Origin of the sequence: Hoylesella pleuritidis (genome assembly GCF_963541955.1) — a bacterium.
Classification (GTDB): Bacteria; Bacteroidota; Bacteroidia; order Bacteroidales; family Bacteroidaceae; genus Prevotella; species Prevotella pleuritidis.
On record NZ_CAUTUT010000016.1, the window covers coordinates 1 to 57671 of the forward strand.

The 57671-nt window shown below is 46.7% G+C and carries 39 protein-coding genes (1 of these 39 running past the window's edge); 14 read left to right on the forward strand and 25 right to left on the reverse strand.

What is annotated here, in order from left to right; translation table 11 throughout:
* Positions 1–213 precede the first annotated feature (213 nt).
* Complete coding sequence (locus tag RWY97_RS07650) at positions 214–2196, reverse strand: OPT family oligopeptide transporter (protein WP_315566456.1); 1983 nt, start codon at positions 2194–2196, stop codon at positions 214–216.
* Between the two features lie 206 nt (positions 2197–2402).
* Here RWY97_RS07650 and RWY97_RS07655 point away from each other — a divergent pair, with 206 nt between their 5' ends.
* Positions 2403–4580, forward strand: a complete 2178-nt coding sequence (locus RWY97_RS07655; RefSeq protein WP_315566458.1) for a M6 family metalloprotease domain-containing protein — start codon at positions 2403–2405, stop codon at positions 4578–4580.
* A gap of 273 nt (positions 4581–4853) precedes the next feature.
* Here RWY97_RS07655 and clpB read toward each other — a convergent pair whose 3' ends face one another.
* Entirely contained in the window at positions 4854–7442 is a 2589-nt protein-coding gene (gene clpB / locus RWY97_RS07660) for an ATP-dependent chaperone ClpB (RefSeq protein ID WP_315566460.1), read from the reverse strand.
* Between the two features lie 849 nt (positions 7443–8291).
* Here clpB and RWY97_RS07665 point away from each other — a divergent pair.
* Positions 8292–8513, forward strand: a complete 222-nt coding sequence (locus tag RWY97_RS07665) for a winged helix-turn-helix domain-containing protein (protein WP_024991810.1) — start codon at positions 8292–8294, stop codon at positions 8511–8513.
* Here RWY97_RS07665 and RWY97_RS07670 read toward each other — a convergent pair.
* Positions 8485–9006 (reverse strand): GNAT family N-acetyltransferase, encoded by a 522-nt coding sequence (locus tag RWY97_RS07670; RefSeq protein WP_390883284.1) that lies wholly within the window; start codon positions 9004–9006, stop codon positions 8485–8487. The two genes, RWY97_RS07665 and RWY97_RS07670, sit on opposite strands and share 29 nt — an antisense overlap.
* A gap of 88 nt (positions 9007–9094) precedes the next feature.
* Here RWY97_RS07670 and porE point away from each other — a divergent pair, with 88 nt between their 5' ends.
* Positions 9095–11161, forward strand: coding sequence for a PorE family type IX secretion system protein (gene porE, locus RWY97_RS07675; RefSeq protein ID WP_315566462.1), 2067 nt, complete (start codon positions 9095–9097; stop codon positions 11159–11161).
* Between the two features lie 148 nt (positions 11162–11309).
* Here the strand turns inward: porE and RWY97_RS07680 are convergent, their stop codons facing one another.
* Genes RWY97_RS07680 through RWY97_RS07690 form a run of 3 tightly spaced genes read right to left on the reverse strand, consistent with a single transcriptional unit; the run spans position 11310 to position 12846 of the window.
* Complete coding sequence (locus tag RWY97_RS07680; protein ID WP_315566463.1) at positions 11310–11660, reverse strand: DUF5056 domain-containing protein; 351 nt, start codon at positions 11658–11660, stop codon at positions 11310–11312.
* The gene (locus tag RWY97_RS07685) at positions 11644–12183 is read right to left on the reverse strand and encodes an RNA polymerase sigma factor (protein ID WP_024991814.1); all 540 of its coding nucleotides are present in this window, start codon (positions 12181–12183) and stop codon (positions 11644–11646) included. The genes RWY97_RS07680 and RWY97_RS07685 overlap by 17 nt, the downstream gene beginning before the upstream one ends.
* Positions 12184–12192: 9 nt before the next feature.
* Positions 12193–12846 (reverse strand): DUF6249 domain-containing protein, encoded by a 654-nt coding sequence (locus RWY97_RS07690; protein WP_315566465.1) that lies wholly within the window; start codon positions 12844–12846, stop codon positions 12193–12195.
* Positions 12847–13106: 260 nt separating this feature from the next.
* On the opposite strand from RWY97_RS07690, the gene RWY97_RS07695 reads away from it, so the two are divergent.
* Genes RWY97_RS07695 through trmB form a run of 5 tightly spaced genes read left to right on the forward strand, consistent with a single transcriptional unit; the run spans position 13107 to position 16928 of the window.
* Positions 13107–14495, forward strand: a complete 1389-nt coding sequence (locus RWY97_RS07695) for a methyltransferase RsmF C-terminal domain-like protein (protein ID WP_315566466.1) — start codon at positions 13107–13109, stop codon at positions 14493–14495.
* The gene (locus RWY97_RS07700; protein ID WP_273175673.1) at positions 14496–15290 is read left to right on the forward strand and encodes a thymidylate synthase; all 795 of its coding nucleotides are present in this window, start codon (positions 14496–14498) and stop codon (positions 15288–15290) included.
* Between the two features lie 22 nt (positions 15291–15312).
* Positions 15313–15795, forward strand: a complete 483-nt coding sequence (locus RWY97_RS07705) for a dihydrofolate reductase (protein ID WP_315566515.1) — start codon at positions 15313–15315, stop codon at positions 15793–15795.
* A complete protein-coding gene (locus RWY97_RS07710; RefSeq protein WP_024991817.1) occupies positions 15782–16108 on the forward strand; it encodes an MGMT family protein in 327 nt (108 codons plus the stop codon). Before RWY97_RS07705 ends, RWY97_RS07710 begins: the two co-directional genes overlap by 14 nt.
* Before the next feature lie 52 nt (positions 16109–16160).
* Complete coding sequence (trmB, locus tag RWY97_RS07715; RefSeq protein ID WP_273175676.1) at positions 16161–16928, forward strand: tRNA (guanosine(46)-N7)-methyltransferase TrmB; 768 nt, start codon at positions 16161–16163, stop codon at positions 16926–16928.
* Positions 16929–16933: 5 nt separating this feature from the next.
* Here trmB and RWY97_RS07720 read toward each other — a convergent pair whose 3' ends face one another.
* On the reverse strand, positions 16934–19102 hold the full coding sequence (locus RWY97_RS07720; protein ID WP_315566468.1) for a glycosyl hydrolase 115 family protein: 2169 nt from the start codon (positions 19100–19102) through the stop codon (positions 16934–16936).
* Between the two features lie 149 nt (positions 19103–19251).
* On the opposite strand from RWY97_RS07720, the gene RWY97_RS07725 reads away from it, so the two are divergent.
* Positions 19252–20352: an Mrp/NBP35 family ATP-binding protein gene (locus tag RWY97_RS07725; RefSeq protein ID WP_315566470.1), complete on the forward strand. Its 1101-nt coding sequence runs from the start codon at positions 19252–19254 to the stop codon at positions 20350–20352.
* Positions 20353–20839: 487 nt separating this feature from the next.
* Here the strand turns inward: RWY97_RS07725 and RWY97_RS07730 are convergent, their stop codons facing one another.
* Positions 20840–23266 carry a TonB-dependent receptor gene (locus RWY97_RS07730; protein ID WP_021583488.1) on the reverse strand — a complete coding sequence of 809 codons (2427 nt, stop codon included), beginning with the start codon at positions 23264–23266 and terminating at the stop codon, positions 20840–20842.
* A 399-nt stretch (positions 23267–23665) separates the two neighbouring features.
* Between RWY97_RS07730 and hflX the strand changes: the two genes are divergently transcribed.
* The 4 genes from hflX (at position 23666) to RWY97_RS07750 (ending at position 31675) form a co-directional block, all read left to right on the forward strand.
* Entirely contained in the window at positions 23666–24910 is a 1245-nt protein-coding gene (hflX, locus tag RWY97_RS07735) for a GTPase HflX (protein WP_314078884.1), read from the forward strand.
* A gap of 73 nt (positions 24911–24983) precedes the next feature.
* A complete protein-coding gene (locus RWY97_RS07740) occupies positions 24984–26840 on the forward strand; it encodes a DUF4954 family protein (RefSeq protein WP_315566473.1) in 1857 nt (618 codons plus the stop codon).
* An 18-nt stretch (positions 26841–26858) separates the two neighbouring features.
* Entirely contained in the window at positions 26859–29762 is a 2904-nt protein-coding gene (locus RWY97_RS07745; protein WP_315566475.1) for a M16 family metallopeptidase, read from the forward strand.
* Positions 29763–30025: 263 nt separating this feature from the next.
* Complete coding sequence (locus RWY97_RS07750; protein ID WP_021583485.1) at positions 30026–31675, forward strand: fumarate hydratase; 1650 nt, start codon at positions 30026–30028, stop codon at positions 31673–31675.
* A 102-nt stretch (positions 31676–31777) separates the two neighbouring features.
* On the opposite strand, the gene RWY97_RS07755 is transcribed toward RWY97_RS07750, so the two are convergent.
* From RWY97_RS07755 to RWY97_RS07785, 7 genes are all read right to left on the reverse strand, one after another.
* On the reverse strand, positions 31778–32434 hold the full coding sequence (locus RWY97_RS07755; RefSeq protein WP_315566477.1) for a carbohydrate-binding family 9-like protein: 657 nt from the start codon (positions 32432–32434) through the stop codon (positions 31778–31780).
* Complete coding sequence (locus tag RWY97_RS07760) at positions 32415–33530, reverse strand: phosphotransferase enzyme family protein (protein ID WP_315566478.1); 1116 nt, start codon at positions 33528–33530, stop codon at positions 32415–32417. The genes RWY97_RS07755 and RWY97_RS07760 overlap by 20 nt, the downstream gene beginning before the upstream one ends.
* A 115-nt stretch (positions 33531–33645) precedes the next feature.
* Positions 33646–35055, reverse strand: coding sequence for a chromosomal replication initiator protein DnaA (gene dnaA / locus RWY97_RS07765; RefSeq protein WP_024991826.1), 1410 nt, complete (start codon positions 35053–35055; stop codon positions 33646–33648).
* Positions 35056–35687: 632 nt separating this feature from the next.
* A complete protein-coding gene (locus RWY97_RS07770) occupies positions 35688–36590 on the reverse strand; it encodes an MlaD family protein (RefSeq protein WP_021583480.1) in 903 nt (300 codons plus the stop codon).
* A gap of 7 nt (positions 36591–36597) precedes the next feature.
* On the reverse strand, positions 36598–37836 hold the full coding sequence (locus tag RWY97_RS07775) for an N-acetylmuramoyl-L-alanine amidase family protein (RefSeq protein WP_374716881.1): 1239 nt from the start codon (positions 37834–37836) through the stop codon (positions 36598–36600).
* A gap of 81 nt (positions 37837–37917) precedes the next feature.
* Complete coding sequence (gene folB, locus RWY97_RS07780; protein ID WP_024991829.1) at positions 37918–38292, reverse strand: dihydroneopterin aldolase; 375 nt, start codon at positions 38290–38292, stop codon at positions 37918–37920.
* A 24-nt stretch (positions 38293–38316) separates the two neighbouring features.
* Positions 38317–40881: an adenosylcobalamin-dependent ribonucleoside-diphosphate reductase gene (locus RWY97_RS07785; RefSeq protein ID WP_315566482.1), complete on the reverse strand. Its 2565-nt coding sequence runs from the start codon at positions 40879–40881 to the stop codon at positions 38317–38319.
* A gap of 147 nt (positions 40882–41028) precedes the next feature.
* Here RWY97_RS07785 and RWY97_RS07790 point away from each other — a divergent pair, with 147 nt between their 5' ends.
* Positions 41029–41766, forward strand: coding sequence for a nitroreductase family protein (locus RWY97_RS07790; protein ID WP_315566484.1), 738 nt, complete (start codon positions 41029–41031; stop codon positions 41764–41766).
* 271 nt (positions 41767–42037) lie between these two features.
* On the opposite strand, the gene RWY97_RS07795 is transcribed toward RWY97_RS07790, so the two are convergent.
* The 10 genes from RWY97_RS07795 to RWY97_RS07840 form a co-directional block, all read right to left on the reverse strand.
* On the reverse strand, positions 42038–44512 hold the full coding sequence (locus RWY97_RS07795; protein ID WP_315566486.1) for a bifunctional UDP-N-acetylmuramoyl-tripeptide:D-alanyl-D-alanine ligase/alanine racemase: 2475 nt from the start codon (positions 44510–44512) through the stop codon (positions 42038–42040).
* A 366-nt stretch (positions 44513–44878) separates the two neighbouring features.
* Complete coding sequence (locus RWY97_RS07800; RefSeq protein ID WP_021583467.1) at positions 44879–45787, reverse strand: hypothetical protein; 909 nt, start codon at positions 45785–45787, stop codon at positions 44879–44881.
* A gap of 42 nt (positions 45788–45829) precedes the next feature.
* Positions 45830–46327: a T9SS type A sorting domain-containing protein gene (locus RWY97_RS07805; protein WP_315566488.1), complete on the reverse strand. Its 498-nt coding sequence runs from the start codon at positions 46325–46327 to the stop codon at positions 45830–45832.
* Between the two features lie 44 nt (positions 46328–46371).
* The gene (locus tag RWY97_RS07810) at positions 46372–47259 is read right to left on the reverse strand and encodes a ChaN family lipoprotein (protein WP_315566490.1); all 888 of its coding nucleotides are present in this window, start codon (positions 47257–47259) and stop codon (positions 46372–46374) included.
* Positions 47246–50110, reverse strand: coding sequence for a M16 family metallopeptidase (locus RWY97_RS07815; RefSeq protein WP_315566492.1), 2865 nt, complete (start codon positions 50108–50110; stop codon positions 47246–47248). Before RWY97_RS07815 ends, RWY97_RS07810 begins: the two co-directional genes overlap by 14 nt.
* Positions 50111–50116: 6 nt before the next feature.
* On the reverse strand, positions 50117–51340 hold the full coding sequence (locus RWY97_RS07820) for a DUF4929 family protein (RefSeq protein WP_315566494.1): 1224 nt from the start codon (positions 51338–51340) through the stop codon (positions 50117–50119).
* Between the two features lie 17 nt (positions 51341–51357).
* Positions 51358–52746 carry a RagB/SusD family nutrient uptake outer membrane protein gene (locus tag RWY97_RS07825; RefSeq protein ID WP_315566495.1) on the reverse strand — a complete coding sequence of 463 codons (1389 nt, stop codon included), beginning with the start codon at positions 52744–52746 and terminating at the stop codon, positions 51358–51360.
* 12 nt (positions 52747–52758) lie between these two features.
* The gene (locus RWY97_RS07830) at positions 52759–55809 is read right to left on the reverse strand and encodes a SusC/RagA family TonB-linked outer membrane protein (protein ID WP_315566497.1); all 3051 of its coding nucleotides are present in this window, start codon (positions 55807–55809) and stop codon (positions 52759–52761) included.
* Positions 55810–55823: 14 nt separating this feature from the next.
* Positions 55824–56720: a sirohydrochlorin chelatase gene (locus RWY97_RS07835; RefSeq protein ID WP_315566499.1), complete on the reverse strand. Its 897-nt coding sequence runs from the start codon at positions 56718–56720 to the stop codon at positions 55824–55826.
* Between the two features lie 438 nt (positions 56721–57158).
* A protein-coding gene (locus RWY97_RS07840; protein WP_315566501.1) for a tetratricopeptide repeat protein crosses the window boundary here: on the reverse strand, positions 57159–57671 show its end. The gene runs 1164 nt beyond the window's last position; the window shows 513 of its 1677 coding nt (coding positions 1165–1677); its start codon lies beyond the right edge, outside the window; its stop codon occupies positions 57159–57161.

Consider the following 57671-nt stretch of genomic DNA (forward strand, 5'->3'; position numbering starts at 1 on the left):
TTATCAGTCAGTTTACACCAACTTCGATATTTCTTCATTTTCGTTGATTAGTTGCGTTCCGTTTAACGGCTTTTCGCCGTATGATTAACAGTTAATTGAAAACCGATTAAAACAAAAGGACAAAAGGGCAGAATTTATCGGTGGTGCCGATAGGCCCTTATGTCCTTTTGTTCTTATGTCTGTAAACCTTGTATTTCTATTTGGATAGGAGATTTATCGAGGTCTTGTGGCTCTGATGAAATAAACTATCAGCAGAAGATAAGCGCCGAGCGCGCAGAGTTCTGACAGCGGGTCGGCTAACCACGCATTGTTGATCAAGTTAACACCGGCAAACCGCAGTAGTGCACTTACAACTCCCATCAAGGCGCCGCCGGCAATAAATCCGCTGGCAATGAGTGTGCCTTTCTCGTTGCGTGCCTTGTTTTCTGCTTCGTTTTTAGAGCGAGTTGTGACAAACCAATTGACTGCACCACCTACAAGCAGCGGAATGTTCAGTTGCAAGGGAATGAACATTCCAAGCGCAAAAGCCAATGCCGGGATTCTGCACCACGTGAGAACGATGGCAATCACAGCACCGATGGCATAGAGGATCCACGGGGCGCCGACACCGTTCATCAGCGGATCGATGACTGCTGCCATTGCATTAGCCTGCGGTGCAGCCAACTGTCCGCTGGTGAAACCATAAGTTTCGTTGAGCAACATCATTACACCACCCACCGTGGCAGCGGAAACCAGCGTGCCGAGAAACTTCCACGTCTCTTGTTTTCGCGGTGTGGTGCCGAGCCAATAACCGATTTTGAGGTCTGTAATGAATGAACCTGCCATTGAAAGAGCCGTACATACCACGCCGCCCATAATCAAAGCGGCTACCATTCCGCCCGGACCCTTCAGTCCGACGGCTACCATTACGACCGATGCTAAAATCAAAGTCATCAGCGTCATACCCGAAACTGGATTGGAGCCGACAATGGCTATGGCGTTGGCTGCAACCGTAGTGAATAGGAATGCAATTACTGTGACAAGCAGAATACCCACAAGAGCGAAGAGTAGGTTATCCATTACGCCGAACCAGAAGAAAAGAAAGGTGATGAGAAGTGCCGTTCCTGATCCGATGGCAATGAGTTTAAAAGAGATATCGCGTTGTGTACGTACTTGTTGTTTGGTTTCGTCGCTACCACCGCGCAGCTCTTTCCCTGCCAGTGAAACAGCCCCTTTGATGATGCCCCACGACTTGATAATGCCGATGATTCCGGCCATTGCGATGCCTCCGATACCGATACTCTTGCCGTAAGCAGCGAAGATTTGTTCGGGAGACATCGCTCCGACAGCCGTTGTTATGCTCGGATCCCAAAGGCTGAGCACCTCATCGTGATACAGAATAGACATTCCCGGTACGATCAACCACCACACAGTGAGTGATCCGAGACAGATATACAGCGCGTATTTCAGTCCGATGATGTAGCCCAATCCTAACACTGCGGCTCCTGTGTTGACCTTAAACACCAGTTTGGCTTTGTCCGCCAGTATTTGTCCTAAGCCCACGACGCGTGTCGTAAAATTCTCATTCCACAATCCGAATGTAGCGATGATGAAGTCGTAAAGCCCGCCGACGAGTCCTGCAAGGAGCAGAGGCTTGGCCTGACTGCCGCCTTTGGCACCGCTCACTAATACCTGCGTGGTGGCCGTTGCCTCGGGAAATGGGTACTTGCCGTGCATATCGCTGACGAAGAATTTGCGAAAAGGAATCAGGAAAAGGATTCCGATGACTCCGCCTAAAAGTGAAGATATGAAGATTTTCAAGAACGAAGCGCTCATATCCGGATACTTGGCTTGCAGGATATAAATGGCTGGTAGCGTGAAGATTGCACCTGCCACAACGGCCCCCGAACAAGCACCGATGCTCTGAATGATAACGTTCTCGCCTAAGGCTCGTGACCGATGGGCAGCTGTCGAAACGCCCACGGCAATGATGGCGATAGGTATGGCGGCCTCAAATACTTGTCCCACTTTCAGTCCCAGATATGCAGCGGCGGCCGAGAATAGCATAGCCATCAGGATTCCCCACGTAACCGACCATCCGTTTACTTCCGGGTAAGTCTGTTGTGGACTCATTATCGGTTCGTATTCTTCTCCTTTTTCCAATTCTCTGAATGCGTTTTCGGGCAGTTGCACCGCCTCTTTCTCTTGTTCTTTCATATGGATTTTGTTGGTTGTTTATGGATGCAAAGATAACGGAAATATTTGATTAAATCAGAAAAAGAGATGTGATTATTTGTCGTTCGAGAGTTGACACGAGAGGGGAAAATGGGAAATTGCTGTTGATTGGATTGATTTCTGTGTTTTAATTTGCGTGAAATAAATGAAAAAGTTACCTTTGTGAAAATTTAAATACATACATACCGATGAAAAAACAAATCTTATTATGGGTGTTAATAATGGTTGTGTCGGCAGCCGAAGCTGTCCCTGCGCAACGCGGAATATGGAAGATTATTCGATTGGCAGACGGTAGTCGGGTACGAGTTGAGTTGTGTGGAGACGAATATTTGCACTATTGGCGTGCCGCAGACGGCATTTGTTATATGCAGAGTGACGGCGATTCTGTTTATCGTGCCGTAGACGGTGCGATATCGGAGACGATGAGTCGTACTGCTGTCCGTCGTTTGGGGACAGGTCGACAGATGCGGCACGGAGCGGCAAGATTACCCAAGAGCCGAACTGCTTATACTGGAAAGAAGCGCGGTTTGATTATTTTGGCTGAGTTTAAAGACAAGCCTTTTCAGGCGGCACACGACAAACCGCTGTATCTCCGTATTGCCAATGAGGAAGGATTTACTTCGTCCGACGGATTCAAAGGTAGTGTTTCGGACTATTTCAAGGCACAGAGCGGTGGTTTGTTCGATTTGAAATTCGATATTGTAGGGCCCGTCCGATTGCCTGAGAAGTATGCTTATTATGGCCGAAATAACGACGAACATGCTGGTGAAATGATAGCTCGAGCCTGCCTTTTGGCTGCTGATTCAGTGAATTTTGCCGACTATGATTGGGACGGAGACGGCGAAGTGGAGCAAGTTTTTGTTCTCTACGCCGGTCACGGTGAGGCTTCTTGGGATGATGCCAACACGATTTGGCCGCACAAATGGACTTTGTCAGCATCTGATTACGGAAAAACCGTGAGAATAGATGGCGTTACCGTGAATACTTATGCGTGCAGCAGCGAGCTCGGATTTAATGGAATCGACGGTATCGGAACCATCTGTCACGAGTTCACGCATTGTTTGGGATTGCCCGATTTCTATGACACGGGTGGCAAAGGACACTATGGAATGGGCAGTTGGGACTTGATGAGCAGCGGCTGTTATAATCAGGGCGGTTTCATTCCGGCCGGATATACAAGTTATGAAAAAATGTTTTGCGGATGGCTTACGCCCAAAACGCTGACCGATGATGTTTCGGTGACGGCTATGGAAGCATTGAGTAACGGCGGCAATGCATACATTATCTACAACGATAACCATCGAGACGAATTCTATCTATTGGAGAATCGGCAGCCGACAGCGTGGGATGCAGCCCTACCTGGTCGTGGATTGCTTGTGCTACACGTAGATTATGATGTAACGGCGTGGGTAAATAATGTTGTGAATGCTGTCGGTAGATTTCGACAGAATGACGGATACACCACGGATTTCAGCAATAGTCACCAGCGATTGACCATTTTTCACGCCGATAATGATGATGATTCCCGTTATTGGAGTGCAGCGCAAGGGGGCTATATGAAGATGACCGAGTCTACGGATGCATATCCTTGCGCCGGTAACGACAGCCTTTGCAATACCTCGAAACCGTCAGCTCGCCTGTTCAACGCCAATGCTTCGGGTACAAGATTAATGAATAAAGCCGTCAAAGGAATTGTACAAAATGGTGATGGAAGTGTCGCCTTTCGCTTTATTTCGACAGATTCTGCAGGATCGCTCGAGGCTAAAGGTGATACGATTTTCTATGAGTCGTTCGACCGTTGCAAAGGAGTGGGTGGCAATGACGGTGTTTGGAGCGGAACGATTGCAGGCCGGAGCAGTCTTCGCACGGATAATGAAGGTTGGTCATTCCCATATGCTTCGGCTTATGGTGCAAACCAATGCGCGAAGTGCGGAACAGGAAAAGCGCTCGGAACAGTGGTTACTCCTGCTTTCACTGTGAAAGACGGAACTGTCATTACATTTAAAGTGGCCCCGTGGAATACCGAAACTAAGTCGGTGGATTTGAGTATCATCGGTGAAGGTGTGACACTCTCTGCAACATCGTTCGACCTGTCTCCTCACCAATGGACTATCTGTTCGGCCACGGTTTCTGGGTCGGGCACCATTCAGGTAAGCATTACACCGGCAGGCAGACGCTTCTTCTTAGACGAGTTCTTGGTTCTTCGCACTGAGGCGACAGGTATCAACCGCGTTACTGGTCACACCTCATCGTCATCAGATCACCGTATTTTCAGTCTTGATGGACGTTATCTCGGCACAGATCCTTCTGTCTTGAAGACCGGTATATACATCAGAAGTGGGAAGAAATTACGAATTACTAATTAACAAGAAATTACGAATTACTTTAATAATAAGGTAATTCGTTATCCTAAATTCTATATTCGTAATTTATCTTCTTACCTTTCCGAGTGCAGTTTCTTTGTTTTCTGTTTCTTTCGTAGAGGGCACGTAAATGCATTGTTAGTTTTGTTTCATATATTTTGTGTTTAATGGATTAGCCGTGTTTAGGGTTCTTTGTCTGATGGAATCATACTAAATGGAAAAAGACACAGCCTTGACTACGAGGTCAGAGCTGTGTCTTTTACTATTACCGAATCATTAATTACGGAAGACGAGGCTGTTTCCGAACGAATCAATGGTGATGGGTTTATCGTTGGAAACCTCGCTTGCGAGGATCTTTTTAGACAAATCGTTGAGCACGTAACGTTGGATGGCACGTTTCACGGGCCGTGCACCGAACTCGGGGTTGTAGCCAACCTCTGCGAGATATTGAATGGCTGCGTCGGTTACTTCAAGTCGGAAGCCCTGCGGTTCGAGTATCTTCCTAATGGCGTTTATTTGTAGTTTCACGACATCGGCAATCTCTTTCTTGCTCAACGGCAAAAACATAATCGTTTCGTCGATACGGTTTAAGAACTCGGGGCGAATCGTCTTCTTCAGCATTTCCATCACTTGGCTGCGTGTTTCGTCGATAAGTTGATCGCGAGTGGTGTCGTCGAGCTTCTCGAACTGCTGCTGGATGAATTGACTGCCGAGGTTGGATGTCATAATGATGATGGTGTTTTTGAAGTTCACTGTGCGTCCTTTGTTATCCGTCAGACGACCATCATCAAGCACTTGCAGCAGAATATTGAACACATCGGGATGTGCTTTCTCGATCTCATCGAATAAAACAACGCTGTAAGGTTTGCGTCTTACGGCTTCGGTAAGCTGTCCGCCCTCGTCGTAACCGACGTAACCCGGAGGCGCACCGATGAGTCTCGACACACTGAATTTCTCTTGATACTCGCTCATATCGATGCGTGTCATCATCGTTTCGTCGTTGAAAAGATAATCGGCAAGCGCCTTTGCCAACTCTGTTTTGCCTACCCCAGTGGTACCCAGGAAGATAAACGAGGCTATCGGGCGCTTAGGGTCTTGTAGTCCGGCCCGCGAACGGCGCACGGCATCACTCACAGCAGTAATCGCTTCGTCCTGACCGATGACGCGTCGATGCAACTCCGTTTCCAAATGCAACAGTTTATCGCGCTCGCTTTGCAACATCTTGGTCACGGGAATACCGGTCCATCGACTCACCACTTCGGCAATATCATCGGCCGTCACTTCTTCGCGCACCATCGCTTCGCTGCCCTGCGTGGCTTTGAGTTGCAGTTGGATGCTGTCGATGTCGTCTTGCAGCGATTTCAATTTTCCGTAACGAATCTCGGCTACACGTTCGTAATTGCCTTCGCGTTCGGCGCGTTCAGCCTCGAATTTCAGGTTTTCTATATCTTGTTTATCCTGCTGAATCTTGTTTACCAGTGCCTTCTCGCCTTCCCATTTGGCGCGGAATGTCTTCTCCTGATCACGTAACTCGGCAATTTCTTGATCCAGTTGCTTTATTTTCGGTTCGTCATTTTCCCGCTTAATAGCCTCTCGTTCAATCTCCAATTGTTTCAACTTGCGTGTAATCTCATCCAATTCCTCAGGCACCGAGTCGCGTTCCATCCGCAGTTTGGCGGCTGCTTCATCCATCAAGTCGATGGCTTTGTCGGGTAGGAAGCGGTCGGAGATGTAGCGTTCAGATAGTTTTACGGCCGCGATACACGCATCGTCTTGAATACGTACCTTGTGATGGTTCTCGTACCTTTCCTTTAAGCCGCGCAGAATACTGATAGCGTCTGTCTCGGAGGGCTCGTCTACCATCACGGTTTGGAACCGACGCTCCAGCGCTTTGTCCTTTTCAAAATACTTCTGGTACTCATTCAGCGTCGTCGCACCAATCGCCCGGAGTTCTCCGCGAGCTAAAGCCGGCTTCAGAATGTTGGCTGCATCCATTGCACCTTCGCCGCCGCCGGCTCCCACGAGAGTGTGAATCTCATCGATAAAGAGGATAATTCGGCCCTCGCTGTTGGTTACTTCCTTGATCACGCTTTTGAGTCGCTCTTCGAATTCACCTTTATATTTAGCGCCGGCAACCAACGCACCCATATCGAGTGAGTAGAGTTGCTTATCCTTTAAGTTCTCGGGTACATCACCGCGAACGATTCTTTCGGCCAGACCTTCCACGATTGCCGTCTTACCCGTCCCCGGTTCACCTATTAATATCGGGTTATTCTTGGTACGGCGAGACAGAATCTGCAATACGCGACGAATCTCGTCGTCGCGTCCGATAACGGGATCGAGCTTGCCGGCGCGGGCATCTGCCACTAAGTTCTTGGCATATTTCTCAAGCGACTGATAGTTCTCGTCGCCGCTTTGCGATTTTACCTGTTGCCCTTGGCGCAGTTCGTTAATAGCCGCACGCATCTCTTTTTCCGTGCAACCTGCATCTTTCAGAATACGGCTCGCCGTGGAATTGATTGCCAGCAGAGCCAATAACATCGGTTCGACAGACACGAATTCGTCGCCCAGTTGCTGCGAAATGTCCTGTGCACGAGTCAAAATTGTGTTCGTTTCATTACTGAGGTAAGGTTGACCACCCTCAACACGCGGCAGATGTTGAATCTCCTGCTCGACGAGTGTTTCGATTTGGGCACCGTTGACACCTAATTTCTGAAAGAGATAGGCGGTGATATCCTTAGCCTTGGCAATGATTCCTTGTAGCAGGTGGACGGGTTCGATGGTCTGCTGACCAGCTCTTTGTGCTGTATTTACAGCCTCCTGAACCGCCTCTTGTGCTTTGATTGTAAATTTGTCAAATGTCATATCTTTCTCCTTTCTTCTTATTTTTGTTTTCTGTTAAATAAATTCCAAAAGACGTGCCTATATAAAACAAGGTGACAAATAGGCAGATAAAAGAGACAGAATGACGTAAATAAAGGGCGGCTTTATCTCCGTCCTTTCTCCAAAAGGGGGAGAGAAGAGGTGTCTAAAATGAACTTTTGGATGATGAAAATATTGATTTGCGACGCGAATCCACCGTAAATAGAGTATGAAATCAATATCACTTCCATAAAGTAAAGGGTAATCCGCTATGCGGATAATTGCCTGATGCGTTTTGACGGAGTGGTAACGGTCGTGGATTGGTGTGAAAAGACAATAGGAGTATCGTTGAAATTTTAGCTGATTCATTCTTTGCTGAGTTTTATTTGTACGTTGACCATTGATATTTGGTGTAAAATCGCAATAGAATGATTATTGACTTTTTAAATTATTCATCATTTACGGAATTTTGATTTGTATATTGTTGATTTTCAGGAAAATACGGTCTATGCTCTAATTAACCGTTAATCAGCTTATAATTAACGGTTAAACGTAGTGCGATTAATGGTTAGTTGCACGCCGATTAACGGTTAGTTGCAAGGTGACTGGATGTTTGTCGGATTTCGGACAAATGACATCCTTTATCAGAGCAGATTCCAAGGACCATCTGACCTGCTATAAAACCAACAGGCAGAAAGGTTGATAGAGCACATTTTTATACGCAAAAAAACATTAAATATGGTACTGAATGGTGTCAATGTTACTGATTTTTATTATATTTGTATCGAAAGATGCAAGCTGATAGGGGCCGACTTGTATTCTAACTGATGTCTAACTTAAAACATTCTTATTATGGAAAAGGCAGTAATTGGTTTTAATGCAGGTAGAGTGTGGCGCTACTTGAAAGACAGAGGTGAGGCAGATATCAACAAGATGTGCCTCGACTTAGGGCAGAGTTTTGATAATATCAGCCTCGCAGTGGGATGGCTTGCCCGTGAAAATAAGGTGATAATCCGAAGAAAAGACGGTGCATTGCTGGTATCAATCAATAATGTTGAGTTTGCTTTCGGTTAATATTTGCGCCGCGTTTCTGGTAAGCCAGTCGTGGCGTTCCATTGTGTGTGCGGATGATTCCGCAATAAGTGAAACCGGATTTTTGTAACAGATGTTGCATAATCCGGTTATCTTTATGTGTGTCGATGCGGATATTGGGATAGCGCTCCATACACCATTGCAAGCAGAAATTCATCAGTCCGTGCACGGTTCCATCTGATGCGATGCGATGAATCACGCCGTAAGGCTCGTCGTCGAGCCATTTCCCGTCGTATATTTCGGTATAAGTCGGCTCTTCGCCCACCCACCAGCAAAAGACGCCTGCAATGTGTTCGTCGTCTGCCAAACATACATAGCTGTGCCCTTGAGTAATGTCTTCGTCAATCAACTCATCCGAAGGGTAGCCCGCAATCCATTGATTTGCGTTTCCGTTCATTGCCATCTGCTCCCGTGCATAGGCATAGATGCAGTGCAATGTGTTTCGATCTGCCGTTTCGGCATTTCTGATTTGCATCATCATTTTATGTTGGTTGGATGCAAAATTACAAAATAAATCACATCCGAAAACGTTGTCATATAATAATATGTATAATAAAACGACAATGAAATTCATTCGAAGCGGTGTGCTGATCGCGGTAATTCTGATCGTGATTCTGGCCTGCGGATCCGAGCGGAATGTCCGAAAGGGCGACAGATACCTGGCTTTGGGTGAATATTTCGATGCTGCCGACCAGTTCAAGCGTGCTTATTCAAAAACGCCTGTGAAGCAGCGGGCCGAGCGGGGAATGATTGCCTTGAAACTGGCCGGCTGTTATGTGCGCATCAATATGGCGCCGAAAGCTGTAGCAGCGTATCGCAATGCTGTTCGATTCGGAAATATTTCGGCGGAAGACCGACTGTTGTTTGCTCGCCAACTGCTGAAAAATGGCTTGTATCGAGAGGCTGCCGAGGTGTTCGGGAATGTGCTCGACTCGCTGTCTGATAATGAATTGGCTCGTAACGGACTGCTTTCGGCCGGGCAATCGCCCATCTGGCGCAAGGCAGGTTCACGATATACCGTTCGGCGGATGGATGTGCTTAATTCGCGTCGGGCTGATTATTCACCCGTGTTTGGCGGTGATAGCTATGACCGATTGTATTTCACTTCTACGCGTAGTGAGGCTTCGGGTACGGAGTTCAGCGGAATTACGGGTACTAAGGAGGGCGATATTTTCGTTTCGGAAAAGGATGATCGGGGTGTATGGAGCAAGCCGCGGCCTGTTGACGGGGGAGTGAATACACCGTCGGATGAGGGTGCTTGCACGTTTTCTGTCGATCAACGGACGATGTATCTCACACAATGTACGACGAGCCCTACGGTTCCCCGTTATGCAAAAATCGTGCAGTCGGCCCGTGCTGATGCTGTTTGGGGCAAGGCAACAGAGTTGGTTATCAGTCGGGATACACTTTCGAGCTATGCGCATCCGGCTGTTTCGCCCGACGGCGAGTGGTTGTATTTCACGTCGGATATGCCCGGCGGACTCGGCGGATTGGATCTTTGGCGTGTCCGGTTGACTGCAACGGGGCTCGGTGGAGCGGAAAATCTCGGCGCGCCTATCAATACTTCGGGCAATGAAGAGTTTCCGACGTTTCGGCCGAACGGCGACCTTTATTTCTCGTCCGACGGCCATCCTGGTTTCGGCGGGCTTGATATTTTCATCGCAAAGGTCGACAGTGGCGGGCGATATACGGTAGAACATCCCGGCGTTCCGCTCAATTCGCAGGGCGATGACTTCGGAATGACATTTGAAGGAGTGCACAATCGCGGTTTCTTTTCATCTAATCGGAGCGACGCCCACGGCTGGGATCATCTTTATTCGTTTGAATATCCCGAGGTAATTCAGACGTTGAAAGGCTGGGTTTACGAACGAGACGGCTACGAACTGCCTGCTGCACAGGTTTATATCGTGGGTAACGATGGTACCAATGAGCGGTTGCACGTCAAAGGAGACGGCTCTTTCAGTCGTGTGATCAGTCCCGGGGTAGACTATCTTTTGCTGGCAACCTGCAAAGGATTTTTGAATCATCAGGAAGCGTTTCGAGCCGATTCGGTAAGCGAATCCAAAGAATACGTATTGCAATTTCCGCTTGCTTCGATCACGGCTCCGGTCTTGATCGATAATATTTTCTATGATTTCGACAAGGCAACGCTGCGTCCTGAGTCGGCGCGAGCATTGGATGAGCTGGTCGGTTTGTTGCAAGAGAATCCGCACGTGACCATCGAACTCAGTGCGCATTGCGACTACAAAGGCAGTGCCGAGTATAATAAACAACTCTCGCAACGGCGTGCTGAGACCGTAGTCGACTATTTGGTGGCTCACGGGATTGCGCGTGCTCGCCTCACACCAGTGGGTTATGGCAAGGAGAAACCTAAGCGCGTGCGCTCTAAATTGACTGAAACTTATCCGTGGTTGAGGGTTGATGATGTGTTGACGGAGGCATTTGTCAAGTCGCAAAACGAACAGCAACAGGATATTTGCAACCAACTCAACCGTCGAACAGAATTTATCGTCCTTCGCACAACGTACGGACTATTCGACGAAGAAGGGCACCTGAAACCGCAATCGCAATCTCAACGATCTGTCGAAAAGTCGCATAAAGAGGAAAAAGTCAATGTTATCTTTGATTGACGGAAAGTAGATAACTTGTTGAGATATGTCTTTTTCTATGATAGAAAATGTCGATTTGCGAACTGATAGGTACACAATTTGGGAATATCAGTTCGTAAATCGGCGTTTATTTGTTTCTTATTGAGAAAGAAATCTAAATAATTTTCTTTCACTGTTCGCTTTCAATTGCATTGTAACCGGCTACGGAAAGCAGTGTGAGGAAGAACACAACTGCTATCAACGGCGACACGTTGTGCAGATCGACAGAGGCAAATTGGCCGATGAAATCGCCCAAAATATTGTGTAAGATGGTCTGAATGCAAGCCAATCCACCTGTCAACGCAATGAAAACGACACCTACCGCTACACAGAGCAACGTCCAAATACGATTCAACAGGACTGCTTCCTGTGCCGGCAAACGCTGCATTACGCGTTCGGAAAAGCCGTTATCGACAAACTCCTGCTTGTTTTCAGCAAAGAATTTAGCTATTAATTTCTCATCATTATCCATCATATCCATTCTCCTTTAAATAAGTGGCAAGTCGCTGTTTACCCCGAGAGAGGTGCGACTTTACCGTTCCTTGGGCCATACCCGTTATCTCTGAGATCTTATCTATGGGTTGTCCTTCCATCAATTGTAGGGTGATACAAGTACGTTCGGCGGCAGTCAGTATGGCCATTGCATCGTAAATATCCATTCGCAGATTGCTGTCAGCAGTCTCGGCATTGCGTCGCGACACGGCGGGTGTATCTAAGTCGCCCGTCAGTTTACGGCTGCGCGTATAGTCGTAAAGCACATTATAGGCAATGCGATAGAGCCAAGTGCTGAATCCCGAGAGCCCTTTGAACTGCCCGATATGCGTATATGCCTTGACGAAAGTGTCTTGCGCGAGGTCGTCGCTCAGCTGAACGTCTCCCGAAGTCTGGTTCATAAAGAACCGACGTATAGGCGACTGGTACTTCACAACCAGCTCGTTGAAAGCCTTTTTGTTGTGAAATACCGTCACCTGCGTAACGAAAGAGATGTCATTCAGCTTATCCACGGCCTGCGATTAAAATTCGTCGTGATCACGTTTTCTGCCTGATGTTCGGGCGATAAATATCTGACCGATACCCATACACAGCACAAGCGCCCCAACACCAGCAACCTCTTTGGTGCCCATCCACCAAAACATCAGCATCAATCCCACGCCGATGGCAGCATTGTTTATGCCTTTTCGCCACAGGTCTTCATTCGTTCTCTTAGGCGAGGGAGCAACATCGGCAGGTACGGGCTGCCCTGTTTCCATCGCTTTTTGGGCTAAAATCACTCGGTCGTTGTGGCGTTTGATAAGATACCTGATGATGAATAGGATAATAATGACAGGCGACATCAGGAACAGAAAGATCATAACTACGATAACAATAGCCAATAAGGTGCCGCCGAAATTCCATCCCACGTGGTCGCTCCAATACTCGATCGGGTTGTCGCTGTCGTCAGAATAGTTTGGGTTATAATCCCGTTCGTCTTCTTGTTCAAAGCCGATATCGTGCTCTGTCTCGGCCAGTGCCGTGCTGTCCGAATAGGCTTCGACACCTGTCGAACTTGAATCGGCCATCGTGGTAACGGCTGTTTTCTGTGGATGATGGCGGTGTTTGGGTACCGCATTTATTGCCAATGCACTGAAAGTCAGCATCAGTGCCAATGCTATCAATGACTTTTTCATATTCTATTTTTTTGTTTTAGTAGACCAGTGGACAAGTAAACGAATGAACGAGAACTTTGTTTTAGTTGATGAGTAAACCAGTAAACGAGTGAATGAGAGCTTCGTTTTCTCCTTGTCAACTGATTCCCCGCCTTGTCAACTTGTTAACTTGTCAGCTCGTTAACTTCTGAATTTCTGTTCATTTGACGCAACAAGTACTTCATTAGTTGCAAAGTTACAAGAAAAAATGCGTATTTTTGCACCCATATATATAAAAGGTGATGAATTTTCCTGCGGACTTCGAGCAATATACTCGGCAACTGATGGGGCCCGAACTGTATCAGACGGTGGTCTCGGCACTGGCTGATGAGCCGCCTGTCAGCATTCGGTTGAATCCGTTTAAATGTCGGATGGAAGATGTCCGTATCCCTTTGGCCGACGGACGAGTGCCTTGGTGCAACACGGGAGTTTATCTTCGGCAGCGGCCTAATTTTACGTTCGACCCGTTGATGCACGCCGGTGCCTATTATGTTCAGGATGCTTCGTCGATGTTTCTGCACCGAGTGATTCGCCAATATGTGGTCGATCCCGTGATGATGCTTGACCTTTGCGCTGCGCCTGGTGGTAAATCTACATGTGCTTTGGCTGCATTGCCCGCGGGAAGCGTGCTGTTTTGCAATGAACCTGTGCGCAATCGGGCACAGATTCTGCGTGAGAATATCGTGAAGTTCGGCCATCCTGACGTCGTTGTTACCAATAATTACGCACGCGATTATCAGCGAAGCGGCTTGATGTTCGATGTCGTTCTCGCCGATGTACCGTGCAGCGGAGAGGGTATGTTTCGCAAAGATGCAAGGGCAATAGCCGAATGGAGCCCGGCAAATGTGGCCCATTGCCGACATCTGCAACGGGAAATCGTGAGCGACATTTGGCCTTGTCTCAAACCCGGTGGGTTGCTGATATACTCTACTTGCACGTTCAATGCTTGTGAGAATGAAGAAAATGCCGCGTGGATTGCAGCTGAATTAGGAGCCGAATTCCTATCTGTGGACACTGAGCAGGCGTGGAATATCACTGGTTCTTTGGTAGATGAAAACCCTGCTTATCGCTTCCTTCCTGGACGTTCGCGTGGGGAGGGATTTTGCCTGTTTATTCTTCGCAAAACAACTAACGGCTTTTTGCCTTGCAAAAAGCATCAAATCGCACGACGAAAAGCCGTTAATTGCAGCCTGATTAACGGCTTATTGCAGAGCGATGTGTATGAGGTGACGCAACGTTCTGATAATGAGCTCGTTGCGATTCCGCGCAGATGGGCCGATCTTTACTTTTCGGCGGCGCAGTCGTTGCACGTCATTCACGCGGGAATTACACTCGGGATACAAAAAGGAAAAGACGTAATTCCTCATATTTCATTGGCTTTTTCTACGGCACTGAACGCCGATTTTTTCCCGCAAGTGGCATTAGACGATGCGCAAGCTATCCGCTTTCTGCGCAAAGAAGCTGTCGGTTTGCCTGCCAAAACACCACGAGGGGCCGTGCTGCTCACCTATCGAGGTCGGCCCATTGGCTTCGAGAAGAACGTCGGTCAGCGTGCCAACAATCTCTATCCCAATGAATGGAAGATTAAAAGCAGCCATATTCCACAAGATAATCACAATGTAATTACATAAATGAAACAATATCTCGATCTGCTCGATCGCATTATTCGCGAGGGCGTTAAGAAAGAAGACCGGACGGGAACGGGGACGATCAGCGTCTTTGGAAACCAAATGCGGTTCGATCTCGGACAAGGTTTCCCCTTGCTAACAACCAAAAAACTGCATCTGAAATCCATCATTTACGAACTGCTTTGGTTCTTAAAAGGTGATACGAACGTGCATTATTTGCAAAAGAACGGCGTGCGGATATGGAACGAATGGGCTGATGAACACGGCGATTTGGGGCCTGTTTACGGTCATCAATGGCGCTCGTGGCCCGACTATCAGGGCGGAACTATCGATCAGATTCAGCAAGTGCTCGACCTGATTCGTCATCATCCCGACTCCCGCCGAATGATTGTCACGGCGTGGAATCCGGCTGAAGTCGAGCAGATGGCATTACCCCCGTGCCACTGTTTGTTTCAATTCTATGTGGCAGAAGGGCGTTTGAGTCTTCAACTTTACCAGCGCAGCGCCGACACTTTCTTAGGAGTACCGTTCAATATAGCATCTTATGCGCTGCTGTTACAGATGATGGCGCAAGTCTGCGGACTGCAAGCGGGCGACTTTATTCATACTACCGGCGACACGCATCTTTATCTCAACCATCTTGATCAAGCCCGATTGCAACTCACCCGAACGCCTCGTGTCCTGCCCGTGATGCGTCTGAATCCGGACGTAAAAGATCTTTTCGCGTTCAGATACGAAGATTTCGAACTCGTAAATTATGACCCGTGGCCGCATATTTCGGCGCAGGTCTCTGTCTGATGAACTTTAAAACAGAATGCAAATGACCGTTAATATCATTGCTGCTGTGGCCCGAAATCGTGCCATTGGCTATCAAAACAAACTGATTTATTGGCTTCCAAACGATTTGAAACGCTTCAAACAGCTCACCACGGGGCATACAGTTGTGATGGGTAGACATACTTTCGAGTCGTTGCCTAATGGTGCTTTACCCAATCGTCGCAATGTAGTGCTGAGCCGTACGCAGGTCTATTTCGAGGGGTGCGATGCTTATACGTCTCTCGATGAGGCGTTGGCCTCGTGCCGACCTGATGAAGAGCTATATATAATAGGTGGTGCACGGGTTTACGAACAGGCATTGCCCAAGGCCGACCGACTGTATCTTACTGAGATAAACGACACGCCTGTCGAGGCCGATGCATTCTTTCCGCCCTATGACGAGTGGCAGGAAGTAGCGCGAGAAACGTACGAACGCGATGAGCGGCATCCCTTTTCCTATGCCTTTGTAACGTATGCTCGGCGTTGATTCTGCGGCTTTTCGACAGGATGTTTACAGTATTGTAGCGGCCATTCCGCGTGGAAAGGTGATGAGTTACGGACAGATTGCCGAACTCATCGGTCGTCCGCAAAATGCCCGTTTGGTAGGGAATGTTTTGCGAGGAGCCACAACCGAACTTGCACTTCCGTGTCATCGGGTGGTCAATAGTCAAGGCCGCACAGCCCCGCATTGGTCTGAACAGCAAGAGATTCTTGCTGCTGAAGGTGTTGCTTTCAAGTCTTCCGGACTTGTGGATATGCGTAAGTGTCGGTGGAATTATGAGGAATGGGCCGACGAGTAAAATCAAGTAGACTCGTTGAATATATCGAAATTTCTTTCTATTTTTGCATTATATGAGTAAAGGAAAGTTACAGAAGTTTGCCGAAATGGAGACATTCAGCAACGTTTTTCAATATCCCTTCGCTGCGATGGAGGGTGTTTCGTTTGATATGAAAGGTCTTTGGCGTGAGCGATTTTTCTGCAATAATCATCCCATCGTTCTCGAATTGGGATGCGGTAAGGGCGAATACACGGTTGGATTAGCTAAACTTTATCCGGAGATAAACTTCATCGGAGTAGATATTAAAGGTGCAAGAATGTACACGGGAGCTAAACAAGCGTTGGACGAAAAGCTGTCGAATGTAGCCTTCTTGCGTACCAATATCGAAATCATTGACCGCTTTTTCGGACCCGATGAGGTGCAAGAGATTTGGCTGACATTCAGTGATCCGCAGATGAAAAATGTACACAAGCGACTTACGAGTACGTTTTTTATGGCGCGTTATCGGCATTTTCTGGTGGATCGAGGTATTATTCATCTGAAAACCGACAGTAATTTCCTATTCACTTACACGTCTTTGGTGGTGGAACGCAATGGTTTTCCCCTCTTGTTTAAGACCGAAGACCTCTATCATTCGTCGCTTTCCGAAGAGCATTCGCCGCTTCTCACCATCCGCACTTACTACGAATCAATGTGGATGGAGCGCGGTTTGAATATTCGATACATCCGCTTTGAGCTTCCGCATAACGGCGAATTGGCCGAGCCGGAAGTTGAAATTCCTTTGGATGAGTACCGCAGTTATCATCGCTCTAAACGCAGTAGCCGTTCTGTAAGTAAATAAACGGGTTATTGAGCAGGCTTTACAGGGAAGACATAAAAGTGTCGATCGGGAACGAAATCGAGCATCCATTGGTCGGCAATTACAGCTCCTCCCACTGCTTTCAGCGTTAAAGTGTGGGGCCCTTGGGTTATATTGAGGGGGAGATTGAGGCGCACTTGACCTTGCAAAACATTGTTTTCCCACGCTTCGGAACGGTAATCGGTCTTCACAGGAACTGTCATCGGTGTGGCGCCATCGATGCTGATGGCAAGCAAACGGGTGTGTTTCGTGTCCGTGGGAGTAGGAATCAGTGCGATGCGTAACACGGCATCGCCGCTCCGCTCGGCATAAAATGAATAGGTGAGTGAACCGTTTTGCGGGATGAGTACGGCCTTCATATTGTGTCCCAACATCGAGATCGGGCGTACATCAGTTGTCGATGAAGCATAGTCGTACGCGTTTTTAGCTGTGCATTTATCGAGATTTACACGAGGTTCGGGCGTGTCTGTCGTAGCATATTGCTTGATTTCTTGCTCCGAAAGACGATCGGGTAGATAGGGTTCGGCAAATATCGGCAAGTTGTGTGGCGCCATATTCATCAATCCTTTCCATTTACCCGTAGCCAATTTATTGTTGTAATAGGCCGTGAGTTGTCGGATTTCGCGATATGCCTTGATACTGTTGGCAGCTGAAGTGAGAGCTTCGCTGTCGTGATGAAATGACTGAGGACGGGCCAATTCGCGCGCTTCTTGTGCTTGAAGTTGCTTAGTTGCCATTGCGGCAGCAGCCAAAACGGGATACTTTATTGCTGCAAAGAAAGCATTGCGAAGCGCTGTCGGGATGTCGCGTTCGACATTTTGTACGGCAACTCGCAGTGTATTATAATCGCTCAGATAAGTTTCCAACTCGTTGCCGAAAGCATTTGCATTGAAGTCTGTGTTCTGAACGGATCGTGACTTGCCTGCTGTTCGATTCCATCCCATCCATTCCGGACGACGGATAGCCGTGAGATGATAGAACTGTTGCATAACAGAGCGTAGACGATAAACGGCCTTTTGCCCTGCAATTTGTAGTAGAATATTGTCCAAATACCGGTTGATGGCGTTGCGTTTAACGGCATTCGGATTCCACGCCAAATCCATTGCGAGCGACAACTGAATGATGGCCGACTTGGGATTAGTCACATTAAGCACCCACAACTGTTTGATTCCGTATTCGTAAGCGGTCTTCAATTCGTGACAGACGAGTCCTGGTTGAATAGTGGTGAGCCACAGATCGTCGTGCGGTCTGCCCGCAGCATTCAGATGATAAGCCAATGCACCGTGGTCGTTTTGTTTCTTATGAACGAGCTCAGCATCGCTCGTAAGATAGCCGAAACCGTCGTCTCGCAATGTGAAATGTACCGGAATCGTTTTCTTTTTGCCTTTAACGTGGGTCAGCAGATGTGTTTTTGTCCCGACAAACAGGTCGCAACTGTCGGCCAATTCCATATTGCCTTTGACGGAAGTAAAGGCATTCCATTCGGTATCTCCATTCCAAAGGGTGTTGGCACGCAAGCGAAGCATCAGCTCGAAAAGTTTGCGATAGACGGCTGGACCAAGCTGTTTTCCCGACGTCTGATGCTCGATCGTAGCCCGACTCCACGGTATTAGGTTGACATCTTGTTCGTTGAAAGCAATGGCCCGATATGCAACAACCGGCGACTGAGTGGTACTGAACTGCCCGTTCATCACCAATCGCTGCTTGCGTTCAGGCACGACGTCTCCCCACCACACCCAAGGCGAAACGCCGGCAATGCGCGATAGCTCGAGCACTCCATACGCAGTACCCCGCGCATTGCTGCCCATCACGATGATCTTTCCGTTTTTCACACCGAGATAAAAGGCATCCGATTTGGTGATAATCTTACCGATGGGTAGCCGAAGATTGTCGATTTGTTTGAATTCTTTATTATTCAGCAAGTCGAGTTGGTAGATTTCGATGGGTGCATTGCTACGAGCTGCAGCCGGAAGTCCCGTTACCGCCTGCATATCCGATGTGAACATTCGCAGCGCAATACTTACGACGGGCGAGAGTTTTTCTTGTGTAGCGTAAGTAACTTGGTGCGTTCCGTCGAACCAAACCACGTTGGCGGCCGTCGAAACAGTTGAGAAAAGCAAAAGAAAAGAGGTTATGAGTTGTCTGAAATTCATCATTTTAATTCGTCACTGATTATTGTGCAAAGTTACTGAAAAATCTATCGATAAGTTCGAATAGTTCTTGTTTTATTCGCGTTTTTATAAATTAATGGGTAATTTTGCAGCAAACGAACAGGCAAAATGCCCTGTTTCAATGCGATAACATTATGACATTATATCCTAAGTTGATTATGGATGCACTGCAAACGGTAGTGTATCCCGGAACGAAAAAGAATCTCGTGGAGGGCGAAATGGTGGCCGATGACATACGTATAGACGGTATGTCGGTGTCGTTCACCTTGATTTTTCCGCGTGATACCGATCCTTTTATGAAGTCGACTATCAAGGCTGCCGAGTCGGCTATTCATTATCACATCAGCGCCGATGTGCAAGTGACGATTTCAACGGAATTTAAATCCAAACCCAGACCGGCCGTAGAGAAACTCCTTCCACACGTGAAGAACGTCATTGCAGTAAGTTCCGGCAAGGGCGGTGTGGGCAAAAGCACTGTCGCTGCCAATCTATCCATTGCGCTGGCGAGGCTCGGTTACAAGGTAGGACTGCTCGATGCAGACATCTTCGGACCGTCGGTTCCCAAGATGTTTGATGTAGAAGACGCTCGTCCTTACGCTGTGAAGCAAGATGGGCGCGACCTGATCGGCCCCGTCGAGAAGTATGGTGTAAAGCTATTGAGCATTGGTTTCTTTGTTAATTCAGATACAGCGACACTCTGGCGAGGTGGAATGGCGTCGAATGCATTGAAACAACTCATTGCAGATGCAGATTGGGGCGACCTCGATTACTTTATTCTTGATACGCCTCCGGGTACAAGCGACATTCATCTCACGCTTTTGCAAACGCTCGCCATTACCGGAACAGTCATTGTCAGCACGCCGCAGAGTGTGGCATTGGCCGATGCGCGCAAAGGCATCGATATGTATCGTAATGATAAGGTGAATGTTCCTATCTTGGGATTGGTAGAGAATATGGCGTGGTTTACACCTGCCGAACTTCCTGAAAATAAGTATTACATCTTCGGAAAAGATGGGGGTAAGAACCTCGCTAAGGAAATGAACTGTCCGCTTTTGGCACAAATTCCCCTTGTTCAGAGCATCTGTGAGAGCGGCGATGCGGGCAAACCGGCTGCGCTGAATGCCGATTCCATCACGGGACAAGCTTTCATCAATCTGGCACAAGCCGTAATAACGGTAACCAATCGGCGCAATCGAGAACAGCGTCCTACGAAGATTGTGCAAGTGAAAGAGTGAGTTTAGGGATGGTCTCACTCCCGGCTCCTCTCCCTTGGGAGAGGGGAGAGCAAGACATTGAGGTCTTTTGGCAAATGGTAATCGGTGTATTGGATGGCTATTGAGTCATAAGGTGCCCGGACAAGAGAAAATGAATAAAAAGGGATTTGTATATGATTGATTTCCAATTACATACAAATCCCTTCTCAATTAATGGTTACTTGCATTGTGATTAACGGTTAAATGCAGTGCAAGTAACCGTTAAACGGCGTGCGATTAACTGTTAGTTGCACGCCGTTTAACGGCTTTTCGTCTATCATTCAACTACTCTTCGCAAGGTGCTTAATGAGTATCCGTAAACGAATGAGAATTTTATCTACATTCGTTTGCCTCGTTCATAACTACGACTTAATGAAAGTCACGTTTTGGATAGAGGTCTTCGGACATAAGATGATAGCCCTTTTCTCCTTTCTGAGAGGGAGAGAGAGGTGCCATTTCCTACTTTTTCTTACAGCGAAATCTTAGCACCGATGAACCAACTGCGGGGCATCGACGGACCGTAAATATAGTTGGCGTCACGGTTCCAACCTTTGTCTAAATCGCGTTGGAATGCATCGGTAAGATTCTGAATACCGCAATTGACTTGCAATTTGATTTGATTGTAGAGTTTGAAATCATAAGCCAGTTTGGCATTCAACGTGAAAAAGGCGGGTGTATTGACGGCAACGGGAGCTGAAACACCTGATCCCTTGGCGTGACCGACCAGCATCGAGCCGGTATAATTGCCCGAAAGAGAGGCTGAGAAACCGCGAACGGGAGTGAAATGGGCCGTGAAATATCCGTAGGTATTCGGCGTTCGCATCATCCGTTGTTCCTTGGGTGCCTCTTCATCCCATTCTATCGCGTTGCGATAACGGCTCTTTTGTAGCGTGACACCGGCCTGCAACTGAAACCAAGAGGTGAAAGCGGCCTTGCCCTCGATATTGAATCCGAAGACGTTGGCGGCGTTGGCATTGTATCGTTCGAGGATTCCGTTACCGTGTTCGTCCTTATCCGACAGTTTACGCAGCGCAAAAACATCAGACAAATGGGTATAAAACGCTTCTACCAAAAGATTAGTTTGTACGCTGCCGAACGTGTGATACAGATCGGCTGAGAGGCTGATGCTGTTCGATTTCTCTTCTTTCAGTCCTTTTGCCAACCGTGTTTTGATGCGCTCTCCGCCTGCCAATGTAGTGTGAAGATCTTCATCGAAGGCCTGCGGAGCACGAAAACCGCCGGCATAAGTGAGGCGGATGTTGACGTCTTTTGCGGGATTATATCGGAAATTTATACGCGGACTGAATATTAAATGATGGATAAGATTGTGCTTATCGAGCCTTCCGCCGAGGAGGATTCCCCACTGATCGTTCTTCCATTCGTTTTGAAAGAAGAAGCTGCCGATGCGTACACGCTGGTCGAGCAGTGTGTGATAACCCAGCGACTTATCTTTCAGTCCATCGTAATTGAACTCTGCTCCGGCGGTGAAATCAGCCGGAAGAAAGAGCAGTCGGTCGAAAGTATGAACGTATTGTGCGCCTCCTACTAAGTTCAGATCGCGTGTAATACTGTACGCTTTGAGTGCATCAGCCACAGATTCTGCCGATCCGTCGCCCGTACCTCCGTAATAACTCTTGCGTGAGACAGTCTGGAACGAAACATAAGACGTGAAATGATTGTGTTCATCGGGCGTGAAGGCATCGTACGTCAGGCCGCCTCCGTTAATGTGATGATCAAGTTGTTCGGCGATGTTTGCTTCGTGTGCAGGAATGTCTAAATGGTTTCCGCCGCGGCGAAATTCATTCAATCCGTGATATTGCAGCGTGAATTTGGAGTAGTCGGTGAGGCGAATGAACGAGCTGAAACCGACTGTCCGATTGATGAGTTTAGGCAATTCTGTGTATCCGTCGCCGTCGCGGTCGTAACCGTTTCGTTGTCTGCTTTGTCCGTAAACATAGAATCCGGCTTTATTGTTATCGGTAATGACAGAGCCGTTCATCGTCGTATTGTTTTCAAATGCTCCTTTCCCGCCGATCGACATCAGTGTATGTGCAAGCTCGGCAAAGTTTACTGTGGGTTCCTTTGTAATGATATTGATGGTTCCGCCAATAGCCGATGAGCCGAAAAGAGCCGATCCTCCGCCCCTGACTATCTCCACTCGGTCGATCATATTAGCCGGAATCTGTTCGAGACCGTACACACCTTGCAGAGCCGAGAATACCGGTCGAGAATCTATTAAGATTTGAGAGTAATGCCCGTCGAGGCCATTTATGCGCACCTGAGAGAATCCGCAGTTCTGGCAATTGTCCTCAGTTCGTACGCCGGGTTGAAAGTTCAGTCCTTGCGCTAAGCACATCGAATGTGTTCGGTCGAATGTTTTCGTGTCGAGTACGTTGACTAATGTCGGGGCATTTCGACGTAAAGCGAGATTTCTGTTGGCCGAAACTACCACTTCGTCGAGTGCAATTTCGTCTTGGGTTATCTCGAAGTTGAGTTCTTCCGTCTTGTTTTCCACGGCCGTTATCGTCTTTCTCACTGTGCGATAACCCGTAATGCGTACTTCAACCGTATGTTTTCCAGACGGTAAGTCTTTAATCATATAATGTCCGGTAGCATCGGTCGAGGTTCGGATCATTGTGCCGAGGATGCTCACCGAGACGTGAGACAGATGTTCGCCCGTACGCTTATTGAGCACGTGTCCGAACAGATTGGCATCCGTGCCGTGCCGATCGGTCTCTTCTCTTGCATTGTCGGATGGCGAATGAACGATGCAAGTGGCAGCGTCTTTGTGCAGATCTGTTTTCCCGACTGCGGCTGACAATGGGAGAAAAGCGATGCAAGCGAGTGCCAAGAGTCGGCCCGGTATATCGCAGATACGTGTAGATGGTTGTTTCATACTTGTTTTACCTTTCTTTTATTAATTATTATTGACTAATTATTTATCGGTATTTCGCGATGCTAATGTAATTTTACGGTGGCAGTTTTTACCTGTAATGGCCTGGTGATTCCATTCCGATTTCTGTCTAATACTCATTTTTCTAATCTGACTATCAGTGCGTTATACTGAATAAATCGATAGGGATTACAACTGTAATTGCTCCGTTTTTGATAATTCAAAGGTACTGAAAGTTTTCTAAACAGACAATACTCATAAGGTATGATTTTGCCGTTTACGACACATTCAGCATACGGATTCTGTACAATCGCATATAAATTATGGAAAGAATTCACTCGAAAAACCAAAAGATTATGCTATCTTTGCAAAGATAAAGCATATAGATGAGAAAGAGATTGGATGAAAGAATTTGTCATATCTGAGGTAAAGGCCGAGACGGCTGTGCTCGTTGGACTGATCACACAGACGCAAGATGAGGCTAAAACCAAGGAATATCTCGACGAGTTAGAGTTCTTGGCTGACACCGCCGGAGCTGTTACCGTGAAGCGATTCACCCAGAAAGTGGGTGGTCCCAACAGCGTGACGTATGTCGGAACGGGCAAACTCGAAGAGATTAAGCAATATATTCGTGATGAAGAAGATGCCGAACGTCCCGTGGGAATGGTGATTTTCGATGATGAATTGTCGGCTAAACAGATTCGCAATATTGAGGCATCGTTGGGTGTAAAGATTCTTGATCGCACATCGCTGATATTAGATATCTTCGCGATGCGTGCTCAAACGGCCAATGCCAAGACGCAAGTCGAACTAGCACAATACCGTTATATGCTGCCCCGTTTGCAACGACTTTGGACGCATTTAGAGCGTCAAGGCGGTGGATCCGGCTCCGGAGGAGGAAAAGGTTCGGTAGGTTTGCGAGGTCCGGGAGAGACTCAATTAGAGATGGATCGCCGTATTATCCTTAACCGAATGTCGTTGTTGAAGCAGCGATTGACCGAAATCGACAAGCAGAAAGCTACCCAACGCAAAAATCGTGGGCGAATGATCAGGGTGGCACTCGTGGGTTATACCAATGTGGGTAAGTCTACAATAATGAACCTGATGGCTAAAAGCGAGGTATTTGCAGAGAACAAACTCTTTGCCACTCTTGACACAACGGTGCGTAAAGTGGTGATAGAGAATCTGCCTTTCTTATTGGCTGACACCGTGGGTTTTATCCGAAAGTTGCCCACTGACCTTGTAGACTCATTTAAATCAACGCTCGATGAGGTGCGAGAAGCTGATCTTTTGTTGCACGTTGTGGATATTTCACACCCTGATTTCGAAGAACAAATCAACGTGGTTGAGAACACTCTGAAAGACCTCGGATGTGCAGACAAACCTTCGATGATCATTTTTAACAAGATCGATCAGTATCATTGGGTGGATAAAGAGGCCGATGACTTAACGCCGATAAGCCGAGAAAACATTCCGCTCGACGAACTTCGGCGTACGTGGATGGCTCGGTTAAACGAGAATTGCTTGTTTATTTCAGCGCGCGAGCGGGTTAATCTCATCGAGTTTCGCGATACCTTATATAATAAGGTGCGTGAGTTGCACGTGCAGAAATATCCTTATAACGACTTCTTATACAATATAGAATAACGCAGAAAAGCCTTCCCCCGCTCCTCTCAAAGGGGAAAAGACACGCTGTTTATCATAAATATATGGTGTGAATATGGATGAATACAGACTTCTTACATATGAAGAGATCGGCATTTTAGAAGACAATGGCTGTACCGCCGAGGATTGGACAGCCATCCAAGTGGCCGATGACTTTGCTCCGACACACATCCGTCACGTGGCGTTTTACGGTGAAGTAACGCTCGGTGTGTTTGAAAAGAACGTCGAGGTGAGTCCTGATTTCCGCAAGCATTCAGGCATTCGGAATGCCACTTTGCGTAATGTCACGGTGGGAGACAATTGCTTAATCGAGAACATCGGCAATTATATCAATAACTATCACATAGGAGAAGAGTGTTATTTATCGAATGTTAACACCATCGAAACAACTGACGGAGCCACTTTCGGACAAGGAAATATGATCTCGGTGCTCAATGAAGTGGGCGAGGGTAACATCATTTTGTTCGACGGATTGACCAGTCAGATTGCTGCACTGATGGTGAAACATATCGGTGATAAAGACTTAATCAATGCCATCAGAGTATTGGTGAAGGCTGAAATCAGTGCTAAAGTACCCGAGCAAGGCACCATCGGTGACAATGTTAAAATTATCAATACAGGCGAAATAACCAATACACACATCAGCAACGACTGCGAGATAAACGGTGCTTGCAGGCTCAGCGACTGCTCTATCAAAAGTATTCCGCAGGCCAATGTGTATATCGGGAGCGGCGTCATCTGCGAAAATTCTATCATCTTCGATGGTTCTTCTATCCTGAACAGTGCGAAAATAGAAAACTGTTTTGTGGGAGAAGCTTGTCAAATTACCAACGGATTCACAGCCGAAAGCAGTGTTTTCTTTGCCAATAGCTATATGGCTAACGGTGAAGCGTGTGCTGCTTTCTGCGGTCCTTTTACTTCGAGCCACCATAAAAGTTCGTTGCTCATCGGCGGAATGTTTTCTTTTTACAACGCCGGATCAGCTACAAACTTCAGCAATCACGCGTATAAGATGGGTCCGATGCATTACGGAATTATGGAAAGAGGCTCTAAAACAGCCAGCGGAGCCTATCTGTTGATGCCGGCACACATCGGTACTTTCTCCGTATGTTTCGGTAAATTGATGTACCATCCGGACACTCGGGCGCTTCCTTTTTCGTATCTTATCGCTTATAGTGATACGATGTATCTTGTGCCCGGCCGCAATTTGACTACCGTCGGACTGTATCGCGACATCCGAAAATGGCCCAAACGCGATGTCAGACCACGTTGCGGACAGAAGAGTATAGTGAATTTTGATTGGTTAAGTCCATTCTCTGTGGGTGAGATTCTGCGTGGAAAGGAAATCTTGGAGAATCTGCGCGCGGCCTCGGGCGATAATGTTTCTGCCTATAACTATCACGAGTATGTCATTAAGACCAGCTCGTTGCGTAAGGGAATCAAATACTATGACATCGCGCTTCGCATCTTTATGGGTGCCGTTTTGAAGCGACACCGCCTCGAACAGCCGCAAACCGACTGCGGAACAGGTCCTTGGACCGACCTTTCAGGTCTTTTGTTGCCCTTGTCTGAGGAGTATCGGCTGATTGAAGATATCAAGAACGGAACCTTAGCAACGATCGATGCCGTTACTGATCGGTTCAACCGCATTCACGAAAACTATTCCGAATACCGGTGGGCATGGGCTTATCGGATGATTCTTGATTATTACCGTCTGAATGAATTGACCCCGGCCGACGTCGAACGGATACGCACCGACTATGTAACTGCACGCCGCGTGTGGATAGCTGAGATTCGGAAAGACGCCGAAAAGGAGTTCTCTTTGGGCGATGTAGACGAAAAAGTCTTGAATAGTTTTATTAAGCAGTTAGACAAAGAAGTAGATTTTGAAAACCAAAAATTGGATATTTAAACTTTAAACAAATATGATATGAGACTACGATCACTGACAATGGGTATCCTTTTGACGCTCACTTTGGGCGCACAAGCAAAGGATTACAAGTACGTTTCGGTCAAAGGCGACCCGATGCAGACTCGCATCTACACCCTTGACAACGGTCTGAAAGTTTATCTTTCGGTCAATAACGAGAAGCCGCGCATACAAACTTACATCGCGGTTCGTACCGGTTCGCGCAATGATCCGGCTGAAACCACCGGCTTGGCACACTATCTTGAACACCTGATGTTTAAAGGAACGAAACTGTTCGGTACCAATGACGCAGCTAAAGAGGCACCGCTGTTAGATGATATTCAGGCTCGATACGAGACTTATCGCCGTCTTACCGATCCGCAACAGCGTAAAACAGCCTATCACCAGATAGACAGTGTGTCGCAGATTGCAGCTCAATACTTCATTCCGAACGAGTATGACAAGCTGATGTCGGCTATCGGAGCCAAGGGAACCAACGCCTATACGAGCAATGATGTGACGTGTTATGTGGAGGATATTCCCTCGAACGAGGTGGATAACTGGGCCAAGATTCAGGCCGATAGATTCCAGAATATGGTTATCAGAGGCTTCCATACCGAGTTAGAAGCTGTCTATGAAGAATATAATATAGGCTTAGCCAATGACGGTCGAAAGGTTTGGGCGGCGTTCTCGAAACTGTTGACACCTACCCATCCGTATGGAACGCAGACTACGATCGGTACACAAGAGCATCTCAAAAATCCCTCGATCGTCAATATCAAGAACTATTTCAACCGCTACTATGTGCCTAACAACATAGCCATTTGTATGGCCGGCGACTTCAATCCGGATGAAGTCATCGCCACGATCGATAAATATTTCGGTATGTGGAAGTCCAACCCGAATCTCACTTTCCCGCAATTCCCGGCCCAAGCAGCCATTACTGCGCCGCGAGACACTACGGTTGTGGGCCAAGAAGCCGAAAACCTGATGCTCGGATGGCGCTTTGATGGGGCTTCCTCACTGCAATCCGACACCTTAGACGTTATCGCTGAGATTCTGTCTAACGGCAAAGCCGGCTTGATGGACCTTGATTTGGATCAGAAAATGAAGTATCTCGGCGGTGGTGCTTTCAGCGAACAATTGGCCGATTACGGTGCGCTCATCTTGCAGGGTATGCCCAAAGAAGGACAGACTCTCCCCGAAGTACAACGCCTTTTGTTAGGAGAAGTGAACAAACTCAAGCACGGAGACTTCTCAGATGACCTCATCCCGTCGGTCATCAACAATATGAAACTTTTTTATTTCAAGTCTTTGGAGAGTAACAAAAGCCGTGCAAGCCAGTTTGTCGATGCGTTTGTCAACGGCAAGAAGTGGGCAGATGTGGTAGACAGAATGAATCGGATCGCCCGTATTTCCAAGTCACAGATCGTGACTTTTGCCAACAAATATCTCAATGATAACTATGTCTGTGTTTATAAAAAACAAGGTGTCGACAGCACACAGAAGAAGATCGACAAGCCCGCCATTACGCCGATACCGGCCAACCGCGATATGCAGAGTGCTTTTGTCAAGACCGTTCTCGACTCGAAAGCAAAGCCGATAGAGCCCCGTTTTGTTGATTTCAATAAAGATCTCACCCGCACTCGCACCTCGAAAGGTCTGCCCGTGCTTTATGTTCAGAACAAAGATAACGGTCTGTTCGCACTCTCTTTCTATTTCAAATTCGGTCAGAAAGTTGACAGACGACTCCCCATTGCAGCCGATTATTTCGACTTTCTTGGCACTGATAAGCTCTCGGCAGAACAGGTCAAGCAGCAGTTCTACAAGCTGGCGTGCTCTTATTATATTCAGGTAGGCAATCAAACAACATCTATTGTTATCAGCGGACTCAACGAGAACTTGCCGCAAGCATTGCGTCTCGTAGAAAATCTGATTGCGAATGCTAAGGTTGATCGAGACGCTTATCAGCGCTATGTGAGCAATATGGAGAAATCCCGTAAGGACAATAAGGCCAATCAGAATGCTAACTTCACAGCTTTGTCCAACTATGGAATATATGGTTCATATAATCCTATACGCAATGTGCTGAGCAATCAAGAGCTCAAAGCAACCGATCCGCAGACTTTGCTCGACTTGATAAAGGGTCTTCGCAACTATCAACACACTGTTCTCTATTACGGTCCGTATTCGACGAAAGAGCTGACGGCCGTCATAGACAAGCAGCATCAGACGGGAAAGAATCTCAAACCAGTTCCTACGGGTAAGGATTTTATCAATCAAGTTACATCGCAAGATGAGATTTTGCTGGCTCCTTATGCTGCAAAGAACATCTATATGGTGCAATATAACAACGGGAATCGCGCGTGGAAACCCGAACAGCAGCCGCTGATCGACCTCTTCAATGAGTATTTCGGCAAGGGGATGAACGCTATTGTGTTCCAGGAATTGCGTGAAACCCGCGGTCTGGCATATAGTGCCGGTGCTTCTTACATCACTCCGTGGCGTAAGGATCTGCCCGAATACGCGAATACGTTCATCATCACACAGAACGATAAAATGATGGACTGTACCAAGGCTTTCAAGCAAATCATCGACACGATGCCGCAGTCTCAAAAGGCGTTCGACCTGGCCAAACAGGCTCTCTTGAAGCGGATTGCTACGGAACGAACGACTAAATTCGGTATCATCAATAAATATCTGAGTGCCCAGAATTTAGGAATCGATTATGATCTGAATGAAAAAGTCTATAAGGTTGTACCTTCGTTGATGCTTAAAGATATTGTGACTTTCGAGAAAGAGACGATGGCTCGTAAGCCTTATAAATACATTATTTTGGGCGATGAGAAGAATCTCGATATCAAAGCACTCGAAAAGATCGGACCGATTCATCGCCTTTCGACAGACGAAATATTCGGATATTGAGTGAGCTATTTAAGTCATTGATTTTCAAATAAATAAGAATGGGGTCTTAATTAACCGTTAATCGCACACTATTTAACCGTTAATCGCAACGCATTTAACAGTTAAATGCAGTGTGATTAACGGTTAATTGCAAGGCATAAAACGAAGAGTTGTAATGCATTGATTATCAGTGAGAATCTTTTTTGTCTCTTCGAAGGGACAGAGAGTAGCCCAGATGCTCACGAACTCATAAACTTATAAACTAACATAACTTACAAAACATTATGGCACAAACACCAGAATTCAAGTACGCACCGATGTTCCAGCTGGGCAAAGATGATACGGAGTATTATCTGTTAACCCGAGATGGCGTTTCGATTGGTGATTTTGAAGGCAAACAAATTCTGAAAGTTACACCCGAAGCATTGACTAAACTGGCCAACACTGCATTCCGCGACGTCAACTTCTTGCTGCGTCGCGCGCACAATGAGCAGGTTGCCAAGATTCTCACTGACCCCGAAGCGAGCGACAACGACAAGTATGTGGCCCTGACTTTTCTACGTAATGCCGAGGTGGCTGCTAAGGGAAAGCTCCCTTTCTGTCAAGATACGGGCACGGCAATCATACACGGTGAGAAGGGGCAACACGTCTGGACAGACTTCAGCGACGAAGAAGCGCTCTCGCGAGGAGTGTACAAAACCTACACGGAAGAGAATCTGCGATACTCTCAAAACGCACCGCTCAATATGTATGACGAGGTGAATACGCGTTGCAACTTGCCTGCACAGATCGACATCGAGGCAACAGAGGGCGACGAATATAGATTCCTTTGCGTGGTGAAAGGTGGCGGATCGGCCAACAAAACCTATTTTTATCAACAGACGAAAGCACTGATCCAGAATCCGGGAACGCTTATTCCGTTCCTTATCGACAAGATGAAGAGTCTTGGAACGGCTGCTTGTCCGCCCTATCATATCGCTTTTGTCATCGGCGGAACCAGTGCAGAAAAGAATCTTCTCACGGTAAAGCTGGCCTCAACACATTACTATGACAATCTGCCTACGACCGGAGACGAAACCGGAAGGGCGTTCCGTGATGTCGAATTAGAGCAACAACTGCTTGAAGAAGCGTACAAAATAGGACTTGGTGCACAGTTCGGCGGTAAGTATTTTGCTCACGACGTGCGTGTAATTCGTCTTCCGCGTCACGGTGCTTCGTGTCCTGTGGGCTTGGGTGTGAGCTGTTCGGCCGACCGAAACATCAAAGCCAAGATCAACAAAGACGGTATTTGGATTGAGAAATTAGATGATAATCCCGGCCAATTGATTCCCGAAGAGCTGCGACAAGCAGGTGAAGGCGATGCCGTAAAGATTGACTTGAATCTCCCGATGCGTGAGATCTTGAATGAGTTGACCAAATACCCTGTTGCTACACGCGTGAGTCTGAACGGTACTATCATTGTTGCGCGCGACATTGCACACGCTAAACTCAAGGCGCGTCTTGATGCAGGAGAAGACCTTCCGCAGTATTTCAAGGATCATCCCGTACTTTATGCTGGTCCTGCTAAGACTCCGGAGGGTATGCCTTGCGGCTCAATGGGCCCGACGACAGCTAACCGTATGGATCCATATGTTGATGAATTCCAAGACCACGGAGGCTCGATGGTGATGATTGCAAAAGGTAATCGCACGCAGGTTGTAACCGACTCGTGCAAGAAACACGGCGGTTTCTACCTCGGAAGTATCGGTGGTCCCGCCGCGGTTTTATCTATGAACTCTATCAAGAGCATTGAATGTGTAGAGTATCCGGAGCTTGGAATGGAGGCCGTTTGGAAGATTCGAGTGGAAGATTTCCCTGCTTTCATCCTCGTAGATGATAAAGGTAACGACTTCTTTCAGCAATTGAAGCCGTGGAATCCGAACTGTTCGAAATAACAATTTACTAAAAACAGAAGAGGGAATGAATTCAAATGATTCATTCCCTCATTCTTTTTCACCTCTCAAACTTATTTATCTGGAGTTATGAACAATGATTATTTATGGCTCGAATACAATCTCGCCGAAGAAGTCGGGACGATGAAAGTCGGGACAGGGAACTGCTATCGGAGCCCACGAAAGGAAGTGTGGGGTAGACGTTTTGTCGCCACATTTGTAGAAATTGGCTTTTACCTGTAAACTATCTAATTGTTGAATGCGATGCTGGAAGAAGGTAGTGACGGGAATAATTAATGCCATTTGCCATTTGAAATCGCCGTCCTTGGTCTCGAAAGGAACCCGACCGAGAGAAGACCAACGCTTTACTTGATCGAGAATCGACTGCGGAGCCAATTGCCGTTCTTCACGTCCCGAACCGGATCCGACCAACAATGTGCCTGCACAATTGCACTCAATATTGTAGTAAATACCATCGGTTGCGGGTTGAATAAAGAACTCACAGCACGAGTCTTCCCACACTTTGCCATTGTCCTGAGGTGCAACTGCTCGGATACAATGTTCTTCCACGCAGTAATGAAGCCATATCTCGCTGCCTGTATGAGCGATACCGAAGTTTATCTTGGGGGCGTAAGGGAACTCATCAGACCAGTTCACACAATTCACTTGATGGTATTCCACCCCTGCATCAGCCAATAATGTCGGTATGTTTTCTGCCGAAATTTCTTGTGCAGAGAGCCTTTTAACGGTCAGTTTTTTCATTGGTTTTCAAGCATTCGTTGATAAAATCGGTCATCATTTGCTTATGAGCACACACGCTTCTATAAAGCATCAGTTGGTTTTTAGTACGTACCAAGTTGTGCTCTGGGTATTTAATGTGATAATAAGTGTCACCATTGATGTAGTCGGTAAGGAATCTTACGCACTGCATATACGGAAAGAGAGCCACTGCATAAGGCAGATTCTCGATCTCGATAGGTGTGAGGAACGAACCGGCCGACTCTAAATAGCCTTTCGTAAATGAGCGGAAGACATCTTCATTGAAGCCCACTCGGTCGAAATTCGAGTCATCTTCGGCCACGAAGTTGGCACCGGTGCGTAGGAAATCACCATAATCCGAGAAGATGAAACTCGGCATAACCGTATCTAAATCGATAACACAAAGCACGTGTCCGGCCTCATCGAACATCATATTATTCACCTTTGTATCGCAGTGACAGATACGTTTGGGCAATTGACCTGCACGAAACAGTCGCTCAGCTTTGCACATTTCGTCAGCGTCTTGCTCCAACTCGTTGATGATGGAGCGTACTTCGTCCACTCGTCCCTTTGCATCCGTTTCTACGGCAGCACGCAATTGCTGCATACGTAATTCCATATTGTGGAAGTCGGGGATAGTTTCGCCTAACTCTTCGTTCATATCCACGAGCATATTTTCAAACTCTCCGAAAGTTAATCCGCAGTAATATGCATACTCGGGAGTCACTGCTTCGTAAGTCTTTGCATTGGGAATGAATACTGATACACGCCAAAACCGGTCGGAATCGTCTTTAAAATAAGTCTTTCCGGCAGCTGTTGGGATAAAGGTCAATACCTTTCGGTCAATGTTCGATTCGTTTCTTGCCATCAGTTTTTTACGGATATGCGCCGTTACTGCTTCGATATTGTGTTGCAAAAGTTCAACATCCGTAAAGACAGCATTATTGATTCGTTGCAACACATAGTCCGATTGGTCCTGCTCTAGGGTGTTTACCTTGTACGTGTCATTAATTAATCCGTTTCCCAAAGGCTTGATGGTATCGACCGTTCCGCTGATACCGAAATGGGAGATAATTGCTTTCAGTTCGTTTTCTTGCATTGTTTTCCAAGATTTTTGTGAGTTACAAATATAACCATAAAATCTGAAATGCAATGCATTTTCCAGCAAAAAAGATAAAGGGATACATCTTTTTGCATCCCTTTGAACTATCTTTCTATTTCTTTAACTTAAATGAATTCTCGATACTTACTATCTCATCTGAGAACAATCGATCGGTTTTCAAACGGTTTTCTACCTGTGTACAACTATGAATAACCGTAGAATGATCACGCCCTCCTACCAATTTACCGATCCGACTGGCCGGCATCTTGGTATATTTCTGGGCCAAATACATAGACACTTGACGTGCCGTGACCAGCTCGCGACGGCGACTTTTGCTGTTGACAGCGGTCGCAGAAACATTAAAATGATGACAAACGGTGTCGAGAATATCGTCAACGGTGAGCGGTTTATCATCTACTTTCACGGCGCGTTTGATAACACGTTCGGCCAAACGCATATCAATATGACTGTTATAAACCACGGAATAGGCCAGCAGACTGTTGATAACACCCTCTAAATCACGTACACTTCCGTTGGCAGTCGACGCAATATACTGCACTACTTCATCAGGAATACGAAGTCCGTCACGCCTTATTTTGCTGTTGAGAATGTCTACACAGAGTTGCACATTGGGTTTCTCCAATTCGGCAATCAGGCCGCAAGAGAAGCGGGTTAGTAAACGGTCGTTCATTCCTTTAAGGTCAACGGGTGGGCGATCGCTGGCTAAAATGATTCGTTTTCCATTGCGGAAGAGATGGTTGAAGATGTGGAAGAACGTGTCTTGGGTCTTCGTTGCCGTGATCCATTCTTGTATATCATCAACGATCAGAATATCAATGGTTTGATAAAAATTGATGAAGTCGTTGGTCTTATTCTGTAAAACGGCGTTGGTAAATTGCACTTGGAAGAGGCGGGCACTGATATACAGCACACGTTTTTGCGGATAGAGCTGCTTTGCTTGCACGCCGATCGCATTGATCAGATGCGTCTTTCCGCAACCCGAAGGCCCGTAAATGAACATCGGATTGAACTGAGTGGTGTTAGGATGTTCTGCAATGGAGAGACCGACAGAGCGTGGCAGCTTGTTGCTATCGCCCTCGATGAAGTTTGAAAAGGTTTGATGCGGGTTGAGTTGTGGGTCTAATTGTTGCGGAACGGCTGCGTCGAGAACAGTGGGTGACTGATTGGCGCGGGTCTTTTGTTGCGGAGCGAGCGAGGCATCTGTGGGATCTGCCTCGATATCTTGTGTCAACTTGTGTTCCTGATCGGTCACAACACGATACGTCAGACGAATACCCTCACCGAAAACACGGCTTAGTACTGTTTTAAGCAGGTCTACATAATTCTCTTCCAAATACTCATATACGAAAAGACTCGGCACCTGTACTAAAATCGTGCGGGTCTTCTCGTTGAATGATTCAAACACAATCGGTTTGAACCACGTAGCATATTGCTGTGCGGACACGTTCTTACTGATGAGCGCAAGCACCTCGTTCCAATGTTGATCAGAACTCACTTTCATTTTCACAACTCCTATATTATTAATAAGTTTGCAACTGCAAATTTCGCAAAAAAAAACAAGAAATGCAAACTCTAACATTTAATTGGATTTTGCCCGGATTGCATAAAACGCTATAAATGGGCACTTTACGTAAAAGATTCACATCAACTCGTTTTCCTACCTCTTGCGCAATTCAAACAAACTGAATATTAGGCACTTATAGAGTCTTATCGAGCGGCGGTTCCAAATGGTGAAACACTGATGTAAAACGGCTGAAATGCTTGTGGGAAAAGCCATTTTCGAGCGTTTGAAATGTTGTGAAACAAATGATAGCTTATTTAGAGTAAATTTATATTTGATGCGAAATTAGCTCTTGTTTGAAATCGACTAATTTGGCTGTTTGCTTTTAGATAGGAGGTCATAAGAAATCAAAAGGAATGAGATCTGTATATTGTTGAGAATCAATATTATACGGAAATCATTGCGATTAACGGTTAATCACCTTGCAAGAAGCCGTTAAATGGAATACGATTAACTGTTAGTTGCGATGCGAAAAGCCGTTAATCTGCGTGCGATTGATGGCTTTTCGCACAGAGATTAACGGCATCTTTATAAACTATTGATTAACAATTATTTATGAGAGAATGGTCTTTTTATTTATCTTTACGTCCGAACAGCGAGAAATGTATATAACGTTTGGGGTGTTGCCGCAGGTTGACCACGAGCGAGTCGGCATTGCGCATCACTGAATTGAGATTGTTGTAGAGGCTCGGATCATTCATCAGCAGCCCCAAAGAACCGTCATTGCTGTTGAGTCTGTCGGTCAATGCCTGTATGCCGGCAAGTGTTTGGTTGACTTGATTCATCGTTTCATTGATGTCGACAGCTGCTAAATTTGCTGTCAATGTGTTAGTATTGTTGAGCACTCCGTTGGCTTTGCGGATCAGTCCGGGTACTTGACTGTTGAGGCTCGACATCAAGACGTTGAGCTGTTGGGTCGTAGCGGTCAGATTTCCGGTGATATTTCTCACATTGTGTAATGATTGGGGGATGTCCGGATTGGTTAATAACACGTTGAGATTAATCAAAATCGAGTCGAGTTTAGGCAACATTGCTTCGATGGCCGGCACCATTTGAGCCACTTTCGAGACCATTCCAGCGCTCACATCACCTGGAATCACATCGCCGGGGCGCAGCATTTGCGTTGTGTTTCGGTTGAGTTTGAGGTTTACTTGCACGTTTCCGAGTACATCGCTCACGATTTCTGCCGTACTGCCTTGCGGTATAGACATTCGTTTGTCGATACCAATTCGGGCCATAATACCATTCTTTCCTGAGTAGTCATACGTGAAATCTTTCACGACTCCAATCTTAAACCCGTTGGCATAAATGGGATTTGAGCCGGAGAGTCCCGTTATATCCTTGAATGAAATATAATAGGTGTTATCGTTGGAAAATATTGTCAGTCCTTTCAGAAAGTTCATTCCGAAAAACAAAACGATAATTCCAACGACGGCAACGAGCGCTATTTTGATTTCTTTTGCATAATTTTTCATATACGGTTTATTTGTTTCTATTCTGTTTAAACTCCTGAACGGCTTGATTGATGTTCATCTTTTCGCCGTGCTTGAACGCAATGACGAAAGCGTCGGGGAACTTATCGAGGATGCGGCGACGGATTCGACAGATCTCGTAAAAGTCTTTCGACGAGCCGTAAGTATATTTGATCAGGTCGCCTTCGCGATAAGATTCGATGACATCTAAGCCCTTAAACTGACTGCAACCCTGGTTTAACACCAGTTTGCTGACGAAAACTTGGATCTTGAACAGCGGCCAGTCGCTGCCCGTCTCGGCGTTGCCCGGCGGTTCGATTTGCGGCGAATCAGCAACAGTTCCATCGCCTCTTGTCTCGTTGTTATCCGTCGGCGGAGGTATAGTTTGCGGTTCTTTCTGTTTGTAGTCATCGGGAACAATTGAGGGAATTGTACGTTCTTCCTCGCTTCCACTGGGTTTATAAGGCACTACAATCTTGTTATCATAACGGCCCTTATAGCGTTTGAAGGCATTGAGAAATCCCCGGGAGTAAGCCCGAAGTGCCTCATCCGAATTGAGATATTGTTCTTCATCGGGCGTGGAAATAAATCCAAGTTCCATCAAACAACCAGGCATTGAGGTGAGTCTAAGTACGGCCAAGTTGTCTTGATGTGCCCCGCCGTTGACTCGTCCGGTAGCTGCACAGACCTCATTTTGCAAGAGTTTGGCCAGCTCTACACTGCGTTCGCGGTTCTTGTCTTGGATAAACTCGAACATAATATCGCTTTCCACCGAGTTGGGATCAAATCCTTTGTACGTGCGCCGATAGTCTTTTTCAAGATAGATAACGGAATTTTCGCGCTTAGCTACTTCTAAATTCTGTCGTATTCCTTCGCTGTTTCCGTTGCGCAAACTGCGTCCTAAGGTGTAGGTTTGGTAGCCGTGGGCGTTGCGCGAACCGTCAACGGCATTGATATGAACGGAAACAAAGAGGTCGCCTTTGCATCGGTTGGCCAGCGCAGCACGGTTGGCTAAGGTGAGGTAGGTATCGGTTTTGCGGGTGAAAACGACCTTTACATCGGGACAATTTTGCTCAATGACGCGCCCGAAAGCCAAAGCGAACTTCAGAGTAAGGTCTTTTTCCTTGGAGAATGAACCCGGAGCGCCGTGGTCTTTACCGCCGTGTCCGGGGTCGATAATGAGCGTAAAGTAGTTGTTCGCGGCCCAAACGGATGTCGCGAGCATCAACATTGGCAACAATATAACCATCAACCTTTTACGCATATCAGCTCAATTGGTTTTGCAAAAATAGCTAAATTCCGGCGGAAGCGCTAACAACCGCTATGGTTTTTATTCTTTATTAATGAAACGAAAATGCACACCAGCCCCCTTACTGTCGGTTCCCATCGGCGGATTCAGCTTGCGGATATCAAGCTCAATGGCGCTGATTGCGGGATAAGCAGCTGTTAATCGCTCACAGATTCGATATCCGACACGCTCTAAAAGACGGCTTGGCAAGGCCATTTCCTGTGCAATCAGTGCAAAGACTTCGGCGTAATTGAGAGTGTCTTCGACATCATCCGACAGCATTGCACGTGCTACCGAGTAGTCGATTTGCACATTGACGACATACTCATTACCTATAACACGCTCTTGCGGAAGTACACCGTGGTAAGCGTGAAACCGAAGATCGCGCAGGTAAATGTGGCTACTCTCTAACTGCATCATTTGAAAACGTATGTTCGTTTGTTATCCGCAGCGTGATGCACCACAGTTTTTGCAGATGAGACAACCCTCTTGATAGACCAGCGTTTCTTGTCCGCAGACCGGACATCTTTGTCCTGCTGCCTCGGTCCCATCTACAATATACTTCTTTAAGGCACGCTCTACGCCGTTCTTCCAGGTGTTAATGCTCTCGCTTTTAAGTTGCAATGAGCCTACAAGTTTAATCACGTGATCGATCGGCATACGGTAACGCAGCACGCCGGAAATGAGCTTTGCGTAGTTCCAATACTCCGGATTGAACTTCTCACTCAATCCTTCGACCGTGGTTTTATAGCCTCGTTTGTTTTCAAATTGGAAATCATAACGGCTGTTCCCATCGTCGGTTCGGTTCTTGATAATACGTCCTTTGGTGACTGATTTCGGTAAAACGATACCCTCGTCATCGTCTTGCAGACCTGTAAATATCTCGTAAGGATAGCCATCTAACAGTCCGACGAAAGCCACCCACTTCTCTTTGTTATTCTGGAAGCGTACAACATCGCACTCTAATTCACGTGGACGCACCTCCGTTACAGTGGGATGTTTGCACGGAATAGGTTCAGATACCTCCTCGGTGATTTCTTTTTTCTTGTCTTTGTCCGATACAGAGATCATCACTCCGGCCCTACTGCCGTCGCGATAGATGGTGCATCCTTTACAGCCTGAGCGCCAAGCCTCTACGTAAAGACGGTTAACGAGTGCTTCGTCGACATCATTTGGCAGATTGACAGTGACACTTATCGAGTGATCTATCCACTTCTGAATAGCTCCTTGCATCTTAATCTTCATCATCCAATCCACATCATTGGCTGTGGCTTTATAATAAGGAGACTGCGAAACCAGATTATCGATCTCCTCTTGGGTGTATTGTTTGGTCGTATCGAACCCATTGATACGCATCCACTCTATAAATTTCTTGTGGTAAACGATGTATTCTTCAAACGAGTCTCCTACTTCATCGACAAAGTCTACGTGCACATCCGTGTCGTTGGGATTTACCTTTCGACGGCGTTTATACACCGGCATAAACACCGGTTCGATGCCGCTTGTGGTCTGAGTCATCAGACTTGTTGTGCCGGTAGGCGCTATTGTGAGGCACGCTATGTTGCGTCGGCCGTACTTTACCATATCTTTGTAAAGCTCGGAATCGGCTTCTTTGATGCGAAGTATAAACGGGTTGTTCTGCTCGCGGGCTGCATCGAAGATCTCGAAAGCGCCTCGTTCGGCAGCCATTGTCACCGAACTGCGATACGCCGACAATGCCAATGCCTTGTGAACAGATACGCTGAATTCGGTGGCTTCTTGTGTTCCGTAACGTAATCCCAATGCCGCGAGCATATCGCCTTCGGCTGTTATGCCCACGCCAGTGCGTCTTCCCATACTGCTCTTGCGCTTAATCTTCTCCCAAAGATGATACTCTGCTCCTCTCACTTCATCGCTCTGAGGATCAGTTTGAATCTTAGCCATTATCTTGTCAATCTTTTCGAGCTCGAGATCAACAATATCATCCATTATACGTTGGGCATAAGCGACGTGCGTCTTGAACTTATCAAAATCGAAACGAGCCTCTTTCGTGAACGGATTTACAACGTAACTGTACAGGTTAATACTTAATAACCGACAGCTATCGTATGGACATAGCGGTATCTCTCCACACGGATTGGTGCTCACAGTGCGAAAACCCAGGTCGGCATAACAATCCGGAATGCTCTCGCGCAGAATGGTATCCCAGAACAAAACACCCGGTTCGGCACTCTTCCAAGCATTATGTACGATCTTTTCCCACAGCTCTTTGGCTGAGATTTCTCTCTTTACCATCGGCTCGGCAGCGTCTATCGGGAACTGTTGGACATATGGACGGTCGTCGATGGCGGCTTGCATAAACGCGTCGTCGATCTTAACTGACACGTTGGCACCGGTTACTTTGCCCTCGGTCATCTTCGCATCAATAAACGATTCGCTGTCGGGATGCTTGATACTGACGCTCAACATCAGTGCGCCTCGGCGTCCGTCTTGCGCCACTTCACGTGTGGAGTTGCTGTAACGCTCCATAAACGGCACGAGACCTGTTGATGTCAGCGCCGAGTTATTGACCGGAGAGCCCTTTGGGCGGATATGAGACAAGTCGTGCCCCACGCCTCCGCGACGCTTCATCAGCTGCACTTGCTCTTCGTCGATGCGCATAATCGCACCGTAAGAATCGGCATCGCCGTCCAATCCGATCACGAAACAGTTGCTCAGCGACGCCACCTGATGATCGTTTCCGATGCCCGTCATCGGACTTCCGGCAGGTACAATGTATCTGAAATGGTCTAACAAGTCGAATACTTGTTGTGTAGTGAGCGGGTTTTTATATTTATTTTCGATGCGTACAATCTCGTTGGCGATGCGTCGGTGCATATCTTCGGGCGAGCATTCGAATATGTTTCCGAAGCTGTCTTTCATTGCATACTTGTTCACCCAGACCCTTGCGGCGAGTTCATCTCCATCAAAATATTGCAAGGAAGCAGCATAAGCCTCCTCATAAGAATATGTTTTGCTATGCTCCATCGATAAAAATGAGAATTGTCTTGCAAAGTTATGTACAATAATCGATAATCAGAAACATTTTTATGGATATTTCTTTTCTTTTTTATAAGCCCAAGTTGACCGAAAGAGAAAAGTTTTGTAACTTTGCGAAAACAAATGTTTGACGAAATGGAAACAATCAAAGAACACAGAAGTATACGAAAATATACCGACCAACTGGTGTCTGACGAACTCTTGAGTCGGCTCTTGACCGAGGCAGAACGTACACAGACGATGGGTAATCTGCAACTATACAGTGTCATCGTTACGCGAGATAGTGAAATGAAACATCGGCTCGCGCCTGCCCATTTGCATCAACCGATGGTAGAGTCTGCTCCTGTCGTACTCACGATTTGTGCCGACTTCCGCCGTACAAGTATCTGGGCGGACAACCGAAAGGCGCAACCCGGCTACGACAATCTGCTTTCCTTTATGAATGCAGCTACAGATGCGCTGTTATTTACACAGACTTTCTGCTGTCTGGCAGAAGAAAACGGACTGGGATATTGCTTTCTCGGTACCACGATTTACAGTCCGGAACAGATCATCGACACGCTTCGGTTACCCCGTCTTGTGATGCCCGTGGCCACGCTTACGTTGGGTTGGCCCGACGAACAGCCGCCGCTTACCGATCGTTTGCCGCTGAAAGCCATCGTACATAACGAAACTTACTACGACTATACGCCTGCCGCAATCGACGAATTTTACGCCGAAAAGGAGACGTTAGAGGTCAATCGCCATTTCTGCGAACTGAATAATAAGGAGACGTTGGCCCAAGTTTACACCGACATTCGCTACACTCGAAAAGACAATGAACAAATGTCGGCTACTTTCCTCGATGCACTTCGCAGGCAAGGTTTTATCTAAACCATTCCTCATTTGGTGTGAGTTGGTAAGTTTATGAGTTTTTGAGTTTATGAGTTTTTAGCTAAGCTGTTTTTCATTTGATGCTTTTCGCCTTGCGTTTAACCGTTAAACGCGCTCCGTTTAACGGTTAAACACAAGGCGATTAACGGTGAATTGATTTGCATTTGCTAACTTTTTGGAAATCCGTTAGTTACAAAGAAAGAATAAAAAGAACACAGACGAACTTTTAATAAGTTCGTCTATACTGATTCATTGAACTGTAATCACACGGTCAGTCTTGAAAATACACCCGCTTGACACGTGTACTTACGCCCGTCAATACCTCATAAGGGATGGTTTCTAACACGTCACTGAGTACCGTAACAGGCAAATGATCGCCAAAGATTTCAACGCTATCGCCCTCTCGGCAGTCGATTCCCGTTACGTCGATCATCGCCACATCCATACAGATATTGCCCACATACGGGGCCTTTTTGCCGTTGACCAGACAATAACAACGGCGGTTTCCGAGGCGCCGATCAAGTCCGTCGGCATACCCGATGGGGATAGCTGCAATCAAACTATCGTGTTCTATCACCCCCTTTCGACTGTAACCGACGGTTTCTCCGGCCTTAACACAGTGCATTTGTAGGATAGTGGTTTTCAGAGTACTCACATTTTGCAGCATCGCATTGGTGCGAGGATCTACGCCATAAAGACCCAATCCCAAACGACACATATCCATTTGTCGTTCGGGAAAGTGTTCGATACCGGCCGAATTGTCCATATGTCGCAGGATTTTGTGGCTGAATGCCGCTTGAAGTTGCTTGCTTCCAGCCTCGAACAACGCAAACTGGCGTGCCGAAAAATCGTCGAACGCATCGCTGTCAGAGCCTACGAAATGGGAGAAAACTGACCGCGGGATGATTGCATTTTGGTGTTTTAGCCGGTCGATAAGCCGTTTCATATCCGCAGTTGGGTCGAAACCGAGTCGGTGCATACCTGTATCGAGTTTCACGTGAACGGGATAATCGGTGATGCCTTCTTTCTCTGCTGCTCTGATTAACGCTTCGAGCAAACGGAAGGAATACACTTCGGGTTCGAGATCGTAATCGAACATCGTTTTGAAAGCCGTCATTTCGGGATTCATAATCATAACATTGGCCGTGATACCGTTCCTTCGCAGCGTCACGCCTTCATCTGCAACGGCAACGGCCAGATAGTCTACGCGATGGTCTTGCAGTGTTTTTGCGATTTCAACCGAGCCCGAACCGTAGGCATCAGCTTTAATCATACAGACGAGTTTGGTGGTCGGTTTGAGGAACGAACGATAGTGATTGAGATTCTCGACCACGTTGTTGAGATTGACTTCCAATATCGTTTCGTGCACTTTCTTGACCAAAAGCTCGGTCACTTGGTCGAAACCGAACTTGCGGGCACCTTTTAACAAAATTACTTCATTGTGCAAAGAGCGGAACACTTCGCTGTGAATGAATTGCTCGACTGTGTGAAAAAAGAATTTCTCAGGCAACTGAATCTCTTCTGCCTGTGCACAAAGCTGCGGCCCGATACCGATGAATTTCTCTACGTCGCGCTTCAACGCGAGATCCGAAACCTCCTTATACAGCTCTCGGGAAGCCTTTCCGCTCTGGTAAATATCGCTCAAAACGAGGGTGTGTCGGCGCCCTTTATGGTCGGGGCGACGGTTCATAAAGTCGAGTGCGATGTCCAACGAGTTGATATCCGAGTTGTAAGAGTCGTTGATCAGCGTGCATCCGTGCTGCCCTTCTTTCACTTCCAAGCGCATTGCTACGGGTTCTAACAGGCGCATTCGGCGATCGAGTGCGTCGCGACTGAGACCCAACTGCAAAGCCACTACGGCGCAAATGATGGAATTGGAGACCGAAGCTGCGTCGATGAAAGGCAATGAATAACGTCCCGCTACGCCTTTATATATGTAGGAAACGACCGACATCGCATCCTCTTTCTTGACTTCCGACACATAGAAAGCGGCGTTCTTGTCCCGTCTCGACCACGCAATCGTTTCGCCTTGAATATCCGTTTCGCTCACGATTCGGTGCACGATGGCGTCGTCGGCATCGTAAACTACGGTGCGAGCATCGTGAAACAGCACGAGTTTTTCACGACATTTGGCTTCCATCGAACTGAAATTCTCTTGATGTGCAGTACCTAAATTGGTGAGAACGGTAATCGTCGGCCGGATGATTGCACGTAAAGCGGCCATTTCTCTGGGCTTACTGATACCTGCTTCAAATACACCCACTTGCGTATGTTCATCCATCAGCCACACCGAAAGCGGTACGCCGATCTGCGAATTATAGCTGCGGGGCGAACGAGTGACGAACATCTCGGGCGAAAGCAGCTGATAAAGCCACTCTTTGACCATTGTTTTCCCATTGGAACCGGTGATTCCTACGACGGGAATATCAAACTCGTCGCGGTGCCGCTCGGCCAGTCTCTGCAAGGCTTTCAGTGTGTTGGACACTTTTAGGAAGTTGGCATCCGGATACGTTTCGGCTCTGTCGGCAGGTACATCAGTCACGACAAAGTTTCTCACTCCGCGCTGATACAACTCCGGAATATACTTATGGCCGTCGTTGCGATTGGTTTGAAGGGCAAAGAACAATGTTTCTTCGGGGAAGCAGAGCGACCTGCTGTCTGTCAATATAAATGCTACGTCGGCAGCGTTTTCACCGTAATGGTGTGCGCCGATGAGTGTGGTTATCTTTTCAATAGTATATGTCATACGTCTGTTTTATACGTTGCTGCAAAGGTACAGCAAATTCAACAGACAGCAAAAGGAATGAAAGAAAAACGCGGGTAACGAGGTCTCGTCTACTACTGCTCTATTTCTAAGAGATGAAATAAGAACAAACTGCTTTATAAAATGTCGTTAATCGCACTGGGAAAAGTCGTTAAAATACCAGGGAAACGCTTTATAAGGTCTGAATCAATCTTATGTATTCGGATAAATATGATGTCATATCCGAGTAAATATGACGTCATATTTATTTGAATATGACGTCATATTTTTATTCTATCCTATGATATTTTCGTCAAGAAACACAGCTGTCGGAGGCTCTCCATTTACATTTAGGAAGATATCCGCCTGTTATTCGACGAGTATCGGGCGAATAGAGTTGCCGTGACGGCAGTCTTCTCCGTTGTTGTCATACACGCCGTCATTGTCGAATTGCAGACTTCTTGCCCAGTCAGCGGCATCTTCAAAGAGAATGGATGCGAAATAATAGCCACCATATCCTGCATATTTTACGGCATTGGTATTGTCATATCGCGAGCCGGCACAGGGTAAGAAGAGACCTTTGTCTATCTCTTCCTTAGTGAGCTCACGGGCCACTCTATTCTTCATCGGAGTGGTTTCGGGGTTGGTTACTAAATAACCGTAAAGCCGATTGTTGCCTTCGAGGACGACATAACCGAACTGCCACGATGCTTTTTCTGTCAATTCGAGAATTTCTCGGTAGCGAGGCATACGGTATTTACCGTTCGTGGCCCAATAAGCGATATCTCCGAAGGCTGCCTCTTGAAAGTTGTTCGTCTCGTGTTGCAGTTTATCGTCAGTGTACATCTTGCCAGAGATATCTGTCTTTGTCGTATTTGCGAATATCATGTTGCTGTAAGTCAGTGCGTTTTTGCCGCAAACGCCATAATTGAAATGGTCGATCTGATCTTCGGCTTGCGGTATTTCATACTTATAGGCTTCGCTTGATGAGTTGTGAAAGCCGTAACGTGGCTTGAAATAATCCCACTGGTGGTCGGCGATTTTCCATTTCCCCTTGTCGTATTGCAGGTTGCCGGTAGCCCATTTGATACCGGCAACAGTGATGAAACGGTCCGGTTCTTGGGGCGACTGGGTTGTTTCAAAAGTGATGTCTTGAATGGCATCGGCTGCGATCTCAATCGTTTCGCCATTGGTTTTGGTCACTTTCATCTTGTAGTTTTGAGCAGACAACGAGGTGAATCCCAAAGAGACGAATAGTAAAAGTATATATTTTTTCATTGTGTAAAGGATTTGTTTATTTGTAATGGATGAGTTTTGAGATCAGTGTTTGTTGAAAACTTTAATACTTATGGTAGGCGTTCGGAGTATGTAAATACCGGTGTGCTGTTGTGAAAGGTCGATGTCTGCCCGGCCGTCTGTACCGGCCTGCGTTTTGAGTACGATCCGTCCGTCGATCGTTACGACGCTGATGGGGGCGCGTGCAGGCAGATTTGTAAAACGAACGTGCCCTTCTTCAAACACCGATTGTGGTTGTGAGGATTGTGTTTTGGTGTCATCCTCGATACCGGTTGTACCTCCTTCTGTCTTGAATGTGTATCGAACGACATCAGACAGGGATGCTGTAATAGTCTTCCCCGCTGTTGCCGCTTTCATCATTCCGCCCGTCAGCGTGATTACGGGACGATCTGCAAGGGCGAATTCTGCCGTTGTTCCGTTGCGGAGTTCGATGCTAAGGAATTTCACTTCGTTGTTGGCGAAGACACCCAATGGTGTGAGTAGCCAACTGGATAGCAATAAATAAATGAACTTTTTTTTCATAACTGTATGAATTGATTAGTCTAATCGGTAGGGGAGAATACGTCTCAGTAAGACATACTCATATCTTCGGGCACGCAGATGTAATAATCGGCGAGTCCTTTGTAGGCGTCTTCCAAATGCGAAATGTTCTCTTGTCGCACGGCGCGTACGGTCTTGAACGTTGTTCCCGGACGGTATTGCAGTAGGTAAGGGATGATTCCTTCCTTAGCATCTGAATGATAACTGCCGTTGAAATGCAGAAACTTGCCGTGCAGATTCTTGGTTATAAACCAGCCCATTGTAGCATCTTTGATGGCCTGTGCCTGTGCAATGCGCTCGGGATCGGCACCTTTATTCTTGCCCATTGCCCCCATCATAGCGAAGCCTGAGACAGCATTGGCATTGGGAACATACCGAATCGGCAGAGGGGGAAGGTATCGCTTGGCTTCGGGCGAGAGTGAATCAAGGTATGCCAGCCCGTGATTCTTTACGGCATTGGCATATCTTCGGGGTACGTTTGTAGCGATCAGCGGTAGCCGATTGTCCTTGATGTAAGAGACGATAGATGCATAATCAGTGCTGTAATTAGGCCAAATGCGTGCCTCTTCTTCAAAGCGGTCGGATGAAATGGTGCCATTCAAATACTCGTCGATGATGAGTTGTGTATCGGCTTCAAACATTTCCATTCCCACTTCGAGGTTTTTCCCGTGGATGTCGTGTAGCGATTCGAGAATCTTCAACTCTAACCAGTGAGTGATAACACAGTTATGCATCTCACCGATGAAGACGACATCGGGAGTAGAAAGCGCGTTGATCAAGGCCTGATACGTCATTTCACGTCCTGTGTTGTCGTAAAGTTTGTAGGCTTCCGGAGCCTTTTGTGCACCGACATTGAGTCCGAACAGCAGTGTCGTCGACAGCAAGATGTAGCGTAAGTGATTATGGATTGTCATTGTTTTTGGATTTAATGAGTAAAATTTTCTTGTCCCATTGCAGATCGTCTGCAAACCCTTGACAGATGTCTTTCGGTGTAATCGTATCGAGACAACGAGTGTATTCGTTGAAGTCTGTAAGGCTTTCATCGTTGCGGATGAGTGAAGTCAGTGCCGTTTTCCATTCGGACGGAGCTTTGTCTGACAATGTTTTGCGTTTCGTTACAATGAAAGAGCGTTTCATTTTATTGAGTTCTGCAACCGAAACGGGATGTAGCTTCAGCTCGTCAATGATATCTTTCAGTAGGCGATCGGTGCGCCCCCGGTTTGCATCTTTCACCGAAATGGTGAGTCGGAAGTGATAAACCTGCTGCGGGCGACCACTGTAATAGAGGTCGGCAAAGGGTGAATAGACGATATTTTCGCGTTCTCGCAAGATACGGATAAGGCGATCTTGTAAGATGTCACGCATCAGTTTGAGACGCAACGAGTTGCGAAGTGAAGGTTCATAATTGCCTGCGAAAACATAATTGAGTACTGTCTGGTCATCGTTCCCGTTGTTGAACGACTCAATATAAGTTGTTGTTGGTGATGCAAAAGGGGTATCTTTGAATGAGAAAGCACCGTTGGGGCGTTTCATTCGAGCGAATGTTGCGATAGCAATTCGGGAAATTTTGTCTGGCGGAAAGTTGCCCGTGAGAATGATGGTAAGTTGTGACGGGTCGGCAAACAGTCGTTTGTAATACTGTGTAAGCGTGTCGATGTCGAGCACATTGATGTCGTTTTTCGTCAGCATCGGCCGCATTCTGCTGAGTGCATTGCCTGTAAGCGAGTCTATCCGATTATTGATCAGCCGGTCGGCGTCGTGTTGCATTAGTTTTTCCAATAGTGTTTCTTTGCCCATTCCGTCAGCTTCGGCCTTACGTATCTCTGTAAAATCGGTACGGTTCAAGCCCGGATGGCACATCTTTTCGTAGATTAGATTGAAGAGTTCTGTTGCTTTTTGCACTGGTGCCGATGCCAAAATCTGATGCCAATAGTCATCTTCGCCGATGACCATAGACAGCTTTTCTTGGTTCATTACGGTCAAAAGCGTGTCTGAATTTATTTTTTCGAGTCCGCCCATATCCACATAACTCACGGCATCGTGATATTTCCGATAGTCGCGATCGGTGAGATCGGCAGTGCCACCACGGCCGAATGCCGCAACGAAAAGCATTTGTTCGTCATCTAATGTGGGCCGGAGAAGGAGTCGGAGACCGTTACTGAGCTTGATACCTGTTACTCCTAAGTCGGCGTATTGTGTCTGATTGGCTATTTGTCGGGCGTCGAACGTGTGCTTGGTTGTCAAGCACAGCGGTATGTCGACGGGCTTTTCGTCGCTTATCTGCGGATGAAAGGCGTAATTTTCGGTCGTCTGTTGCCATCCTATTTGCCATGCTTGGTCTGCCTCTTTAACCGTTAATGGCGTCTCATTGGGCACACATGGATTAGTGTAAGCAAGCAATCGGCACTGTTGGAAATTGTGAATCAGCTGGCGGAGAAGTCTTGCCAATTGTCTGTTCGTGGTTTTTCGTAACGATATTCGTACTGTTTCGATATCTTTGGGAGCACGAAGCGGACGATCGCCGGCAGTGATATAGTCTACGAAATCATCGCAGAGATCGGTGGATAAGTGTTGGGCGGTGTCCGGTTTCAGGTGAGTGAGCCGACTGTCGATGCCGATTTCCAATTCGCCCGGGCAGAATCCATTCTTCAATATACGCCGAAACTCTCGGGCTGTCGATGTGATTTGATGCAGTAATTCGGACTTTTCTTTAGCTGAAAAACTTAAAACGAAATGGTCTTTATCGGCTAAATACCAATTGTTCGATACGTCACAGCCTGTTTTCAATGCGTTCAATCGATTAGAAAGACAGGCGATGAGTAGGTTCATTCGTTGTTTTTGCACGGCCGATGCAATGGAATTGACCGTCGTTGTGCGGTGAGGTACGATGATTTCAAACTTTGTTGAAGTCTGCATGGAATCTCTTACCTCCTGCCAAGACACGCCTTTGGGATAGTCGAAAGGATAAATTTGCGTTCTCATTGACGGTTTTCGAGGGATAGATGACAGCCTGCGACGCAGCAAGTCGACCGTTTTTGCGGCGTCGATGTTCCCTATTACGACGACGGTTGCTAATTGCGGAGCATACCATTGGTTGTAAAAGGTTTGCAAAGTGTGGTTGTCGATATGCTGAATATCGGTTTCCGTGCCGAGTGGCATACGTTGGGCATAGCGCCCTTTGCCTATCTTTAATGGATAAAAATCATCGTTTGTGCTGTAACCTCGCAATTCTTCGATAATCACACCACGCTCTTTTTTTACTCGTTCGGGATCGAAATTGATACCATCTAACCAGTCTCTGACTGCCAATAAGGTAGAATCCATCACGGTTTCATTACCTTTTTCCATAGGAACGGATAACCAATAGATGGTGCGATCAAAGCTCGTGAAAGCATTGATATCACGTCCGAACTTCATCCCTTGTCGTTCAAAATAGTCGATCAGTTGGTGTTTGGGGAAGTGTTTCGTACCGATAAAAGCACTGTGTTCTAAGAAATGAGCACTCCCTTTTTGTCGATCGGTTTCCATTAATGATCCTACCCGCATTACTAATCGTATTTCAACATCGTGTTTGGGCAAGTCATTGGGGAGGATGATATAATGAAGTCCGTTATCAAGTGTGCCTTCGATGGTTCCTTTCGGAAGACTAATGGGGTAGGACTTAGCCGTATAGGCCTGCGTGATAACGGTCGCTTGCCAAGCAAATAAGACCGTTATCAGCAGACGGAAAAGTATCTTCGGACAAACCGGAGCTTTCTTTTTCACAAGCGTTTATTTATGCATCGTGTAGGTTACACGTACTTGTTCGTAGCCGTTAGCACCGTCGAAGTCCCACGGGAATATAAAAGTCATCGTTCCTTTTGTGAAATCATAGCTTGCAGTCGGTTGTATCCAATCTGTCGGAGTATGTGTAAACGTATCTCTGCTGACATCACTTACGGCAAGCCAACGCTGCGGAGCGATCGATCCTCCCATAGTAAGGAAGTCGTCATCAATCTTATATCCCACTAACTTTCCACCTTCTTCGATCTCTACAACGGTACCTTTCTCTTTCAAAGCGAGTAATCGATCCCATGCCGAAAATGTGTAATCGAAAGCAAGACCGATGATGGGATAGCCATAAATGTCATTCCTATGCACGAGGAGATTAATGGATTGAGTTGCAGGAACGAGCTTAATGCTGTCGAGAGAGGCGGTGAATGTCTCCTTGGCCGGATCATACTTGATGGCTTTAACAGCTGCATTGCCATAAGGAGTAGCTAAGAAGAATTCTGTGTCTTCTACTGTTTTACGTTTCAATACACTATAAAAGAAAGAGGTAAGTCCCATCGGATTATCTGTCATTTTCAGTATCGGAGTGTCGGCTGTGGCCTTTTGGCTGAGCGTAATGATAGTATATCCCTTGAACGTTTTTTGTGCTTCGCCGTTGAAATATGTCTCTTTATCTTCTGTGTTGAATGTAACGACAGCTTCAACAGCAACTTTTCCAAGTATGCGCGACACATCGATGCCATACTTCTCTTTATATCCTGCGATGAGTTTGAGTTGTTCCTGGGTGAGAACAGGTACATCCGAGTCGGGGTTTATGGTAATCTTAATGTCTTTTTTTACTGCTTTGATCATCGGATCGGATGTTTTTCCGACGGCCAAAGAGATCGTTCTCGGTACTGAGAGTGCGTGTTTCGCATTAGATAATACTTTGATTGTTGCTTCCTTCTGCCCCGGTTTGAAAGTTAAAACGGTGTTTTCAATGCGCACGATATCATCTTCATTGCCGGTAACTACGAGTTCTACAGTTTTTTCTTTGTCGGGAGTGAATGCCAGAAAAGCTTTGATCGTGATGCCGTTCGTATCGTCTTCGGACATAAAGGCGTTGCCGGAGATACTGAGATCGAGCCCGTTTGTCATCTGTTCTTTTTTGTTGTTATCGTCACTACAAGCTGTTATCGCGAAAATAGAAGCGATGAACAACACACTAAGTTTGATGTGTTTCATATCTTTCTTATTTGAGTTTATTTATTGATGGGCCAGCCTTCGTTCTGGCTTACGTTATCATTGAACCTATATTCAGATCGTGGAATGGGGAAAGTCCATCGATAGTCGTCGACGGATATATTTGCATTCGATGCACTTCCCCAGCGTGATAAGCGCGCCAATGGTTGTAAATGAGTGCGCTTTAAATCAAAGAAATTGATGCCTTCACCCACAAATTCGCGTTGCTTGTCGAGTAAAATACGGTCGAGTAGGGCATCTGAGGTGATATCGGCAGGTGCTTCTTCTACCCCGATCTGTTTCCAGTAACGGTTGATTAAGGTACGAGCTGCGTTAGTATTACCTGTTCTGCAATAGGCTTCCGCAGCTATATAGAAAGCTCCGGCATAGCGAATCTGGTTGATATAAGTTGTGGTTTTGCCTTCTTTATTATTCTTGTTATACTTTCCCAAGAGATTACGCACAGCATCGTCCATTGTAAATGGATAAACGGAGAATGCTTTGCGAACATCCGAATCGGTAAAATTGAGAGCAGGATTAAGTGCGAAATAGTCGCCTTCTGCCGCCGAATATTGGATAGAAACATATATCTGACTCGTTGTATTGAATGCGAAGATGCGACCGTTATAGCTCTCTCCCGACCAAAGCCGATTGAGTCCGTCAGAAGTAAAATAGCTGTTGTCGGCCAGAGCGATTACTTGTTCGGCCTTGTTTGCAGCTTCCTGATAGTCAGAACTGTAAAGAGCGAGATCTGCCAAAAGATACTTTACGGCAGTCTGTGACAGCCAACCGTTGCGATCGGGAGTGTTTTTTACCTGTTCGGTGTCGGTGAGTAGCTGCCGGATATAGGCAACACACGCCTTGATTGATGAACGCTTGTTAGTCTCCAAACCCAAAAAGTTTTTGATAACTACGCCGTCTGCTTCAGCATTTCGATCGTAAGCCGGAGCGAAAATACGTAGGAGTTGGAAGTAACAGAGAGCTTTCAAAGTTTTGGTCTCAGCCTCAATAGCCTGTTTCTCCTTGTTCTCAGCTTCGGTGTTAGTCGTTACTTGCGGAAGTCTTTCAAGTAAAGCGTCGCACGAAGAGATGGTATTGTAATAGCCAAGCCATATTGTCGGTGCCTGTTTACTGATTTCTTTGTCCTCCCAACGATAAAGATTGAGTGTAGAAATGTCTTTGATTGAAACGGAAGTAGGGCAGAAATCATTGCCCAGTATTGACAATTCGTACTCGTAATGCGGGTAAGAGAGATAGGCGGAAGCTAATAATGAGCGTGCATTCTCAACGTTATTGATGGCGTCTGGATCAGAAAATTGATCTTGCGGAGGGATGTTCAGCGAGCAAGAAGCGAGTGAAATACTCCCCATTCCTATACCTATTATATATATGGCAATTTGTTTCAGCATAACGAGAGATTATCAAAAGATGAGATTTAAATGGAAAGTAAAGACGGGCTGAACCGTTCCTGCGAGTTTGCCACTTTCCGGATCAGACTCTTTGTAAGCTGTCCACGTGAAGAGATTAGAGCCTTGTAGCCCAATATTGGCATATTGTATGAACGGTAAAACTTTGTGAAGTGTGCCGGAAGGAATACGATAACGAAGTGCGAGACTTGATAGTTTGAGATAATCGCTACGCCCGACGGTGCGTGAGTTAGGATAAAGCGCAAGATTTTCTTCTGCTATTGACTGTGTGTAAAACGGTGTCCAATACTCTTTGTGTTCATCTCCGCGTTTGAACCACATCTTTTCCGTCTGACCTGCAACGGCATTATAGATTGCATTATCACGGTTCCGCACATACTGGTAGTTGAATCTCTGCTTACCGCCGAATACATAATAGAACGAGATATCAAAGTCGAAAGACTTGTAAGAAAAGCTAACGTTGAAACTACCGGCATAAGGTGGAGTGAGATGTCCAAGTGAAACGAAATCATCTCGGGTCAATTGCTCTGTTCCTTGCTTTTCTTTTCCATCGGCAGTAAGAAATACTGGATAGCCTGTTAACGGATTAATGCCCAATGAATGAGCACCGTAGATCATATCATAGGCCTTTCCTACCTCGTAATTCGGCAACATCGCTTGTTCGTCTAAATACAGTTTGTCTGTCCAATAGAGACTGAGCACCTTGTTGCTGTTATAAGCTATGTTCGCGCCTAAGCCCAAACGACAGTCATAAGTGTCGATGACCCGAGCATTGATACCCGCTTCGATGCCCCTGTTCTGTAGCACGCCAATGTTTCGTTTCAATGTAGTGAAGCCCGTACTTGTAGGAATCGGGACATCGAGCAGTGCTTGTTCGGTGCGGCGATTGTACCAATTTACGTCCAAAGTAATACGTTTGAACAGTTCCATTGTCATTCCGATGTCGGTGGCTTTATTCTGTTCGGCCTTCAAGTCTTTGTTATAAAGGGAGAGAAGAGCCAACGACCGACTCGTTTCGTATGCTTGTTCGGAGAAGGCGAACGTGCCAGTGGTACTCGAAACGGTGACCCCGTTGAGATTGGCAGTGACCCCGTACGATGCTTTCAGATTGAGTCGGGTAATCACTTTATTTTCTTTCAGCCACGAATAGTTAGTAGGTGTCCATCCGATACCGGCTGCCCAGGCTCTGTTCCATCGTTTGTCTCGGGGTAAAACGGATGAAGCGTCGGCTTTGTAGGTAAGATATAAATCGTAGAGTTCATTAAAAGTATAGCCCGCTACGACTCCGATACCCATCTGGGCATTCTTATCGCGTGGGTTTCTGACTTCCGGTTGCCGATAGCCTCGTAGTGAACGGTTGATGGCCGATGGCGAATCGACGTTCCCCACACCGTAACCGGTGATACCAACAGCATCATAGTTATACAGATAATAGTCCATATTGGCCCCTAAGGTGAGGTCGTGTACATCGCCGAATGTATGATTATACGTAACGCGTAGATTGCTCGAGAGGTTTGTCGTGGTAGCTTTCGTACGACTGTAAATACCTTGTGCCAATGTTGGAACACCTTTCTTGGATTCCGAATAGGCCGAAGCTGGAGTGAAACGATGGTCTTCTCCTAAGAGAATATCAAGTCCGGCGACGTATGCAAGGGTCAATCCCTGCACGGGAGTCAGCGTTAAGTTGGCACTCACTCCGGTGTTTTTATCATTTGAATCGCTGTTGAATTGATGGATCAAATCGTTATATGTACGGTCAGGATAGGAATAAAGACTACCCGTTTTGCGTTCATATGGATTAAGGTTGTACACCAGCGATGTTAAGTCGAAAGTTGTTCCGTTAGGCGTCTTGCTTTTGGCGTAGCCGCCGTTGACGCCTAACATCAAGTAACCTATCCGCCCGATCCGTTGGTCTAAACTCATTCTCACGTTGAAACGCTGCTTGTTATTGCCTTCCAATCGCCCTCCTTGGTAAGTGTAGTTACCTGAAATATAATAGGTAGTCGTATTGTTTCCGCCTTTGATACTGATGCTGTGCTTCTGATAAATATTGTTATGGATAAGTTCTTTAAACCAGTCTGTATGAATGTTTCGCAGTTCGGCGAGCTTTCGTTCGCCTTCGGCGATGAGCTGTTCTTTATTCGGATCGGTGGCATTATATTTCTCATAGTAATCCCGACTGAATCTATATCCCGGCGCAGCAGGGTTTTGCAACAGTCGTTCTAATTCGAGTTTCTCTGCCGAATCCATCATTTTCACACCTCGCCGACCGCGTGCCGTGAGTCCGAAATCCATTCCATAAGTTACGGTCAGCTTGCCGTTGTATCCCCGTTGAGATGCAATTTCAAGTACACCGTTGGCTGCTTTCACGCCGTAAAGTGCACAGGCAGCCGCGTCTTTAAGCACTTTAATGCTGCTGATGTCCTGAGGATTGAGGTTATAGAATGTTTCTGCGGAGATGATTTGCCCGTCAAGCACATACAACGGTTCGTTGGTCTCATTACCGCGACGTAGCGATGAGTTGCCACGAATACGTATTTGAGGAACCGATCCTAACTCGCCCGTGTTGATGACATTCAATCCCGGCACCATACCTTGCAGTGCGAGGCCTATGTCGATCATAGGTTTTTCGGAGAGACGCTTCATATCTACGTTCTCTACTACACCCGACTTGGCACGCAAGTCGATGGCATTGATGTTGCTTTTGGCCTTGATAACTACCTCGCCCAAGTTCTTCGCGTTCTCAAATAGCTTGACATTGAGCTGTTTCCGGCCGTCGTATTTAATGCGTTTAGTGGCATATCCGATGTAGGAAAACACGATTTCTGTGCCTCGCTCCCACGTACCGCCAAGCTGATAACGGCCTCCTGCGTCGGTCACGGCAATAGAGTGGGTGCCCGTTACGTGAACGGTCACACCCACCAATGGCTCGTTTTGTGTATCGGTTACATAGCCGAACAGTTTGCTTTCCTGGCCGTTACATCGGAAAGAAATGGCAAACAGCAGGCCGAATATCAACAGAACGGTTGTTCTGAACCTCTTCATTGTCTCCTGATTTCTTATTTTGCGCTATGTAACCACTGCTTGGTCTGTTCCACAATCCAGTCAGCTACGAGACCGGTCGAGGCCGGAAGAATGCCCTCGGCACTGTAAACGATCTCCACACCGCGGCTTTTTACTAATGCGGCTTGTTGTTCGTTCATCTTATGACGGTCTGCCATTTGCTTTACATCCGATGTAAGATAGATGCCCTGTACAATGATGCGTTTCTTGGCTTGGGCAGCTTTCGTCAGAAGTGGCATCAGCTTTACGCCGAAGTTATAGCCCATTTCGATCAGTCTTCCGTCAGTATACGTAATCTTGCTGTGCTCTTTTACATACTTGCTTACATTCTCCAAGATATTGTTCCAGAAGCCGATGCGATCGTTATCACCGTGTGCAAGGAGAATGACTGCTTCGTTGGCAGGGTCTTTGGAAAGGCTTTTCACCCGCTCCATCATTGCCTTTTCCAAGACGTAGCTATAATAAAAGGTGGGCCCGAGAACGATAGGCGTGCGACTCTTGACCATTTCTGTCTTTTCCTCTGCTAATTCTTTACGTACGTGAGGATTGTATTTCTGTCCCAGAATATTGGGTAAATCCTCTTCGGTATGGCTCGACGGGGCCATAAATAGCGGCAGCGCAAAAATCGAGTCTACGCCCTGTGTTTCGCAATCTTTAATAACCGATGCTATCGAAGGCTCCGTATATTCCATCAAAGCCACGCGAACATAGTCGATTCCTTTCAACTCTCCGGCCTTTACTTTGGCCCGAACGATCTCTTCGAGGTTTAAAACAGGCTTGCGCCAACTTTCCATCGGCGATCCGTGAGCAATCACAACGAGTGCGTTCTTGGCTTCTGAGCCACAGACGCCTGCCATCAACAGGGCAAGTGAAAAAAGTAATTTTTTCATCATTTAATTTGTTTTTAATTTATTATTCGACCTTTCAGACACGCGCAAAAAGCTGTCTTCAATAGGCAGATCGGTCTTGCGACGTGCAAAAATATCAAGAAGTAGAGAGATGTGCAATACTCAAAAATAGTGAAATTCACCGTTGTAGAGTGGGAGATAGCCGGTCAGTTACCCAATAATTGTTATTTTTTTAGAAGTAAGGAGAAGGAGAGTAGGTGGCAAGCAGGCAGGAATAAGGAGGAAAATAGTAGGTAGTAGAGTGGTAAGTAATAATGGGTTGGTGTATTAGGATTTAAGAGCTGTGGTGCGCAAAGCCGTTAAATGTGCTGCAACTAACCGTTACTTGCATTGCGATTAACGGTTACTTACACGCTGATTAACGGTGAGTTGCACAGTGTTTAACGGTTACTTGCTGAGCGTTTAACGGTTAATGAGGTTGCGTCAGGAACCGAGCTGGCGGATCATTGCATCGAAATCCTTGGCACCGCCGACTTTATTGAATAGCTTGTTGAGCAGGCGTACTCGAATGTTTGTCACCGACTGAGACGACGATGCGGTGAGAGCGGCAATCTCGGAAGGAATGAATCTGAGGCGGATCAACAGACAGATATTGCGTTCTTTATGAGAAAGCAGACCGGCAGTATCCAATGCCTGAACGAATGTCGATTGCTGTTCGCTCATCAGATCATATACAGCCTGCCAATGTTCTGTCGTTGCCGATCTGCCGTGAGCTGCCAAATTATGGAGCTGCAGCACGGCTTCAGCGTTGAGCAATGTGTCTGGCAATGCCCAATTTTCAGGCTTTTGACGGTCTTCCTGATAGTCGGCGAGCTTCTGTTGCAGACTTCTGATTTCCTCCATCTTGGTTGCAATTAACGCATTATTGGCCTGTCGCTCGTGCCGAAGATGCCGAAGCAGGTTACGGGTTTGCGTATATTGTTCGAGATCGGCAAT

Coding starts and splice junctions, on each gene's coding strand:
- RWY97_RS07665 (WP_024991810.1), top strand. CDS start 8,292: ATGGAAAAGGCAGTAATTGGTTTTAATGCAGGTAGAGTGTGGCGCTAC.
- RWY97_RS07760 (WP_315566478.1), bottom strand. CDS start 33,530: ATGCAAGAAAACGAACTGAAAGCAATTATCTCCCATTTCGGTATCAGC.
- RWY97_RS07775 (WP_374716881.1), bottom strand. CDS start 37,836: ATGGTTATATTGTTGCCAATGTTGATGCTCGCGACATCCGTTTGGGCC.
- RWY97_RS07770 (WP_021583480.1), bottom strand. CDS start 36,590: ATGAAAAATTATGCAAAAGAAATCAAAATAGCGCTCGTTGCCGTCGTT.
- RWY97_RS07800 (WP_021583467.1), bottom strand. CDS start 45,787: ATGAAAAAATATATACTTTTACTATTCGTCTCTTTGGGATTCACCTCG.
- RWY97_RS07670 (WP_390883284.1), bottom strand. CDS start 9,006: ATGCAAATCAGAAATGCCGAAACGGCAGATCGAAACACATTGCACTGC.
- RWY97_RS07740 (WP_315566473.1), top strand. CDS start 24,984: ATGGATGAATACAGACTTCTTACATATGAAGAGATCGGCATTTTAGAA.
- RWY97_RS07720 (WP_315566468.1), bottom strand. CDS start 19,102: ATGATGAATTTCAGACAACTCATAACCTCTTTTCTTTTGCTTTTCTCA.
- dnaA (WP_024991826.1), bottom strand. CDS start 35,055: ATGAAAGTGAGTTCTGATCAACATTGGAACGAGGTGCTTGCGCTCATC.
- RWY97_RS07835 (WP_315566499.1), bottom strand. CDS start 56,720: ATGATGAAAAAATTACTTTTTTCACTTGCCCTGTTGATGGCAGGCGTC.
- RWY97_RS07650 (WP_315566456.1), bottom strand. CDS start 2,196: ATGAAAGAACAAGAGAAAGAGGCGGTGCAACTGCCCGAAAACGCATTC.
- RWY97_RS07785 (WP_315566482.1), bottom strand. CDS start 40,881: ATGGAGCATAGCAAAACATATTCTTATGAGGAGGCTTATGCTGCTTCC.
- RWY97_RS07710 (WP_024991817.1), top strand. CDS start 15,782: ATGCTCGGCGTTGATTCTGCGGCTTTTCGACAGGATGTTTACAGTATT.
- RWY97_RS07755 (WP_315566477.1), bottom strand. CDS start 32,434: ATGAAAAAACTGACCGTTAAAAGGCTCTCTGCACAAGAAATTTCGGCA.
- RWY97_RS07795 (WP_315566486.1), bottom strand. CDS start 44,512: ATGACATATACTATTGAAAAGATAACCACACTCATCGGCGCACACCAT.
- RWY97_RS07655 (WP_315566458.1), top strand. CDS start 2,403: ATGAAAAAACAAATCTTATTATGGGTGTTAATAATGGTTGTGTCGGCA.
- porE (WP_315566462.1), top strand. CDS start 9,095: ATGAAATTCATTCGAAGCGGTGTGCTGATCGCGGTAATTCTGATCGTG.
- RWY97_RS07695 (WP_315566466.1), top strand. CDS start 13,107: ATGAATTTTCCTGCGGACTTCGAGCAATATACTCGGCAACTGATGGGG.
- trmB (WP_273175676.1), top strand. CDS start 16,161: ATGAGTAAAGGAAAGTTACAGAAGTTTGCCGAAATGGAGACATTCAGC.
- RWY97_RS07750 (WP_021583485.1), top strand. CDS start 30,026: ATGGCACAAACACCAGAATTCAAGTACGCACCGATGTTCCAGCTGGGC.
- folB (WP_024991829.1), bottom strand. CDS start 38,292: ATGCAGTTAGAGAGTAGCCACATTTACCTGCGCGATCTTCGGTTTCAC.
- RWY97_RS07830 (WP_315566497.1), bottom strand. CDS start 55,809: ATGAAGAGGTTCAGAACAACCGTTCTGTTGATATTCGGCCTGCTGTTT.
- RWY97_RS07790 (WP_315566484.1), top strand. CDS start 41,029: ATGGAAACAATCAAAGAACACAGAAGTATACGAAAATATACCGACCAA.
- RWY97_RS07825 (WP_315566495.1), bottom strand. CDS start 52,746: ATGCTGAAACAAATTGCCATATATATAATAGGTATAGGAATGGGGAGT.
- hflX (WP_314078884.1), top strand. CDS start 23,666: ATGAAAGAATTTGTCATATCTGAGGTAAAGGCCGAGACGGCTGTGCTC.
- RWY97_RS07810 (WP_315566490.1), bottom strand. CDS start 47,259: ATGACAATCCATAATCACTTACGCTACATCTTGCTGTCGACGACACTG.
- RWY97_RS07820 (WP_315566494.1), bottom strand. CDS start 51,340: ATGAAACACATCAAACTTAGTGTGTTGTTCATCGCTTCTATTTTCGCG.
- RWY97_RS07730 (WP_021583488.1), bottom strand. CDS start 23,266: ATGAAACAACCATCTACACGTATCTGCGATATACCGGGCCGACTCTTG.
- RWY97_RS07680 (WP_315566463.1), bottom strand. CDS start 11,660: ATGGATATGATGGATAATGATGAGAAATTAATAGCTAAATTCTTTGCT.
- RWY97_RS07805 (WP_315566488.1), bottom strand. CDS start 46,327: ATGAAAAAAAAGTTCATTTATTTATTGCTATCCAGTTGGCTACTCACA.
- RWY97_RS07725 (WP_315566470.1), top strand. CDS start 19,252: ATGACATTATATCCTAAGTTGATTATGGATGCACTGCAAACGGTAGTG.
- clpB (WP_315566460.1), bottom strand. CDS start 7,442: ATGACATTTGACAAATTTACAATCAAAGCACAAGAGGCGGTTCAGGAG.
- RWY97_RS07700 (WP_273175673.1), top strand. CDS start 14,496: ATGAAACAATATCTCGATCTGCTCGATCGCATTATTCGCGAGGGCGTT.
- RWY97_RS07705 (WP_315566515.1), top strand. CDS start 15,313: ATGACCGTTAATATCATTGCTGCTGTGGCCCGAAATCGTGCCATTGGC.
- RWY97_RS07690 (WP_315566465.1), bottom strand. CDS start 12,846: ATGAAAAAGTCATTGATAGCATTGGCACTGATGCTGACTTTCAGTGCA.
- RWY97_RS07745 (WP_315566475.1), top strand. CDS start 26,859: ATGAGACTACGATCACTGACAATGGGTATCCTTTTGACGCTCACTTTG.